The sequence below is a fragment of the Pseudonocardia sp. DxW genome (genome assembly GCF_058448985.1).
Genome location: NZ_JBZFLK010000014.1, coordinates 1 through 57,671, shown reverse-complemented (window position 1 = coordinate 57,671; position 57,671 = coordinate 1). Strand labels below are relative to the sequence as shown.

General features: G+C 74.8%; 45 protein-coding genes and 1 pseudogene (1 of these 46 running past the window's edge). 30 read left to right on the top strand and 16 right to left on the bottom strand.

What is annotated here, in order from left to right; all coding sequences use genetic code 11:
• The 3 genes from ACVJO7_RS21575 to ACVJO7_RS21565 form a co-directional block, all read right to left on the bottom strand.
• Window positions 1-2,035: the 5' portion of a glycoside hydrolase family 65 protein gene (locus ACVJO7_RS21575; protein WP_491674377.1), read on the bottom strand. Its footprint begins 341 nt before the window's first position; the window shows 2,035 of its 2,376 coding nt (coding positions 1-2,035); its start codon is at window positions 2,033-2,035; the stop codon falls past the left edge of the window.
• On the bottom strand, window positions 2,032-2,763 hold the full coding sequence (locus ACVJO7_RS21570) for a beta-phosphoglucomutase family hydrolase (protein ID WP_491674376.1): 732 nt from the start codon (window positions 2,761-2,763) through the stop codon (window positions 2,032-2,034). Before ACVJO7_RS21570 ends, ACVJO7_RS21575 begins: the two co-directional genes overlap by 4 nt.
• A 72-nt stretch (window positions 2,764-2,835) precedes the next feature.
• Window positions 2,836-4,395, bottom strand: coding sequence for an ATP-dependent DNA ligase (locus ACVJO7_RS21565; protein WP_491674375.1), 1,560 nt, complete (start codon window positions 4,393-4,395; stop codon window positions 2,836-2,838).
• An 82-nt stretch (window positions 4,396-4,477) separates the two neighbouring features.
• On the opposite strand from ACVJO7_RS21565, the gene ACVJO7_RS21560 reads away from it, so the two are divergent.
• Together ACVJO7_RS21560 and ACVJO7_RS21555 are read left to right on the top strand one after the other, a co-directional pair.
• Window positions 4,478-7,051 (top strand): DEAD/DEAH box helicase, encoded by a 2,574-nt coding sequence (locus ACVJO7_RS21560; protein WP_491674374.1) that lies wholly within the window; start codon window positions 4,478-4,480, stop codon window positions 7,049-7,051.
• A gap of 91 nt (window positions 7,052-7,142) precedes the next feature.
• Window positions 7,143-9,293, top strand: a complete 2,151-nt coding sequence (locus tag ACVJO7_RS21555) for a putative bifunctional diguanylate cyclase/phosphodiesterase (protein WP_491674373.1) — start codon at window positions 7,143-7,145, stop codon at window positions 9,291-9,293.
• Window positions 9,294-9,309: 16 nt separating this feature from the next.
• Here ACVJO7_RS21555 and ACVJO7_RS21550 read toward each other — a convergent pair whose 3' ends face one another.
• The 3 genes from ACVJO7_RS21550 to ACVJO7_RS21540 form a co-directional block, all read right to left on the bottom strand.
• Window positions 9,310-10,095 (bottom strand): LLM class F420-dependent oxidoreductase, encoded by a 786-nt coding sequence (locus ACVJO7_RS21550; RefSeq protein WP_491674372.1) that lies wholly within the window; start codon window positions 10,093-10,095, stop codon window positions 9,310-9,312.
• A 70-nt stretch (window positions 10,096-10,165) separates the two neighbouring features.
• Window positions 10,166-10,942 carry a DUF742 domain-containing protein gene (locus ACVJO7_RS21545; protein ID WP_491674371.1) on the bottom strand — a complete coding sequence of 259 codons (777 nt, stop codon included), beginning with the start codon at window positions 10,940-10,942 and terminating at the stop codon, window positions 10,166-10,168.
• A 228-nt stretch (window positions 10,943-11,170) separates the two neighbouring features.
• Entirely contained in the window at window positions 11,171-12,376 is a 1,206-nt protein-coding gene (locus ACVJO7_RS21540) for an acyl-CoA dehydrogenase family protein (RefSeq protein WP_491674370.1), read from the bottom strand.
• Between the two features lie 227 nt (window positions 12,377-12,603).
• Between ACVJO7_RS21540 and fdhA the strand changes: the two genes are divergently transcribed.
• Entirely contained in the window at window positions 12,604-13,818 is a 1,215-nt protein-coding gene (gene fdhA / locus ACVJO7_RS21535) for a formaldehyde dehydrogenase, glutathione-independent (protein WP_491674369.1), read from the top strand.
• 44 nt (window positions 13,819-13,862) lie between these two features.
• Here the strand turns inward: fdhA and ACVJO7_RS21530 are convergent, their stop codons facing one another.
• Window positions 13,863-14,672 carry a DUF1932 domain-containing protein gene (locus ACVJO7_RS21530; RefSeq protein WP_491674368.1) on the bottom strand — a complete coding sequence of 270 codons (810 nt, stop codon included), beginning with the start codon at window positions 14,670-14,672 and terminating at the stop codon, window positions 13,863-13,865.
• 66 nt (window positions 14,673-14,738) lie between these two features.
• Here ACVJO7_RS21530 and ACVJO7_RS21525 point away from each other — a divergent pair, with 66 nt between their 5' ends.
• Window positions 14,739-15,491 carry an HpcH/HpaI aldolase family protein gene (locus tag ACVJO7_RS21525; RefSeq protein ID WP_344017785.1) on the top strand — a complete coding sequence of 251 codons (753 nt, stop codon included), beginning with the start codon at window positions 14,739-14,741 and terminating at the stop codon, window positions 15,489-15,491.
• A 34-nt stretch (window positions 15,492-15,525) separates the two neighbouring features.
• Here the strand turns inward: ACVJO7_RS21525 and meaB are convergent, their stop codons facing one another.
• The 3 genes from meaB to ACVJO7_RS21510 form a co-directional block, all read right to left on the bottom strand.
• The gene (meaB, locus tag ACVJO7_RS21520) at window positions 15,526-16,509 is read right to left on the bottom strand and encodes a methylmalonyl Co-A mutase-associated GTPase MeaB (protein ID WP_491674367.1); all 984 of its coding nucleotides are present in this window, start codon (window positions 16,507-16,509) and stop codon (window positions 15,526-15,528) included.
• A gap of 107 nt (window positions 16,510-16,616) precedes the next feature.
• Window positions 16,617-18,803, bottom strand: a complete 2,187-nt coding sequence (gene scpA / locus ACVJO7_RS21515) for a methylmalonyl-CoA mutase (protein WP_344018006.1) — start codon at window positions 18,801-18,803, stop codon at window positions 16,617-16,619.
• A 23-nt stretch (window positions 18,804-18,826) separates the two neighbouring features.
• Window positions 18,827-20,746, bottom strand: coding sequence for a methylmalonyl-CoA mutase family protein (locus ACVJO7_RS21510; protein ID WP_491674366.1), 1,920 nt, complete (start codon window positions 20,744-20,746; stop codon window positions 18,827-18,829).
• Between the two features lie 193 nt (window positions 20,747-20,939).
• On the opposite strand from ACVJO7_RS21510, the gene ACVJO7_RS21505 reads away from it, so the two are divergent.
• The 8 genes from ACVJO7_RS21505 (at window position 20,940) to ACVJO7_RS21470 (ending at window position 31,579) form a co-directional block, all read left to right on the top strand.
• The gene (locus tag ACVJO7_RS21505) at window positions 20,940-21,560 is read left to right on the top strand and encodes a sulfite oxidase-like oxidoreductase (RefSeq protein ID WP_344017788.1); all 621 of its coding nucleotides are present in this window, start codon (window positions 20,940-20,942) and stop codon (window positions 21,558-21,560) included.
• Window positions 21,560-22,276: an FAD-binding oxidoreductase gene (locus ACVJO7_RS21500; RefSeq protein WP_344017789.1), complete on the top strand. Its 717-nt coding sequence runs from the start codon at window positions 21,560-21,562 to the stop codon at window positions 22,274-22,276. The genes ACVJO7_RS21505 and ACVJO7_RS21500 overlap by 1 nt, the downstream gene beginning before the upstream one ends.
• 121 nt (window positions 22,277-22,397) lie before the next feature.
• Window positions 22,398-23,339 carry an alpha/beta hydrolase gene (locus ACVJO7_RS21495; RefSeq protein WP_491674365.1) on the top strand — a complete coding sequence of 314 codons (942 nt, stop codon included), beginning with the start codon at window positions 22,398-22,400 and terminating at the stop codon, window positions 23,337-23,339.
• A 278-nt stretch (window positions 23,340-23,617) separates the two neighbouring features.
• Complete coding sequence (locus ACVJO7_RS21490) at window positions 23,618-26,782, top strand: non-ribosomal peptide synthetase (RefSeq protein ID WP_491674485.1); 3,165 nt, start codon at window positions 23,618-23,620, stop codon at window positions 26,780-26,782.
• 14 nt (window positions 26,783-26,796) lie between these two features.
• Entirely contained in the window at window positions 26,797-27,849 is a 1,053-nt protein-coding gene (locus ACVJO7_RS21485; protein ID WP_491674364.1) for a hypothetical protein, read from the top strand.
• Entirely contained in the window at window positions 27,846-28,547 is a 702-nt protein-coding gene (locus tag ACVJO7_RS21480; RefSeq protein WP_491674363.1) for a BPL-N domain-containing protein, read from the top strand. Before ACVJO7_RS21485 ends, ACVJO7_RS21480 begins: the two co-directional genes overlap by 4 nt.
• 377 nt (window positions 28,548-28,924) lie before the next feature.
• Window positions 28,925-30,121: a heparan-alpha-glucosaminide N-acetyltransferase domain-containing protein gene (locus ACVJO7_RS21475; RefSeq protein WP_491674362.1), complete on the top strand. Its 1,197-nt coding sequence runs from the start codon at window positions 28,925-28,927 to the stop codon at window positions 30,119-30,121.
• A gap of 9 nt (window positions 30,122-30,130) precedes the next feature.
• Window positions 30,131-31,579, top strand: coding sequence for a M1 family aminopeptidase (locus ACVJO7_RS21470; RefSeq protein WP_491674361.1), 1,449 nt, complete (start codon window positions 30,131-30,133; stop codon window positions 31,577-31,579).
• 85 nt (window positions 31,580-31,664) lie between these two features.
• Here the strand turns inward: ACVJO7_RS21470 and ACVJO7_RS21465 are convergent, their stop codons facing one another.
• Both ACVJO7_RS21465 and ACVJO7_RS21460 read right to left on the bottom strand, forming a co-directional pair.
• A complete protein-coding gene (locus ACVJO7_RS21465; RefSeq protein ID WP_491674360.1) occupies window positions 31,665-32,987 on the bottom strand; it encodes a phenylacetate--CoA ligase family protein in 1,323 nt (440 codons plus the stop codon).
• Window positions 32,987-34,096 (bottom strand): LLM class flavin-dependent oxidoreductase, encoded by a 1,110-nt coding sequence (locus ACVJO7_RS21460; protein ID WP_344017797.1) that lies wholly within the window; start codon window positions 34,094-34,096, stop codon window positions 32,987-32,989. The genes ACVJO7_RS21465 and ACVJO7_RS21460 overlap by 1 nt, the downstream gene beginning before the upstream one ends.
• Before the next feature lie 163 nt (window positions 34,097-34,259).
• On the opposite strand from ACVJO7_RS21460, the gene ACVJO7_RS21455 reads away from it, so the two are divergent.
• From ACVJO7_RS21455 to ACVJO7_RS21445, 3 genes are read left to right on the top strand one after another with little or no spacing between them, the layout of a single operon-like run.
• On the top strand, window positions 34,260-34,658 hold the full coding sequence (locus ACVJO7_RS21455; RefSeq protein ID WP_491674359.1) for a Zn-ribbon domain-containing OB-fold protein: 399 nt from the start codon (window positions 34,260-34,262) through the stop codon (window positions 34,656-34,658).
• On the top strand, window positions 34,655-35,788 hold the full coding sequence (locus ACVJO7_RS21450; protein ID WP_491674358.1) for a thiolase family protein: 1,134 nt from the start codon (window positions 34,655-34,657) through the stop codon (window positions 35,786-35,788). Before ACVJO7_RS21455 ends, ACVJO7_RS21450 begins: the two co-directional genes overlap by 4 nt.
• Complete coding sequence (locus ACVJO7_RS21445; RefSeq protein WP_491674357.1) at window positions 35,785-36,987, top strand: cytochrome P450; 1,203 nt, start codon at window positions 35,785-35,787, stop codon at window positions 36,985-36,987. The genes ACVJO7_RS21450 and ACVJO7_RS21445 overlap by 4 nt, the downstream gene beginning before the upstream one ends.
• Before the next feature lie 4 nt (window positions 36,988-36,991).
• Here the strand turns inward: ACVJO7_RS21445 and ACVJO7_RS21440 are convergent, their stop codons facing one another.
• Window positions 36,992-37,777, bottom strand: a complete 786-nt coding sequence (locus ACVJO7_RS21440; RefSeq protein WP_491674356.1) for an SDR family NAD(P)-dependent oxidoreductase — start codon at window positions 37,775-37,777, stop codon at window positions 36,992-36,994.
• Window positions 37,774-38,403: a TetR/AcrR family transcriptional regulator gene (locus ACVJO7_RS21435; RefSeq protein WP_344017802.1), complete on the bottom strand. Its 630-nt coding sequence runs from the start codon at window positions 38,401-38,403 to the stop codon at window positions 37,774-37,776. The genes ACVJO7_RS21440 and ACVJO7_RS21435 overlap by 4 nt, the downstream gene beginning before the upstream one ends.
• 118 nt (window positions 38,404-38,521) lie before the next feature.
• Between ACVJO7_RS21435 and ACVJO7_RS21430 the strand changes: the two genes are divergently transcribed.
• The 5 genes from ACVJO7_RS21430 (at window position 38,522) to ACVJO7_RS21410 (ending at window position 46,176) form a co-directional block, all read left to right on the top strand.
• Window positions 38,522-39,958 carry a cytochrome ubiquinol oxidase subunit I gene (locus ACVJO7_RS21430; protein ID WP_344017803.1) on the top strand — a complete coding sequence of 479 codons (1,437 nt, stop codon included), beginning with the start codon at window positions 38,522-38,524 and terminating at the stop codon, window positions 39,956-39,958.
• Between the two features lie 28 nt (window positions 39,959-39,986).
• Window positions 39,987-41,048: a cytochrome d ubiquinol oxidase subunit II gene (cydB, locus tag ACVJO7_RS21425; protein ID WP_491674355.1), complete on the top strand. Its 1,062-nt coding sequence runs from the start codon at window positions 39,987-39,989 to the stop codon at window positions 41,046-41,048.
• On the top strand, window positions 41,045-42,892 hold the full coding sequence (gene cydD, locus ACVJO7_RS21420; protein ID WP_491674354.1) for a thiol reductant ABC exporter subunit CydD: 1,848 nt from the start codon (window positions 41,045-41,047) through the stop codon (window positions 42,890-42,892). The genes cydB and cydD overlap by 4 nt, the downstream gene beginning before the upstream one ends.
• Window positions 42,889-44,604 (top strand): thiol reductant ABC exporter subunit CydC, encoded by a 1,716-nt coding sequence (gene cydC, locus ACVJO7_RS21415; protein ID WP_491674353.1) that lies wholly within the window; start codon window positions 42,889-42,891, stop codon window positions 44,602-44,604. The genes cydD and cydC overlap by 4 nt, the downstream gene beginning before the upstream one ends.
• 219 nt (window positions 44,605-44,823) lie before the next feature.
• Window positions 44,824-46,176: a GH39 family glycosyl hydrolase gene (locus ACVJO7_RS21410; protein WP_491674352.1), complete on the top strand. Its 1,353-nt coding sequence runs from the start codon at window positions 44,824-44,826 to the stop codon at window positions 46,174-46,176.
• A gap of 55 nt (window positions 46,177-46,231) precedes the next feature.
• On the opposite strand, the gene fabG is transcribed toward ACVJO7_RS21410, so the two are convergent.
• Window positions 46,232-46,990: a 3-oxoacyl-ACP reductase FabG gene (fabG, locus tag ACVJO7_RS21405; RefSeq protein WP_344017810.1), complete on the bottom strand. Its 759-nt coding sequence runs from the start codon at window positions 46,988-46,990 to the stop codon at window positions 46,232-46,234.
• Between the two features lie 276 nt (window positions 46,991-47,266).
• Here fabG and ACVJO7_RS21400 point away from each other — a divergent pair, with 276 nt between their 5' ends.
• The 7 genes and pseudogenes from ACVJO7_RS21400 (at window position 47,267) to ACVJO7_RS21370 (ending at window position 52,225) form a co-directional block, all read left to right on the top strand.
• Window positions 47,267-48,025, top strand: coding sequence for a class I SAM-dependent DNA methyltransferase (locus ACVJO7_RS21400; RefSeq protein ID WP_344017811.1), 759 nt, complete (start codon window positions 47,267-47,269; stop codon window positions 48,023-48,025).
• A gap of 83 nt (window positions 48,026-48,108) precedes the next feature.
• Window positions 48,109-49,089: an iron-siderophore ABC transporter substrate-binding protein gene (locus ACVJO7_RS21395; RefSeq protein ID WP_491674351.1), complete on the top strand. Its 981-nt coding sequence runs from the start codon at window positions 48,109-48,111 to the stop codon at window positions 49,087-49,089.
• A 37-nt stretch (window positions 49,090-49,126) separates the two neighbouring features.
• A complete protein-coding gene (locus ACVJO7_RS21390; protein ID WP_344017813.1) occupies window positions 49,127-49,888 on the top strand; it encodes an SDR family NAD(P)-dependent oxidoreductase in 762 nt (253 codons plus the stop codon).
• Between the two features lie 25 nt (window positions 49,889-49,913).
• Window positions 49,914-50,093, top strand: a pseudogene (locus ACVJO7_RS21385) (NAD-dependent epimerase/dehydratase family protein); the annotation flags it as partial.
• Between the two features lie 73 nt (window positions 50,094-50,166).
• Complete coding sequence (locus ACVJO7_RS21380) at window positions 50,167-50,838, top strand: NAD-dependent epimerase/dehydratase family protein (protein ID WP_491674350.1); 672 nt, start codon at window positions 50,167-50,169, stop codon at window positions 50,836-50,838.
• The gene (locus ACVJO7_RS21375) at window positions 50,817-51,407 is read left to right on the top strand and encodes a hemerythrin domain-containing protein (RefSeq protein WP_491674349.1); all 591 of its coding nucleotides are present in this window, start codon (window positions 50,817-50,819) and stop codon (window positions 51,405-51,407) included. Before ACVJO7_RS21380 ends, ACVJO7_RS21375 begins: the two co-directional genes overlap by 22 nt.
• Window positions 51,404-52,225: a family 1 encapsulin nanocompartment shell protein gene (locus ACVJO7_RS21370; RefSeq protein WP_344017816.1), complete on the top strand. Its 822-nt coding sequence runs from the start codon at window positions 51,404-51,406 to the stop codon at window positions 52,223-52,225. Before ACVJO7_RS21375 ends, ACVJO7_RS21370 begins: the two co-directional genes overlap by 4 nt.
• Window positions 52,226-52,338: 113 nt before the next feature.
• Here ACVJO7_RS21370 and ACVJO7_RS21365 read toward each other — a convergent pair whose 3' ends face one another.
• A complete protein-coding gene (locus tag ACVJO7_RS21365; RefSeq protein ID WP_344018008.1) occupies window positions 52,339-53,925 on the bottom strand; it encodes a Na+/H+ antiporter in 1,587 nt (528 codons plus the stop codon).
• Window positions 53,926-54,025: 100 nt separating this feature from the next.
• On the opposite strand from ACVJO7_RS21365, the gene ACVJO7_RS21360 reads away from it, so the two are divergent.
• The 3 genes from ACVJO7_RS21360 (at window position 54,026) to ACVJO7_RS21350 (ending at window position 57,596) form a co-directional block, all read left to right on the top strand.
• Window positions 54,026-54,559, top strand: a complete 534-nt coding sequence (locus ACVJO7_RS21360; protein WP_358486121.1) for a YbhB/YbcL family Raf kinase inhibitor-like protein — start codon at window positions 54,026-54,028, stop codon at window positions 54,557-54,559.
• A gap of 11 nt (window positions 54,560-54,570) precedes the next feature.
• On the top strand, window positions 54,571-55,749 hold the full coding sequence (locus ACVJO7_RS21355; RefSeq protein ID WP_491674348.1) for a hypothetical protein: 1,179 nt from the start codon (window positions 54,571-54,573) through the stop codon (window positions 55,747-55,749).
• A gap of 581 nt (window positions 55,750-56,330) precedes the next feature.
• Window positions 56,331-57,596 carry a DUF222 domain-containing protein gene (locus ACVJO7_RS21350; RefSeq protein WP_491674347.1) on the top strand — a complete coding sequence of 422 codons (1,266 nt, stop codon included), beginning with the start codon at window positions 56,331-56,333 and terminating at the stop codon, window positions 57,594-57,596.
• Window positions 57,597-57,671 lie beyond the last annotated feature (75 nt).

Sequence of the window (57,671 nt, the reverse complement as noted above, 5' to 3'; positions counted from 1 at the left end):
CGTGGTCGGTGTTGCCGGCCAGGTCCTGCAGGTCGACCAGGGCCGCCTCGGCGAGGTACTGGTGGGCCAGCTCCAGGTGCCCGGTGCGGGCGGCGAGCACCGCCTGGGTGCACGCCGACAGCGACGAGTCCCGCACCGTGATCGCCTCGTAGTAGGCGAAGTTGCGGCGCTTCTGCTCCTCGGTGAACTCGTCCGGGAAGATCTGCATCGCCAGCACGAGATCGGCCTGCTTGACGACCTGCTTGCGGTACAGGTCGAAGTACGGGTAGTTCAGCAGCAGCGGGTACCGCTCGGCCGGGGTGTCGTCGAAGTTCCACCGCTGGTGGTCGGTGAAGCCCTCGGACTGCGGGTGCACGCCGAGCCGGGAGTCGAACGGGATCAGCATCGCGGTCGCCGCGTCCCGCCAGGAGGCGATCTCCTCGGAGTCGACGCCCAGCCGGGCCGCCGACCGCGGGTGCTTGGCCGCGACCTCCGCGGCGTAGCGCAGGTTCTGCCGGGCCATCAGGTTGGTGTAGACGTTGTTGTCGGCGATCGAGGAGTACTCGTCCGGCCCGGTCACGCCGTCGATCCGGAAGTTCCCGGCCGAGTCGTGATGACCCAGCGAGCGCCACAGCCGCGCGGTCGCGACCAGCAGCTCCAGCCCGACCTCCAGCTCGAACTTGGTGTCGCCGGTCGCCGCGACGTGCCGCTTCACCGCGTCCGCGATGTCGGCGTTGATGTGGAACGCCGCGGTGCCGGCCGGCCAGTAGCCCGAGCACTCGTGCCCGCGGATCGTCCGCCACGGGAACGCGGCGCCCTTGAGGCCGAGCGTCTCGGCCCGCTCGAACGCCTGCGGCAGGATCGAGCGGCGCCAGCGCAGCGCGTCCGCCGCCGCGTCCGGCGCGACGAACGACAGCACCTGCAGGCAGAACGTCTCGGTGTCCCAGAAGGTGTGGCCGTCGTAGCCGTCGCCGGTCAGGCCCTTGGCCGGGATGCAGCGCCGCTCGGCGCGGGCACCGGCCTGCAGGATGTGGAACGTCGCGAGCCGCACCGCCTGCTGCAGCTCGGCGTCGCCGTCGATCTCGACGTCGGCGGTGGCCCAGAAGTCGTCGAGGTACTCGCGCTGCTCGCGGACCAGGCCGTCCCAGCCGGTGTAGCGGGCCGCGGCGATGGCCGCCCGGACCTGGTCGTAGACCGCGGGCAGGCTGCGCCGCGACGACCAGCCGTAGGACAGGTACTTGACGACGCGCAGCGTCTCCCCCGGCCGGACCCGGGCGATGATCGTGGTGCGGGCCAGGTCCTCGTTCGCGTCGGTGCTGACCTGGATGCCCTCCGGGCCGCTGACCTCGTGCTCCATCGCGGCGCCGCAGCGCAGGCCGGACTTGCGGGTGGAGTGCACCAGGGTCGCGCCGGCGTCACCGGCCCGGGACTGCTCGGGCTCCAGGACGTTGTCCAGCGCGGTGTCCAGCCGTGGATCGTCGGCGTCGCGGCCGGGGAGCTGCTCGTTGGCGACCAGCTCGGACTGCAGCACCAGCAGCGCGCCGTCGTTCTCGTCGCCGGTGCCGTTGCCGACCAGCTCGACCTCGTAGCAGATCGCGGCGATCGCCCGCTGGGTCAGCGACACCAGCCGGGTCGAGCGCACCTTGACCGCGCGGCCGGCCGGCGACTCCCACTCGACGTCGCGCTCCAGGGTCCCGGCCTGCATGTCGAGCACCCGCTCGTGCCGGCGCAGGGTGCCGTAGCGCAGGTCGAACGGCTCGTCGTCGACCAGCAGCCGGATCAGCTTGCCGTTGGTGACGTTGACGATCGTCTGCCCGGACTCCGGGTAGCCGTAGCCGCCCTCGGCGTAGGGCAGCGGGCGCACCTCGTAGAACGAGTTCAGGTAGGTGCCGGGCAGCACGTGCGGCTCGCCCTCGTCGAGATTGCCGCGCAGGCCGATGTGCCCGTTGGACAGGGCGAACACCGACTCGGTCTGGCCCATCGCGTCCAGGTCGAGGCGCGGCTCACGGATCACCCACGGCTCGGTGGTGAACGTGGGCAGGTGGTCGGGCTTCACGAGCGCTCCAGCAGGTCGGCGAGATCGGTGACGACGACGTCCGCGCCGTGCTCACGCAGCGCGGCGGCCTGGTCGAGGCGGTCGACGCCGATGACGGCGCCGAAGCCTCCCGCGTGGCCGGCCTGCACGCCGGCCAGCGCGTCCTCGAACACCACGGCGGCGGACCGGTCGACGTCGAGGTCCGCGGCGGCGGCGAGGAAGGTGTCGGGGGCCGGCTTGCCGGGCAGCCCGCGCTCCCGGGCGGTGACGCCGTCGACCCGGTGGTCGATGAACGTCTCCAGCCCGGTGACCCGCAGGATCTGCTCGGCGTTCGCCGACGAGGAGACGACGGCGGTGACCAGCCCGGCCTCCCGCACCGCCTCCAGGTAGCGGCGCGATCCGGGGTACACCCGGACGCCCTCGGTGATCTTGACCTGGACCAGGTCGTTCTTACGGGTCGACAGGCCCCAGAGGGTCTCGGTGTCGGCGTCGTCGTCCGGGGTGCCCTCGGGCAGCGCCACCCCGCGCGAGGCGAGGAAGCTGCGGGTCCCCTCCAGGCGCGGCTTGCCGTCCACGTACGGGCCGTAGTCGGCGGCGACGTCGAACGGGGTGAAGTCCTCCCCGTCCCGGCGTCGCAGGTACTCGTCGAACATCTGCTTCCACGCCGCGGCGTGGACGCTCGCGGTGTCGGTCAGCACGCCGTCGAGATCGAACAGGCACGCGCGTGCGCCGTCGGGCAGCCCCAGCATGGCGCGCACGCTATCCGGATCGATGAAGGTCCGTCGCCCCCGGGAGTGCCCCGGGTACCCGCGAATCGGAGATCACAACCCTGCCGCGGCGTCCAGCGGCAGGTTGAACAGGACGAACGGGGCACGGGTGGCGTGGGTGACCTCGATCCGACAACCCGGTCCCTCCGGCGGGGTGACGAGCTGCACGTGCACCGCGCCGCCGCCGCGCACCGGCTCGATCTCCTCCTGCACGGCGCGGCGCACCGCGGCCAGCACGGACAGCGGCGGCACCGCGGCACCCGGGTCGACGCCCGCGGCGGCCGGGTCGTCGATCTCGGCGGTCAGCCGGGCGCCGAACCGGGTCCGCTCGATCTGCAGGTACGCCCGGACCGCGGCCAGCTCCTCGTCCAGCCGGATCGCGGGCTCCTCGGCCCGGTCGGCCGCCCGGGACAGGTCGGCGAAGCCGAGCAGCAGCTCGCGGGCCCGCGGCGGGTCGGTGCGCACCAGCGAGGCGATCGTGTTCAGCGTGTTGTAGACGAAGTGCTGCTCCAGCCGCCGGGACAGCGGGCCGTGCCAGGTGCCCGCGGGCCCGGGCTCGGGCTCGGACCCGGCCGGCGCCGGCGCGGGCTCGACGGGGGCGGCGGGGGCGGCCGGGACGGTCGCGACTGCGGCCGGCACCTCGAACAGCTCGTCGTCCTGCTCGTCGGCCGGCACCAGCCCCCGCCAGGACGGCAGCGCGAGCCGCCCGGCCGCCGTCCGGCCGCGGTGCTCGACCGCGCAGGCCAGCCCGGGCGCCAGCCACCGGGCGTCCGCGGCGACGCCGTCCGGGACCCCGGCCGGCGGCGCGCCGGGCGCGGCGGCGCGGACGGTGCGCGCGTCGGCGTCCGCGGCGCCGATCCCGACCCGGCCGACGTACTGCGGGCCCTCCGGCCCGGGCAGCGCCAGCAGCACCGCGGCGATCCGGTCCGGCCGCCCGGGTGCGGGCACCCAGCCCGCGACCAGCGCCTGCCTGCGCCTGCGCAGCGGCACCCGCAGCCAGTTCCGGGTCCGCCTGCCCGGCTGGTACGGCACGTCGAGCCGCTTCAGGTGCAGCCCGTCCAGCCCGTACTGCTCGGCGGTGCGTACCACCAGGTCGGCCTCGTCCAGCCCGAACGACGGCGGCACCAGGATCGCCGGACCGGCCAGCGCCAGCTCCTCCAGCTCCGCCCGCCGGCGCCGGTAGGGCAGCTCCAGCACCCGCCGCCCGTCGCACCAGAGCAGGTCGGTCACCACGTAGCCGACTGGGACCTCGGCGCGCAGCGCGGCGTCCGGCGCGAGCGTCGCGGTGCGGCGCAGCAGCGGCCCGCGCGACGGGCGGCCCGCCTCGTCCAGGGCGACCACGGTGCCGTCGAGTACCAGCCCGCCCGGCGGCGCCTGAGCGGCCAGCACGCCGAGCTCGGGGAACGACCCGGTGACGCTGCGCGCCGTCGACGACAGCAGCCGGACCCGCCCGCGGCTGACGTAGGCGACGCAGCGGTGGCCCTCCCAGCCGAACTCGACGGCCCACCGCGCGGGATCGGTCGCGTCGGACAGCTCGCCGGTCGCGGGCAGCATCGGCGGGACGAGTTCGGGCATGGTCGGGCGGGACCCGCCCGACACCCCACCCCCGGTCACGGGCCCACGGTAGTCGGGCCGACGGCGCCGGGTTCCAGCCGCGGTCGCCGCGTCCGGGCCACCAGGCACAATCGGGGCCATCATGACGCTCACCGACCGGCTCCCCCGCAGCTCCGGCCCCGACGACCCGATCGACCCCGCCGACCTGGTGGAGATCTTCGCCGACTGGGCGTTCGACGAGCGCGGGCTGTCGCTGTACCCGGCGCAGGAGGAGGCGCTGCTGGAGCTGGTGACCGGCGCGAACGTCATCCTGTCCACCCCGACCGGCTCCGGGAAGTCGCTGGTCGCGATGGGCGCGCACGCCGCGGCGCTGGCCCGCGGCGAACGCACCTTCTACACCGCGCCGATCAAGGCGCTGGTCAGCGAGAAGTTCTTCGCGCTGTGCGAGGTGTTCGGCGCGGACAAGGTCGGCATGCTGACCGGCGACGCCGCGGTGAACGAGAAGGCGCCGATCATCTGCTGCACCGCCGAGATCCTGGCGAACCTGGCGCTGCGCACCGGGTCCGGCGCCGACGTCGGCTCCGTGGTGATGGACGAGTTCCACTTCTACGCCGACCCGTCCCGCGGCTGGGCCTGGCAGGTGCCGATCGTGGAGCTCCCGCAGGCCCAGTTCCTGCTGATGAGCGCCACCCTGGGCGACACGTCGTTCTTCGCCGAGGACCTGACCCGGCGCACCGGCCGGGAGACCGCCGAGATCACCTCGGTGGACCGGCCGGTGCCGCTGCACTTCCGCTACGTCGTCGAGCCGCTGCACGAGACGATCGCCGAGCTGCTCGCCACCCGCGAGGCGCCGGTCTACATCGTCCACTTCACCCAGCAGGCCGCAGTCGAGCGGGCACAGGCGCTGATGAGCGTCAACGTCACCTCCCGGGAGGACAAGGCGGCCATCGCCGAGACGATCGGCGCGTTCCGGTTCACCTCCGGGTTCGGCCGCACGCTGTCCCGGCTGGTCCGGCACGGCATCGGCGTGCACCACGCCGGGATGCTGCCCCGCTACCGGCGGCTCGTGGAGACCCTCGCCCAGGCCGGCCTGCTCAAGGTCATCTGCGGCACCGACACGCTCGGCGTCGGCATCAACGTGCCGATCCGCACGGTGCTGTTCACCGCGCTGTCCAAGTACGACGGCCGCCGGGTCCGCCCGCTCAAGGCCCGCGAGTTCCACCAGATCGCCGGCCGCGCCGGCCGCGCCGGGTACGACACCGTCGGCACCGTCGTCGCCCAGGCCCCCGAGCACGACATCGAGAACGCGAAGGCGCTCGCCAAGGCGGGCGACGACCCGAAGAAGCGCCGGAAGGTCCAGCGCAAGCAGCCGCCGGAGGGCTTCGTCGGCTGGTCCCAGACGTCGTTCGAGAAGCTGCAGCAGGCCCGGCCCGAGCCGCTGACCAGCCACTTCGAGGTCACCCACGCGATGCTGCTGAACGTGATCTCGCGCGGCGGCGACACCTACGCCGCGATGCGGCACCTGCTCACCGACAACCACGAGCCGCGCCGCCGCCAGCTCCGGCACATGCTGCGGGCGATCGCGATCTACCGGGCGCTGCGCAGCGCGGGCGTCGTCGAGGAGTACACCGTGGAGGGCGCCGCCCGGCCCCGCGCCCGGGTCGTCGACGAGCTGCAGCTGGACTTCGCGCTCAACCAGCCGCTGTCGCCGTTCGCGCTCGCCGTGTTCGAGCTGCTCGACCAGGAGTCCCCGGACTACGCCCTCGACGTGCTGTCGGTCGTCGAGTCCACGCTGGACGACCCGCGCCAGATCCTGGCCGCCCAGCAGAACAAGGCCCGCGGCGAGGCGGTCGCGGCGATGAAGGCCGACGGCATCGAGTACGAGGAGCGGATGGCCCGGCTGGAGGAGGTCACCCACCCCCGGCCGCTGGCGGAGATGCTGCACGCGGCGCTGGAGACCTACCGGCGCGGCGCACCGTGGGTGGCCGACGCCGTGCTCTCGCCGAAGTCCGTGGTGCGCGACATGAGCGAGCGGGCGATGACGTTCACCGAGTACGTCTCGCACTACCAGCTCGCCCGCTCCGAGGGGCTGGTGCTGCGCTACCTCGCCGACGCCTACCGGGCGCTGCGCCAGACCGTGCCCGAGCACGCCCGCACCGAGGAGCTCACCGACCTGATCGAGTGGCTCGGTGAGTTGGTCCGGCAGACCGATTCCTCGCTGCTCGACGAGTGGGAGAAGCTCGCCGCAGGCGCCGACACCGGGGACGGCGAGATCACCCCGCCCGGCGCGGACGTCGGGCTCGCCGCACCGGCCGGGGTCACCGGCAACGCGCGGGCGTTCCGGGTGCTGGTCCGCAACGCGCTGTTCCGCCGGGTGGAGCTGCTCGCGCTGGGCCGCTACGAGGAGCTCGGCGCGCTCGACGGCGAGGCGGGCTGGACGGCGCAGCGGTGGCGGGACGCGGTGGCGCCCTACTTCGCGGTGCACGACCGGATCGGCTTCGGGCCGGAGGCCCGCGGGCCCGCGCTGTTCGACCTCACCGAGGAGGCCGACCGCTGGCTGGTCCGCCAGGTGCTCGACGACCCGGCGGGCGACCGGGACTGGGCGATCACCGCCGAGATCGATCTCGCGGCCTCGGACGAGGCCGGGGAGGCCGTCGTCTGGGTGACGGGAGTGACCGACGGGTCACCGTCCGACGTGCACGACCCGCAGGCGTAACCCGGTCGGCCCCATCGGACCGGCCGCATCGGTTACGGTGTTCCACGATCGAGAGGGCAGTCCCTCCACCGGAGCGAACGGGGGTCGGTGGATGCAGCAGGCCGATGTCGCCGCTGCATGCGTCGACCACGGCCGGGCACTCGCCGCCGACGAGCTGCCCGCGCCCTCGGAGCTCGTGGCCGCCTGGACGGCCGCGCTGGCCCGCCGGTGCGCGCAGCCCGTCACCGAGCTGCGCCCGCTGCTGGAACGGCTGACCGGGCGGCTGCGGCGGGCCGCGACCGCCGAGATACTCGATCCGGCCGAGGTCACCGAGGCGGGCCGCGAGCTGGTCCGCGCGCGGATCACCGACCCGGCCTGCCTGGAGGTCTCGATGACCGTGGTCGGCGCGCACCTGGAGCGGGCGGCGGGCACCGGCGACCGGGTCCGGCGGACCGCCGCGGTGCAGGCGTCGTTCGTCCGCGGCTTCACCGAGGCACTGCGGCTGCAGGTGCTCGCCGACCAGGAGCTGGTCACCCGGGCCGCGCTGGACGCCCGCCAGATCGCCGAGCGGGCCCGCTGGGCGTCTGAGACCCGGTTCTCGGCGATGTTCGACTCGGCCGCGGTCGGCATCGTGATCTTCGACCCGCACGGCCGGTCGATCGAGGCGAACGACGCCGCCGCGGCGATGCTCGGCTACTCCCGCGAGCAGCTCACCGGGATGAGCGTCGGCGACTTCGTGTCCGTCCAGCAGGCCCCCGAGCTGTGGGCGGAACGGCCCCGGCTGCTCGACGGCTCGCTGGACCGGCTGCGCGTCGTGCGCCCGGTGCGCCGCGCCGACGACGCCGAGATCTGGATCGATGCGGTGGTCACCCCGCTGCGCGAGGACGACGGCGCGACCGACCACCTGGTCGCCGTGCTCAGCGACGTCACCGAGCAGCGCGAGCTGCAGCGGCGGCTGGAGCACCAGGCGTCGCACGATCCGCTGACCGGGCTGCCGAACCGCTCGCTGTTCTTCGGCCGGCTGGCCGCGGCGATCGCCGAGCCCCGCCCGGACGGCACCCGGCCCGGCATCTGCTATCTCGACCTGGACGGGTTCAAGGTCGTCAACGACACGCTCGGGCACCAGGCGGGCGACCGGCTGCTGGAGGTGCTCGCCGCCCGGCTGCGCGCCGCCCTGGAGCCGGAGGGGCATCTGGTCGCCCGGATGGGCGGCGACGAGTTCGTCGTGCTGGTGCCGCGGACGGCCGACCGGGCCGACCTGGAGGAGGTCGCCGGCCGGGCGCTGGGCACGGTCCGCAGGCCGGTCCGGATCGACGGCCGGGACATCGTGATCTCGGCGAGCGTCGGGGTGGTGCGGCACGACGGCGAGCTCGGCGCCGACGAGCTGCTGCAGGCCGCCGACACCACGCTGTACTCGGCCAAGCGGGCCGGCCGCGGCCGCTACCTGCACTACGACCGGGAGCGGCACCGCTCGGACGTCCGCCGGTTCGAGCTGTCGTCGCAGATGCCGGAGGCGCTGCGCCGCGACGACTTCGTGGTTGTCTACCAGCCGCTGGTCCGGCTCGCCGACGAGCAGACCGTCGGGGTCGAGGCGCTGGTGCGCTGGCAGCGCCCGGACGGCGAGCTGCTCGGCCCGGACCGGTTCATCCCGCTCGCCGAGGAGACCGGGCTGGTCGTCCCGCTGGGCAGGCGGGTGCTGGACGAGGCGTGCCGGCAGGGCCGGACCTGGGCCGACGCGCACCCGGAACGGCCGCTGCTGGTCAGCGTGAACGTCGCCGCCCGCCAGATCGTCGAGTCCGATCTGGTCTCGGACGTCGCGGCCACCCTGGACCGCTACGACTGGCCGGCCGAGCGGCTGCAGATCGAGCTGACCGAGTCCGATCTGATGGGCTCGCCGGGCGGGCCGCCCGCGACGCTGCGCGAGCTCGAGCGGATGGGCGTGCGGATCGCGATCGACGACTTCGGTACCGGCTACTCCAACCTCGCCTACCTGCGGCACCTGCCGGTGCACGTGTTGAAGCTGGCCGGCCATTTCGTGGCCGGCTCCGCCGAGCGCGACGACGTCATCCTGCGCACGCTCATCTCGCTGGCCTCCGCGCTGGACCTGGAGGTCACCGCGGAGGCCGTCGAGACGCGGGAGCAGGCGCTGCGGCTGCGCGAGTACGGCTGCGCGAACGCCCAGGGCTGGTACTACGCGCCCGCGGTCGTCCCGGAACGGATCCCGGACCTGCTCCGCGACCCGTTCCTGCGCGACGGCGGCTGAGCGGCCGGCGGGCCGGTCAGCCGTTGCGCTCGTCGCGCCAGACGAGCCAGTCCTTCAGCCGGCTCAGGTCGTAGCCGCCCTGGCCGTCCTGGCCGACGGTGAACAGCCGCACGCCGGCGTCGTACAGGGCCGGGCCGAGCTCGTCGGGCCCGTGCTCGACGGCGACCGAGCGCTCGATCTCGGCCGGGTCGCGGCCGATGTCGCGGCAGTGCGCGTCCAGCACGCCGCACTTGTGGGCGACGGTCGCGACGTCGCCGAAGCCGTGCCAGATGGTGGCGTGCTCGGCGGTGTAGCGCAGCGTCTTCTTCTCGCCGCCGCCGCCGACGAGCACCGGGATGTCGCGGGTCGGCGCCGGGTTCAGCTTCGCCCAGCGGGCCCGGATCCGGGGCAGCGCCGCGGCGAGGTCGCGCAGCCGGTCCCCGGCGGTGCCGAACTCGTAGCCGTACTCGGCGTAGTCGCGTTCGAACCAGCCGGCGCCGATGCCGAGGATCAGCCGGCCGTCGGAGATGTGGTCCACGGTGCGTGCCATGTCGGCGAGCAGCTCGGGATTGCGGTAGCTGTTGCAGGTCACCAGGGCGCCGATCTCCACCCGGGAGGTCGCCTCGGCCCAGGCGCCGAGCATCGTCCAGCACTCGAAGTGCCGGCCGTCGGGCTCGCCGTAGAGCGGGAAGAAGTGGTCCCAGTTGAAGACGACGTCGACGCCCGCTTCCTCGGCGGCCGCGACCGTTCGGCGGATGTCGGCGTAGTCGGTGTGCTGGGGCTGCAGCTGCAGCCCGACGCGGACGGGGCGCGGATCGGTCATGGGTCCATCCTGGCCGACCGGGCCGGGGCGCGCCGGGCGGATCCGGGGCCGGTGCCTGCCCGGTCCCGGATCAGAGGTTCCGCAGCCCGGAGAGCACCCGGTCCATCAGCGCCATGCTCGGCCCGTCCTCGGCCGAGGAGACGCCGTGCACGGTCAGCCTGCCCTCGCCGGCCAGGTCGTCGATGAGCACCCGTGCGACGCCGAGCGGGATCCCGGCCAGCGCGGCCACCTCGGACACCGACCGGGTCTGCGCGCAGAGGCTCAGCACGGCCGCCTGCTCGGTGCCGAGCACCGGTGCCGAGCCCGGCACCGGCCGGACCGAGACCAGGGTCTCCAGCCGCAGCTCCATCCGGACCCGGGTCCGGCCGCCGGTGATGACGTACGGGCGGACCGCGGTGAACGCGGCCTGCGGGGCGGGCTCGGCGGTGCCGCCGAGGACCGGGAGCGGCGCCGTGTCGGACTCTGTGCCGAAGTCTCTGCCGAAGTCCGGGCCGGGCTCTGTGCCGAAACCGGCGTCGGGGTCCGGGCCGGAGCCGGTACCGGGGTGGGTATCGGGGCCGGTGCTGCTGCCGGCGCCGGCAGCGCCCGCGTTCCCGGTCCGTTCCCGTTCGGCCGCCGCGGCGCGCTCCGCGGCGCGCTGCTTGCGGGTCTTGCGGCTCCGCTTGGCCGAGTGGCCGCCGAACCGCGCCCCGGTGACGCCGATCAGGTTCTCGTCGGCCTCCGCCTCCGGGGGCTCGGGCTCGGCCCCCTCGGCCGGGCGCCCGTGCGGGTGGTCCGGATCGGGGGCATGCCGGGACGGGCGGGCCCCGAACCGGGCACCCGTCCGCCCGATCTCCGACGGTGCCATCCACCCCTCCGCTCCCGAGCCGCCGGTGGCGGCGGCGTCGTGCTCTCGATCGCCGGGAGTGATCATCGCCGGGACGTGATCACTGTGGGCGGTCAGGAAGACGCACAGGGTGCACCGACTTCGCTACCGAGCGGTGTCCAGCGTGTCACGGGCGTGTGACACGGACGAGGATCCGCAGGTCACGAACCCGAAGAAGCGCCCGATCGGAGCACGACACACCCCGGCCGTTCAGCCCAGCGGGCTGCGCGGGAGGAGCCGGTCGGCGATGATCTTCTTCTGGATCTCGCTGGTCCCCTCGAAGATCGTCGTGAGCCGGGCGTCCCGCCAGTGCCGCTCCACCTGGTGCTCGGTGGTGTACCCGTTGCCGCCGTGCAGCTGGATGCCGTCGGCGGTGACCTCGGCGGCCATCTCGGTCGCCACCAGCTTGGCCATCGCGGCCTCCCGGGCGCACGGTTCGCCCTGGTCGAGCCGGTGCGCGACGTGCTGGTAGAACGACCGCGCCTGCTCGACCCTGGCCGCCATCGTCGCGAGGGTGAACCGGACGGCCTGGAAGTCGCCGATCGGGTGCTCGAACTGCCGCCGCTGCTGCAGGTACCGCACGCAGTCCTCGACGGCCGCCCTGGCCAGCCCGACCGCGCGGGCGGCGGTGTGCACGCGGGCGATGTTCAGCCAGGCCTGCGCGTCGGCGAAGCCCTCGCCGCCGTCGCCGAGCTGGTTCGCGACCGGCACCCGCAGGCCGTCGAACTCGAGATCCCAGGTGACGAAGCCGTGGTAGCCGATCTTGTCGATCGGGCTGCCGGTGAGCCCGGCCGGGAAGCTGTCCCGCTCCTTCTCGACGACGACGGTGGCCAGCCCGGCCGAGCGCTTCTCCCCCGGCGCCGGGTCGTCGGTGCGGACCAGCACCTGGATGAAGTCGGCCGCCTTCGCGTTGCCGGTCCAGCGCTTCCGGCCGGTGATCACGAACTCGTCGCCGTCGCGGACGGCGCGGGTCTCCACCGCGGCGAGATCGGAGCCCGCGTCCGGCTCGGACAGCGCGATGGCGCCGATCCAGTCGCCGCGCGCGCTGCGGCGCAGCAGCTCGGCGCGCCGGTCCGGGTCCGCCACGGCGGTGCCGGCGCCCTGCGCCCTGGCGATGATCGACCCGACGCTCATCCAGGCCCTGGCCAGCTCCTCGGCGACCATGCAGTACTCGAAGGCGCCGAGGCCGAGGCCGCCGTGCTCGCGATCGACCGTGATCCCGAAGTAGCCGAACTCACCCATCTCGTCGAGCAGGTCGCGCGGGATCTCGCCCCGGCGCGGATCGAGCTCGTTCGCCACCGGGAGCACCCGGGCCGTGGCGAACTCGCGGGCCTGCTTCTGCAGGGCCTCCCGCTCCGGCGTGTGGTGCGGCGCGGTCAGCACCGGGACGGGCGGCTCGCGGAGGTCGTCGGTCATCCGCGCAGTATCACCGCCGGGGCCGTGATCCGCTGCGGGCGCGGTCACTCCGGTGCGCCCCGGCGGTGCGCTGCACCCGTGCGCGATGCATCCAGCCATGCGCACGTCGGCATCCTGTGTCACGGTCGGGAACGGCGGCGCGGCCGGCGCGGGGGCGGCACCCGGGCGCGTCCGCCGGTTCCGGTCCGCGACCGCGGACCGCACCGATCGTGAGGGGAGCCAGTCTCATGCCCGACAACCGCGTGGTCGTCTACAAGTCTCCGGGTGAGGTCGCCGTCGAGTCGATCGACTACCCGAAGCTGGAGCTCCCGACGGACGTCGTGGACGGCCTGAAGATCAAGAAGAAGGCCCCGCACGCCGCGATCCTGAAGGTCGTCACCACCAACATCTGCGGTTCCGACCAGCACATGGTGCGCGGCCGCACGACCGCCCCGGCCGGCCAGACGCTCGGCCACGAGATCACCGGCGAGATCGTCGAGGTCGGTGACGACGTGCTGTTCGCCCGGCCGGGCGACATCTGCTCGGTGCCGTTCAACATCGCCTGCGGCCGCTGCCGGATGTGCAACGAGGGCAAGACCGGGGTGTGCCTCAACGTCAACCCGGCCCGGCCGGGCGCCGCCTACGGCTACGTCGACATGGGCGGCTGGATCGGCGGCCAGGCCGAGTACGTGATGGTGCCGTTCGCCGACTTCAATCTGCTGCGGTTCCCGGACCGCGACCAGGCGCTGGAGAAGATCCTCGACCTGACGATGCTGTCCGACATCTTCCCGACCGGCTACCACGGGGCGCTCACCGCGGGTGTGACGACCGGTTCGACCGTGTACGTGGCCGGTGCCGGGCCGGTCGGGCTGGCCGCGGCGCACGCCGCGCAGCTGCTCGGCGCGGCCACCGTGGTCGTCGGCGACATGGTCGCGTCCCGGCTGGAGCAGGCCCGCAGCTTCGGCTGCGAGACCGTCGATCTCACCGCCGGCGGCACCCTGCCCGAGCAGCTGGAGCAGCTGCTCGGCGAGCCGGAGGTGGACGCGGCCGTCGACGCCGTCGGGTTCGAGGCGCGCGGGCACGGCAAGGACGCCGACGAGGCGCCCGCGACGGTGCTGAACTCGGTCATGGAGGTGACCCGGGTGGGCGGCGCGCTCGGCATCCCCGGCCTGTACGTGACCGGCGACCCGGGCGCGGTCGACGACGGCGCGAAGGAGGGGACGCTCGGCGTCCGGATCGGGCTGGGCTGGGCGAAGTCGCACAGCTTCGCCACCGGGCAGTGTCCGGTGAAGAAGTACAACCGGCAGCTGATGCAGGCGATCCTGTCCGGCCGGGCGGACATCGCGAAGGCGGTCAACGCCACCACGATCTCGCTCGACGACGCCCCGCAGGGCTACCGGGACTTCGACGGCGGCGCCTCGCGCAAGTACGTGATCGACCCGCACGGGTCGGTCGCAGCCTGATCCCCGCCCCGCCGCACGGGCTGCGGCGGCTCGGGGGCCGGGGTTCAGGGCCGGTCGGCGGCCCGGCGGTACAGCTCGGCGGCGGCCCGCGAGAAGCCGTCCGGGACGTCCACCGCCGCGAACGCGGCCGCGGCCTCGTCCATCTCCCCCGCCCAGCGCCAGCCCTTCGCCGCGGCCTTCGCCCGGACGTCGGCCAGCGCCGCGTCGTGCTCGATCCCGCCGCGGGCCAGCTCGTCGTGCAGCGCGTCGGTCACCCCGAACCGGGCCGCCGCCTCGGCCATCGCCAGCCACAGCGTCGGCAGGGCCTTGCTCTGCAGCGCGAAGCACGCCTTGAGACCGCTGGCGGCGCCGAGCCCGTCGAGCGTCCGGACGTCGAACGGACTGCCGTCGAACAGGCCCGCCAGCGCGTCCGCGCCGGGGCCGGAGAGCCACAGCACGGTCGTCCCGCGCTGCCACGCGGGCGGCCCGATCACCGCGCCGTCGCACACCACGGCCCGCTCGCCGAGCAGCTGCGCGATCGCCCGGACGGTGTCCGGCGCGATCGCGTTCGCCTCCAGGTAGACCGGCCGGTCGGTGCGGCCGGCGAGACCGGCCGCCACCTGCTCGGCCACCTCGCGGGCGGCATGCGGCGGGCAGATCGAGACGATCACGTCGGACCGGGCGGCCAGCTCCGCGACGTCCGGCACGGCGACCAGGTCGGCGAGCTCGGCGCGCTTGGCCGTGGCGTGGCTGCGGCCGGCGTCGGCCCAGATCACCGCGCCCGCGCGGGCCTTGAGCGCCGACCCGATCGCGGCCCCCATCGCTCCGGGGTGCAGGATCCCGATCACCGGTCGGGGCGGCAGGCTCGTCGGCATGGGGATCATGATGCCCCGCACGACCCGCCGGTGGCGCATCGCGGCGCGGACGGGCACGGTCGGTCCATGAGCGTTCCCAGTACCGACCCGATGTTCACCGGCGACGCCGTCGGTGGCTGGCTGCAGCTGCCCTCCCCCGCGGTCGCCGAGATCGTCGGCTCGGCCGGGTTCGACAGCGTGTGCGTCGACACCCAGCACGGCCTGATCGGCGACGACAGCGTGCTCGGGATGCTGCAGGCACTCACCGCGTCCGGCACCCGGTCGCTGGTCCGGGTACCGGGCCACGGTGCGGAGGCGATCGGCCGGGCGCTCGACCGCGGCGCCGACGGCGTGATCGTCCCGCTGGTCGACACCGCCGAGCAGGCCGCCGCCGCGGTCGCCGCCTGCCGGTTCCCGCCGGCCGGGAACCGCAGCTTCGGTCCGGTCCGGCCGTCCTGGCTGGGGCGCGAGCCGCTGGCCGGTGGGCGCTGCGTGGTGATGGTGGAGACGGTCGCCGCGGTCGCGAACCTGGAGGAGATCCTCACCGTGGAGGGGCTCGACGCGGTCTTCGTCGGCCCGTCGGACCTCGCCCTGGCCTACGGGCTCCCGCTCGCCGCGCAGGCACCGGACGCGCCGGACGCGGCCCGCTACGGCGAGCTGATCGAGGGGATCACCTCGCGCTGCGCGGCGGCCGGGGTGCCGGTGGGGATCTACTGCAACTCCCCCGCGCACGCCCGCCGCTTCCGCGGGCTCGGCTGCACCTTCACCATGCTCGCCGCCGAGCAGGCCATCCTGCGGGCGGCCTGTGCGGAGCAGCTCGCCCAGGCCCGCGCGAGCTGAGCCGGCCGGGCCCGCGCCGCCGCCCCGCGCGTGCTCAGCGCAGCGTGTCCAGGATGGTCTGCGCGGCCAGGGTCGGGGTGAGCCCACCGGTCCGGACGTCCGCGGTGAGCGCGGGGAGCTTCTCCTGCAGGCCCGGGTCGTGCAGCAGCCGGTCCATCAGCCGGTCCCGCACCATCTGCCACATCCACTCGACCTGCTGGTCGGCCCGCCGGGTCGCCAGCTCACCGGCCTCGTCGAGGGCGGCCCGGTGCTCGCGGACCTTCTCCCAGACCGTGTCCAGGCCCATCCCGGTCTGGGCGGAGCAGGACAGCACCGGCGTCCGCCAGGTCGACGACGTCGGCGTCATCATGTGCAGCGCCCCGGCGAGCTCGCGGGCCGCGGCCCGGGCGTCCTGCTCGTGCCGCCCGTCGGCCTTGTTGACGGCGACGACGTCGGCGAGCTCCAGGATGCCCTTCTTGATCCCCTGCAGCGAGTCGCCGGTGCGCGCGATGGTCAGGAACAGGAAGGTGTCGACCATCCCGGCGACGGTCGTCTCGGACTGGCCGACACCGACCGTCTCGACCAGCACGACGTCGTACCCGGCGGCCTCCATCACCACCATCGTCTCCCGGGTGCGGCGGGCGACCCCGCCGAGCGTCCCGGCCGACGGGGACGGCCGGACGAACGCGTGCGGGTCGACGGCGAGCCGGGGCATCCGGGTCTTGTCGCCCAGGATCGAGCCGCGGGTCCGCGTCGACGACGGGTCCACCGCCAGCACCGCGACCCGGTGCCCCTGCCCGGTCAGCCGGGTCCCCATCGCCTCGATGAACGTCGACTTGCCGACGCCGGGCACGCCGGAGATGCCGACCCGGACGGCGCCGCCGGACTTCGGGGTCAGCTCCAGCAGCAGCTCCTGCGCGGCGCGCTGGTGGTCGGGCCGGCTGGACTCGACGAGCGTGATCGCCCGGGCCAGCCGGGTGCGGTCGCCGGCCAGCACCCCGCGGGCGAGGTCCGCGGGATCGGGGACACGCGGGGCCATCAGGACCTCCGGTTCTCGGGGTTCGGGACGGGGCCGCACCCGGACAGGGGGGAACGGGGGCCGGCCCGGTCGTCGGGCACGTCCGGTCGTTCCCCCCCTGCCGGGGATCAGTCCGCGTAGACGGTGCCGGTCCCGGCCGCCTCGTCGGGGTCGTCGTGGCCGAGCGCGGCCGACAGCTTCCCGAGCAGGTCGACGGCCGCCTCGGCGATGACCGTGCCGGGCGGGAACACCGCTGCCGCACCCATCTTCAGCAACTCCGGCACGTCGGCGGGCGGGATGACGCCGCCGACGACGACCATGATGTCCTCGCGGCCCAGCTCGGCCAGCTCGTGCCGCAGCTCCGGGACCAGCGTGAGGTGTCCGGCGGCCAGCGAGCTGGCGCCGATCACGTGCACGTCGGACTCGGCGGCCTGCTTCGCGACCTCGGCCGGGGTCTGGAACAGCGGGCCGACGTCGACGTCGAAGCCGATGTCGGCGAACGCCGTCGAGATGACCTTCTGGCCGCGGTCGTGGCCGTCCTGGCCCATCTTGGCGACCAGGATCCGGGGCTGGCGGCCCTCGGCGGCGGCGAAGGTGTCCACCAGCTCGCGGGCGCGGTCGATCGCCGGGTTCTTCCCGGCCTCCGAGGAGTACACACCGGAGATGATCCGGATCTGACCGGCGTGCCGCCCGAAGACCTTCTCCAGCGCGTCCGAGATCTCACCGACGGTGGCCTTGTTCCGGGCCGCGTCGACGGCCAGCCCGAGCAGGTTGTCGGCGTCGTCGCGCCGTCCGCCCTCGGCGATCTTCTCGGCGACCGCGGTGAGCCGGCGCAGCGACTCGTCGAGCGCCCGGTCGTCGCGCTCGGCCCGCAGCTTCTGCAGCTTCTCCAGCTGCTCGCGGCGCACCCCGGCGTTGTCGACCTTGAGCACGTCGATCTGCTCGTCGACGTCGACCACGTACTTGTTGACGCCGATCACCGGCTGCCGGCCGGAGTCGATCCGGGCCTGGGTGCGGGCCGCGGCCTCCTCGACGCGCATCTTCGGGATGCCCGCGTCGATCGCCTCGGCCATCCCGCCGGCCTTCTCGACCTCGTCGATGTGCGCCCACGCCCGGCGCGCCAGGTCGTAGGTGAGCTTCTCGACGTAGTAGCTGCCGCCCCACGGGTCGACGACGTTCGTCGTGCCCGACTCCTGCTGCAGCAGCAGCTGGGTGTTGCGGGCGATCCGCGCGGAGAAGTCGGTGGGCAGCGCGAGCGCCTCGTCGAGGGCGTTGGTGTGCAGCGACTGGGTGTGCCCCTGGGTGGCGGCCATCGCCTCGACGCAGGTGCGGACGACGTTGTTGTAGACGTCCTGCGCGGTCAGCGACCAGCCCGAGGTCTGCGAGTGCGTGCGCAGCGACAGCGACTTCGCGTTCTGCGGCTCGAACCGGTTCACCAGCTTCGACCAGAGCAGGCGCGCGGCCCGCATCTTGGCGACCTCCATGAAGAAGTTCATGCCGATCGCCCAGAAGAAGCTCAGCCGGGGGGCGAACTTGTCGATGTCGAGCCCCGCGTCGACGCCGGCCCGCAGGTACTCCACGCCGTCGGCGAGGGTGTAGGCGAGCTCCAGGTCGTTCGTCGCGCCGGCCTCCTGGATGTGGTACCCGGAGATCGAGATCGAGTTGAACTTCGGCATCTTCGCGCTGGTGAAGCCGAAGATGTCGGAGATGATCTGCATGGACGGCTGCGGCGGGTAGATGTAGGTGTTGCGGACCATGAACTCCTTCAGAATGTCGTTCTGAATGGTCCCGGTCAGCTTCTCCGGCGCGACGCCCTGCTCCTCGGCCGCGACGATGTAGAGCGCTAGCACCGGCAGCACGGCGCCGTTCATGGTCATCGACACCGACATCCTGTCCAGCGGGATGCCGTCGAACAGCTGGCGCATGTCCAGGATGGAGTCGATCGCGACGCCGGCCATGCCGACGTCGCCGGCGACCCGCGGATGGTCGGAGTCGTAGCCGCGGTGGGTCGCCAGGTCGAACGCGATCGACAGGCCCTTCTGCCCGGCGGCCAGGTTCCGGCGGTAGAAGGCGTTCGACTCGGCGGCGGTGGAGAACCCGGCGTACTGGCGCACCGTCCACGGCTGGTTGGTGTACATCGTCGGGTACGGCCCGCGCAGGTACGGGGTGATGCCCGGGTAGGTGTGCAGGAAGTCGACGTCGGCCAGGTCGTCCGCGGTGTACAGCGGCTTGACGCCGATGCCCTCCGGGGCCTCCCAGGTGGGGGCGGATCCCGCCCAGGCCGACGACGGTGTGCTGCCCGAGTGCAGCGGCACCGAGCTGAAGTCGGGAATCCGGGTCACTTCGATCCCTCCAGCGAGGTGTGCACGTCGTCGATCACGGCCAGGGCGTCGCAGCCCGCGAACAGGTACCCGTCCACCCCGGGGACCTCCTCCTTCGGCTTCCCCGCCAGCAGGATGCGGGTCGCGCCCGCCGCGCGCAGCGCGGCGGCGGTGTCGGCGGCCCGCTCGGCGTAGAGCTCGTCCGACGAGCACAGCACGGCGACCGCCGGGCGGTCACCGGCCAGGTAGGCGTCGGCGACGGCCTGCGCGGTCTCGGTCGGCCCGGCCTCGGCGGCGTCGATCCCGCCGGCGCCGAGCAGGTTGCGGGTGAACCCGGCCCGCGCGGTGTGGACGGCCAGCGGGCCGATCGTGGCGAGGAAGACGGTGGGGCGGCGGCCGTCCCGCTCCAGCGCGGCGTCCGAGCGGTCCCGCTGGATCTCGTACGCCTCGGCGGGCCGGTAGAGCGGCAGGCCGCCGCGGGCCACCGGGGCCGGCAGCGGATCCCGGACGACCGGCTTCTCGTTCAGGTCGGGGAACTCGGAGACGCCGGTCAGCGGGGTCTTCCGGCGGGCGACGTCGGCCTCCCGCTTCGCCCGGACCTGCCCGACCCGCTCGGCCACCAGCCCGGAGTCGAGCGCGGCGACGGCGCCGCCCGCGCCCTCGATCTCCTGGAAGAACTCCCAGGCGACCCGGGCGAGATCGTCGGTGAGGTGCTCGACGTACCAGGAGCCGCCCGCCGGGTCGATGACGCGGGCCAGGTGCGACTCCTCGACCAGCAGGTTCTGGGTGTTGCGGGCGATCCGGCGGGAGAACGGCTCGGCGGCGCCGATCGCGGCGTCGAACGGCGGCACGGTGACCGCGTCCGCCCCGCCGACGCCGGCGGCGAAGCCGGCCACGGTGCCGCGCAGCATGTTCACCCACGGGTCGCGGCGGGAGAACAGCACCTCGCTGACGACCGCGTGCTGGCGCTGCGGGACGTCGGTGCTGCCGGCGGCCTCCAGCACCCGCGCCCACAGCCGGCGCGCGGCGCGCAGCTTCGCGATCGTCGGGAACTGCTCGGGGGTGGCGGCGTAGCGGAACTCCAGCACCCGGGCCGCGGCGGGCACGTCCAGCCCGCCGGTGGTGCCGTCCACCAGGGCGCGCAGGTAGGCGACGCCGGCGGCGAGCGACCAGCCCAGCTCCTGGGCGTCGGACCCGCCGGCCTCGCGGATCACCCGGGCGTCCACGGTGACGGCGGTGACCTTCGGGAACGACCCGGCGACCCGGCGGGCCAGCTCGGCGACCGATCCGGTGTCCGGCCCGGACCCGGTGCGGGCGCGCAGGCCGATCGGGTCGGCGCCGAGCGAGCCCAGCAGCTCGGCGTCCTCGACGCCGTTGCGGGCGGCCAGGTCCAGGTACGCGCCGCCGGCCTCGACGGCGTCGTCGCCGGCGTCCAGCGCGACCGCGGCCAGGTCCAGGTAGACGCCGTCCACGGCGGCGGCGATCGCGTCGATCGGGATCCCGCCCTCGCCGACCCGCAGCCAGACCGAGTTGACGCCGCACTCCAGGTCGGCGAGCAGCGCCTCGCGGACCGCGGCCGGATCGGTGCCGGTGTGCCGCTGGCGGATGTCCCAGCCGCCGGGAACGTGCCCGTCGGTCAGCGCACCGCGGGTGAAGGGCCACGCCCCGGGCACCCCGGTGGCGGGCAGCTCCGCCACGTCCTCGGACGCGTAGAGCGGGGCCACCCGGATGCCGTCGGCGCTGGTCCGGGTCAGCGCGGCGACCCCGTCCCCCGGTGCCGCGTCCTCGCCGATCCGGCCGGACCTCCGTACCACCGCGTCGACGGCGGCGGTCCACTGCTCGCGGGTGACCGGGTCGAACCCGCCCGCGAGGACCAGCTCGTCCGGCTCCGCCGGACCGTCACCTGCGTCGACCGCCGCCCGGTCTCTGCCCGTCATCCGCTCAGTTCTCCTCACCGGCCCGCGGGCGGCCTCGTTGCCCCGCCCGGCGCCGCCGTGATGACGCCGCCGAAGTGCAACGGAGTCTAGTGACGGCACCCGGCCGGGGGCATCGGCTGTGGTGAGACGCGCACGGCCTGTGACGCACCCGACGGCCTGGAACACAGCGGGCCGGTGCGGCATTGTGCCGTCCATGCCACCCGTGACCCGAGGCTTCGTCGGCAGGCGCAAGCGGGACCCGCGACTGCCTCCCGGCCAGTACGACGTCGGCGACCAGTGGCCGGTGCTGACCGCCGAGCCCGCGCCGAACCTGGACACCGCCCGCTGGACGTTCCGCATCGACGGCCTCGTCGAGCGCCCGGCCGAGTGGACCTGGGACGAGATCCGGGCGCTGCCCCGCGAACGCTGGGACGGCGACATCCACTGCGTCACCACCTGGACGAAGTTCGGGATGACCTGGGAGGGGATCCCGGTCGACACGCTGCTGGAGGCGGCCGGCCCGCTGCCGGGGGCCCGCTACGTGGTGGCGCACTCGCACACCGGGTACACCACGAACCTGCCGCTGGCCGACATCACCGGCGGCCGCGCCTGGCTCGCCTTCGCCGCGGGCACCGCGCCGGCGGCGCCGGCCCCGCTCACCCGGGAGCACGGCGGCCCGGCCCGGCTGCTGGTGCCGCACCTCTACTTCTGGAAGAGCGCGAAGTGGGTGGCCGGGCTGCGGCTGCTCGCCGAGGACGAGCCGGGGTTCTGGGAGCGCAACGGCTACCACGACCGCGGCGACCCGTGGGCCGAGCAGCGATTCCAGGGGGACTGATGGAGACGACCTCCCGCCGGACCCTGCGCTGGCAGCTCGCGACCGTGCTGGAGATCCGCGACGAGGCGCCGAAGGTGCGCACCTTCCGGCTCGCGCTGGCCGAGCCGGCCACCCACCTGCCCGGCCAGTACTACGTGGTGCGGCTGACCGCCGAGGACGGCTACACCGCGCAGCGCTCCTACTCGGTGGCCTCGGCGCCGGACGGCCGCGCGGAGATCGAGCTGACCGTGGAACGGCTCGACGACGGCGAGGTGTCGGAGTTCCTGCACGACGTCGTCGTGCCCGGTGACGTGCTGGAGGTGCGCGGGCCGGTCGGCGGCTGGTTCGCCTGGGACGGCTCCGGGCCGGCGCTGCTCGTCGGCGGCGGCTCCGGGCAGGTGCCGCTGGTCGCGATGCTGCGGCACGCCAGGGCGCTGGGCCGGCCGGATCTGGTGCGGATGGTGCTGTCGGTGCGCACCCCGCGCGGCCTCTACTACGGCGACGAGCTGCGCGGCCCGGAGGTGCATCCGGTGTTCACCAAGGTCGCGCCGGAGGGCTCGGCGCGCCCCGCGGGGCGGTTGCGGCTCGACGACGTCGCGCCGCTGGTCCGCGGCGGGGAGACCGCGTTCGTGTGCGGGAGCCCGGCGTTCGCCGACGCCGCGGCGGCGCTGCTCGCCGAGGCCGGCCTGCCCGCCGCGGCGATCCGGATCGAGCAGTTCGGCCCGACCGGCAGCTGATCCTCCCCGGGCGACGCCTCGGCGTGACAGGCCGGGCGCGCTGCACCACCATGATCGGCGCGGCCGTGCCGGTGACCACCGGGCAGCACCGCCGGGCAGGACCACCAGCCAGGGAGCGCCGATGACCGTCACCCCCGCCGAGACGTCGTTCACCAGCGCCGGCACCCGGTGCGCGGCCTGGCACCTGACCGCGTCGTCGGACGCGCTGGCCGGGCACCGGGGGCGGCCGTGCGTGGTGATGGCGCACGGCTTCGGCGCCACCCGGGACTCCGGGCTGCTGCCGTTCGCGCAGCGGTTCGCCGCGGCCGGCTGCGACGTGCTGCTGTTCGACTACCGCGGCTTCGGCACCAGCGACGGCACCGCCGACCCCGCGCTCGCCCACGACGTGCACCACCTGCGGCACCGGGCCGACTACCACGCGGCGATCGCGCACGCCCGGACGCTGCCCGGGGTGGACCGGGAGCGGATCGTGCTGTGGGGCAGCTCGTACTCCGGCGGGCACGTCGTCCCGGTCGCCGCCCGGGACGGCCGGGTCGCCGCGGTGATCTCGCAGGGCGCGGCGATGGACGGCCTCGGCGCGCTGTGGGCAGTCGTGCGCCACGCCGGTCCCGGCGGGCTGCTCGCGCTCACCGGGCACGGGCTGCGCGATCTCGCCGCGGCGCTGCTGCGCCGCCCGCCGCACCGGATCGGGGTGTACGGCCCGCCCGGCTCGGTCGCCGCGATCACCGCGCCGGACGCCGAGGCCGGCTACTCGTCGATCACCGGGCCGTCGTTCCGCAACACCGTGCGGGCCCGCGCGGCGCTGCGCATCCCGGCCAACCGCCCGGTGACGGCCGCCCCGCGGCTGCGCGCGCCGATGCTGGTCGTGGTGACCGCCCGGGACTCCATCGCGCCGCCCGCGGCGGCCCGGCGGGCGGCGGCCCGGGCGGGGGCGGGCGCCGAGGTGCTGGAGCTGCCGTGCGGGCACTTCGACATCTACACCGGCGCCCCGTTCGAACGCTCGGTGGCCGCCCAGGTGGACTTCCTCACCCGCACGCTCTCCCCGGCGCCCGCCGGCACCTGAGCCGGCCCGAGCCGGCCCGAGCCGGATCCCGGGAGAACCCGGCCGCCGTCCCCCCGGACGGCCCAGCGCAGACCACCGACAGCGGCAGCGGAGCGGGCTCCGACTGCGCGCAGCGGGACAGCGTCACCCTGTCGGCGCAATTTCGCCGTAACATCGTTGCCCTCCGTCGTCGACATACCCGATGCACCACGGCGTCCCGGCCGAGCGGCTCCCCGACCTCCCCTGCTCCGCGCCCGGTCCGGCGCGCCGTCGCCCGAGGGAGTTGACGACACGTGACGATGTCCCCGCCCCGCGCGGGCCGCGCCACCCCGCGCACCGGACCGCACACCGGTCCGGGGCCGCAGCGGCATCCGGACCGGCTGCACCGGTTCTTCGAGGCCACCGTGGCCCGCACACCGGACGCGGTCGCGCTGCAGGACGGCGCGCTGGAGCTCAGCTACGCCGAGCTCGACGCCCGGGCCGCCCAGCTGGCCCGCTACCTGCGCGGGCACGGGGCCGGGCCGGGCGGCCGGATCGGGATCCTGTTGCACCGCTCATGGCGCACCTACGCCGTGCTGCTGGCCGTGCTGAAGACCGGCGCCGCGTTCGTCCCGATCGATCCGGCCGCGCCACCGGACCGGGTCGGCTACATCCGGTCCGACGCCGGCCTGGACCTGCTGGTCACCACCTCGGACCTGGCCGCCGAGCTGGACCGGGACCGGCTGGTGCAGCTCGACCTGTGCACCGCCGAGGTGGCCCGGCTCCCCCGGCACCCGGTCGAACCGGTCCCGCCCGGCGCCGATCCGCTCGCCTACATCATCTACACCTCGGGCTCCAGCGGGCGGCCCAAGGGCGTCGCCGTCGCGCACCCGAGCATCTGCAACTTCGTGCACGTGATCACCCGGGTCTACGACGTCCGCCCGCACGACCGCGTCTACCAGGGCATGACGATCTCGTTCGACTTCTCGATCGAGGAGATCTGGCCGACCTTCGCGGCCGGGGCGACGCTCGTCGTCGGGCCCACCGACTCCCGGCGGATCGGCGCCGAGCTCGGCGAGTTCCTGGCCGGCACCGGCGTGACGGTGCTGTGCTGCGTCCCGACCCTGCTCGCGACCATCCCGGTCGAGCTGCCCGCGCTGCGCACCCTGCTGGTCGGCGGCGAGGCGTGCCCGGCCGGGCTGGTCGAGCGCTGGGCCCGGCCCGGGCGCCGGATGCTGAACACCTACGGCCCGACCGAGGCCACCGTGACTGCGACCTGGGGCGAGCTGCGCCCCGGCCGGCCGGTGACGATCGGCGTCCCGGTGCCCACCTACTCGGTGGTGATCCTGGACGACGCGCTGCGCGAGGTGCCCCGCGGCGAGGTCGGCGAGATCTGCATCGGCGGGCCCGGCGTCGCCGTCGGCTACGTGAACCTCCCGGAGAAGACGGCCGACCGGTTCGTCCGGCACCGCGCCGCACCACCGAACGGCGACGGCCGGCTCTACCGGACCGGTGACCTCGGCCGGATCGACGGCCGCGGCGAGATCGTCTACCTGGGCCGGGCCGACGACGAGGTGAAGATCCGCGGGCACCGGGTGGACCTCGGCGAGATCGAGAGCGTCGCACTGGAGCACCCGGGCGTGGAGAGCGCGGTCGCCGCGCTCAGCACGCCGGCCGACGGCACCGGCGAGGAGCTGACCGTCTACGTGGTGCCCGCCGGGCCGGCGCACCCGGACCGGGCCGCGCTGCACGGGCTGCTGCGCACCCGGCTGCCCGAGTACATGGTCCCCGGCTACCTGGAGATCATCGACCGGCTGCCGATGATGCCCAGCGGCAAGGTCGACCGCCCGAAGCTGCCGCCGCCGTCCGGGCCGCGGATCGTGCTGTCCGCAGGCCCGGTGGTGGGGCCGGCGACCGGGCTGGAGACCCGGGTGCGCGACGTGCTCGCCGAGGTGCTGTCGCTGGAACCCGGCCAGGTGTCGGTGACCGCCGACTTCTTCGACGAGCTGGGCGGGCACTCGCTGCTCGCCGCCCGCGTGGTGACCCTGCTGCGGGAACGCGCCGTCGGGCGGACCGCCGCGGTGCGCGACCTCTACGACCATCCCACGGTCCGCGGGCTGGCCGGGGCGCTCGATCCGGCGGTCGGCCCCGCGGCGGACGCGGCCCCGCCGCCCCCGCCGCGGCCGCAGCCGCTGCGCCACTCGCGCGGCCGCTACTCGCGCGCCGGGACCGTCCAGGCCGCGGCACTGTTCGTGCTGCTGCTGGTGATGACGCTGCCCGCGGCGGCCGTCTACGCCTGGCACGGCGGCCGGGTGGCGCCGGACGTGCTGGCCCAGCTCGCCGTCGGCGCGACCGCGGTGTTCCTGCTGCAGCGCTGGGTGCTCGCGCCGCTGGCGGTACGCGCGCTGACCGCGCGGGTGGCGCCGGGCCGGTACCCGATGTGGGGCGCGGTGCACCTGCGGCTGTGGGCGGCCGACCAGCTGCTGGCGATGTCGCCGCTGCCGGTGCTCTCCGGTGGCCCGCTGGCCGCGCCGTACCTGCGGATGCTCGGCGCCCGGATCGGCCGGGACACCCACCTCGGCACGTCGGTGCTGGCGCTGCCGCGGATGCTGCAGGTCGGCGACGGCGCCACCATCGGCTACGGGGCCGCGCTGCGGCCGTGGACGCTCGGCGACGGATGGGTCACGGTCGCGCCGATCGCGGTCGGCGAGGGCGCGCACGTGGGCGCCAGCGCCGTCGTCGAACCGGGGGCGGTGATCGGTGCCGACGCGGTGCTCGGCGAGCAGTCCGCGGTCGCCGCGGACCAGGTGGTGCCGCGCGGGGAGCACTGGGCCGGTTCGCCCTGCGTGCCCGACGCCGCCGACGCCGCGGTGGCCGAGCTGACCGAACGCGGGCCGGCGCCGTCCTGGACCCGGCCGCAGCTGGCCGCCGCCGCGGCCGGCGTGCTGGCCCTGGAGCTGGTCGCGCTGGCCTCGCTGGTCCCGGCGGTGCTGCTGGTGTGGACCTCGCTGCTGCTGTTCGGCAACGGACCGGCGCTCGCCGTCGCGGTGGCGGTGGGTCCGGTGTTCGTGCTGACCGTCTGCGCGCTGGTCGCGGTCGGCCGCCGGGTGGTCGCGCCGCGCACCGGGCCCGGGGTGTTCCCGGCCCGGTCCGCGCCTGGTCTGCGGAAGTGGTTCGGCGACAAGCTGCTCGAGATGAGCCTGACCTACACCAACGCGCTGTACTCGACGCTGTACACGGTCGGCTGGCTGCGGCTGCTCGGCGCGAAGGTGGGCCGCGGCGCCGAGGTGTCGACGGCGTCGCACATCGACCCGGAGATGCTCACGATCTCGCAGGGCAGCTTCGTCGCCGACATGGCGAGCGTGGGCAGCGCGACCTTCCACAACGGCTGGATGGTGCGCCGCCCGACACTGGTCGGCCGGCGGGCGTTCGTCGGGACGCCGCCGTCGTACCGGCCGGTTCGACACTCGGTGACGAGTCGCTGATCGGGGTGGCGACGGTGCCGCCGCCCTCGGGTGTCCCGCAGGACAGCACCTGGCTCGGTTCACCCGCGATGCACCTACCGGTGCGGCAGGACTCCGGCGACCATCCGGAGTCGATGACGTTCCAGCCGTCCCGCGGCCGGGTCGCCGAGCGGCTGGGCATCGAGTTCCTGCGCGCCACGCTGCCCGCGTCGGCGATCTCGGTGTCGATCTACCTGTTCCTGCAGTGGCTCTCCGACGTCGCCCGCACGGCGCCGTCCTGGGTCGTGGTGCTCGCCGCGCCGGCACTCGCGCTCGGCACCGCGCTGCTGCTGGTGCTGCTGGTCGCGGCGGTGAAATGGCTGGTCGTCGGCGCGTACCGGGTGCGCACCGAGCCGCTGTGGAGCCGGTTCGTGCGCCGCTCCGAGTTCGTCACCGGGCTGTACGAGGCCGCGGCCGTGCCGGGTCTGCTGACGATGCTCTCCGGTTCGCCGATGCTCCCGCCGCTGCTGCGCCTGATGGGTGCCCGGATCGGCAGGCGCACCTGCGTGTCGACCACCTACCTGACCGAGTTCGACCTGGTCGACATCGGTGACGACGCCGTCGTCGGGCGGGACGTGTCGTTGCAGACGCACCTGTTCGAGGACCGGGTGATGAAGATGTCCACGGTGACCGTCGGGGCCGGGGCGACCGTCGGCGACCGGGCGATCGTGCTGTACGACGCGGTGGTCGGCGACGGGGTGCGGCTGGAGCCGCTGTCGCTGGTGATGAAGGGCGAGCACCTGCCGCCCGGCACCCGCTGGCGCGGGATCACCGCCCAGCCGGTCTCCGACGCCGCGCCGCCCGTCCCGGCCGCGGGCCCGGCCCCGGTCCCGGTCGCGCAGGCGGAGCCGACCGTGCGGACCGCCGCGGTGGACGCACAGCGGACGACCGTCCTCACCCGGGTCGGCCCGGCCGTCGATCCGGGTCGGACCATGCGGATGCGCTCGGTGCAGGCGGCGCGTTCGGCGCCGCGCCCGTCCGGGCCGCCGCCGTACCGGGTGCCGGCGCCCCGGCCCGGCGGCGCGCGGCACCGCAGGTCCGACCGGTGAGGCTGCCCCGCCCGTTCCGGCGGCCGGGCCGTCGCGCGCGGCCCGGCGCGCCGCTCGCCCTGGTCCGGCGCGGCCCGGACGCGGTGCCCGGCTGCGCGGAGTCGGTGGCGGCCCTGCTCGCGTCCTCCCGGCACGGGTTCGACGTGCGGTTCGCCGGGCGCGGCGAGGAGCTGGACCTGTCCGCGGGGACGCTCGCCGCGGCGGCGCTCTACGCCGAACCCGGCGGCGGCGACCTGGGCGCGGCCTGGCCGGTGGTCCGCCGGGTCCGCGGCCCGGTCCGGGACCTGGTCGCCGGCGGCGGCCGCTACCTGGGCTTCTGCCTCGGCGGCTATCTCGCCGGGGCGACCCCCGGCTTCGGGCTGCTGCCCGGCGACACGGACCGCTGGATCGGCACCCGCGGCGCCACCGTCGAGCACGACGGCGACGCGCTGGTCCGGCTCGACTGGCGCGGCCGGGAGCGCACCCTGTTCTTCCAGGACGGGCCGCGGTTCCTGCTCGATCCCGGCGCCGCGGGCGGCGTGCTGGCCCGCTACCCGAACGGCGAGATCGCCGCGGCGGTGCTGCCGTTCGGTGCCGGGCGGGTCGGCGTGGTCGGCCCGCATCCCGAGGCCGGACCGGACTGGTTCGACGACGCCGGGCTCCCCCGGGCCGACGCCCGCGACCTCGGCCACCAGCTGATCGACGAGGTGATGGCATGACCCGACCGACCCCACCGCCGGGACCGCGGGTGCCCGCGCCCCGCATGGACGGGCCGACCGTGCGCACCGCGCCCGGCCGGATGCCCCCGCCCGCCCGGGTGCCCGCGCCCCGCGGTCCGCGGCGCCCGGCCCACGGGGCGCCCGAACCACGCCACCCGGTCCCGCGCCCCCGGTACCGCACGGCACCTCCGGCGGGCACGGCACCCCCGGCCCGCCCGGCCACAGCCCCGCCCACCACAGCCCTCCCCACCACAGCCCTCCCCACCACAGCACCGCCCACTGCACCGCCGCCGGCTCCCCCACCCACCGGCACGTCCGGCCCGCCGGCCGCCACCGCCGAACCCCGCCGTCCCGCGCAGCGGTCCCGGCTGATCGGCGTGGACGCCGCCCGCGGCGTCGCGCTGCTCGGGATCATCGCCGTGCACGCGCTCGTCGAGACCACCGACGACGGCGTCTCCACCGCCAGCTACCTGATCTTCGGCGGCCGCTCGGCGGCGCTGTTCGCCGTGCTCGCCGGGGTGTCGTTCGCGTTCCTGACCGGCCGGGCCCGGGTCCGGCCCGGACCGGACCTGTGGTCGGCCGCCGCGATGCTCGCCACCAGGGCCGGCATGCTGATGCTGATCGGGCTGGCGCTGAGCTGGACCGATCCGACGATCGCCGCGCTGATCCTGCCGTACTACGCGATCGCCTTCCTGCTCGCGATCCCGCTCGTGGCGCTCCCGACGGCGGTGCTGGCGCCGCTGGCGGCGACGCTCTGCCTGGGCGTCCCGGTGCTCTCGCACCTGGTCCGCCCGGCCCTGCCGGTGCCCGACCTCGGCAATCCCTCGCTCACCGGCCTGGTCACCGATCCGCTGGGCCTGCTGTCCGAGCTGACCGTCACCGGCGCCTACCCGGGCGTCGTGTGGCTCGCCTACCTGGCGGTGGGGATCGTCGCCGGGCGGCTGCGGCTGTCCTCGGCGCGGACCGCGGCCGGGCTGCTGGTCGGCGGGACCACCGCCGCACTGGCCGCGACCGCGGCGTCGATCTGGCTGCTCGGGCCGGGCGGCGGCTACGCCGCGATCGCCGCGGCGGGCCCGCCGGAGCTGCTCGACTCGGCACCGACGATCGCCGACGCGGTCACCGGCTACCCGGACGGGGTCACCCCGACCACCACCTGGTGGTGGCTCGCGACGGTGGCGCCGCACTCGGGCACCCCGCTCGACGTCGTGCAGACCAGCGGATCGGCGCTCGCCGTGCTCGGCGCGATGCTGCTCCTGGCCGGGATCGGCACGCGCGGCGTGTCGACGGTGCTGGGGCACCTGCTGCGCCCGCTCGCCGCGGCCGGCTCGATGACATTGACGTTCTACGTCGCGTCCATCCTGTTCATGAACTCGCCGCTGGACACGTTCGGCCCGCTGGAGGGCTACCTGTGGCAGGTCGGCGTCGCGCTGGCGGCCGGGCAGGCCTGGCGGCGGGCGGTCGGGCGTGGCCCGCTGGAGACGCTGGTGTCCGCCCCGGCGCACGCGGTGCGCGACCGGGTGCGCTCGGCGAGGCGCACCGGCACGCCGGCCGCCGCGGGCCGGCACCGGGGCTAGCCTCGTCGCATGATCGACCCGAGCGGCCGGTGGTACCGCGCGTTCGTCGTGCTCGCCGTGGTCCCGGCGGTGCTCGGCGGGTGTGCCGCCGCGGGGCCGGGTGCCGAGCGGGCCGCGCCGGACCCGGACCGGCCGGTCGTCGACGCCGCCCTGGACCTGGCCCCCGATCTCGGCTCGGCGACCGGCACCCAGTCCGTCCGGTTCACCCCGGACGACCGGACCTGCGAGCTGGTGTTCCGGCTGTGGGCGAACCGGCCGCCCACCGTCGCCGACGGCACGTCGTCCGATATCACCCGGGCCGCCGTCGACGGCATCCCGGTCACCCCGGTGACCGAGCAGGCCGGCGCACCCGAGGTCGCGCCGGGCACCCTGGTCGAGCTGCCGCTGCCGGCCTGCGTCGACGCGGGCACCCCGGTCACCGCCGAGCTCGGCTTCCGGATCACCCTGGGTGCGGACTCCGGGCAGCGGATCGGCCGGTCGCCCGCCGCCGGGACCGCCTGGCTGGGCTCCCCGCTGCCGCTGCTCGACCACGTGCGCGGCCGCGGCTGGGTCCGCGGGGACGCCGTGCCGCTGGCCGGTGAGACGGTGGTGTCGGAGGACTTCCGGCTCGCGTCGCTGGCCGTCACCGTCGACGACGACCAGCAGGTCGTCGGGGTCGGCACCCCGGCCGGCCGGACCGCGGCGGGCCCGGGCCGCAGCACCCACACGTTCACCGCGGACGCGATCCGCGACGTCGCGATCGCGGCGGGCGACTACACGATCACCGGGTCCACCGTCGGGACCACCCGGGTGCGCGTCGCGCTCCCCACCCCCGGCGGGCCCGGGGTCACGGACGGCACGGGCGGGCTGCGCGGCACCGCCGCCGACTGGACCGCCGCCGTCGCCGAGTACCTCCCCCGGCTGGAGGCGCTGCTCGGCCCGCACCCCTACCCGGACCTGTGGCTGACGATCGTGCCCACCCAGAGCGACGGCGTCGAGTTCCCCACCCACCTGCAGTTCGGCGACGTCGACGACGACACCCGATCCGCGCTCACCGCGCACGAGCTGGCGCACATGTGGTTCTACGCGCTCGTCGGCAACGACCAGGGCCGCGACCCGTGGCTGGACGAGTCGTTCGCCACCTGGGCCCAGGCCGTCGTCGCCGACCAGGCCGGGTACTACCGGCCGGAGCGGTACTCCCCCGCCGCGGACGGCCGGATCGGCGACCCGATGACGGCGTGGGACCGGCGCGGCGGCGGGTTCTCCGGGTACGTCACCGGTGTGTACGACCAGGGGGCCGCGGCGCTGCTGGAGGGCCGCCGCCGGGTCGGCGCGGACCGGTTCGACGCCGCCGTACGGGACCACATCGACCGCAACGCGCACCGCGTCGTCGAGCCGGCGGACGTGCGCGAGTCGTTCGCCGGGCTGCCCGAGGTGCTCGAGGTCCTGCGGGAGCACGGCGCGTTCGACGGGCGGTGAGCGAGCGGACCGGTGACCACCCGGGGGTGGCGCGCACACCACCCCCGGGCTGTCGCCGGGGATCCCGGGGCCGGGTCGGCGCTGGTCAGCGTTCGTCGACCACCCGGCGGGCCTTGAACGTGGTCTCCGGCAGCGTGCCGGGTGCGAGCAGCACCGCGGGCACCCGGATGCCGAGCACCCGGCTCAGGGCGGCCTCCAGCTCGGGCTGCAGCGCCGGGTCGCCCTCGGCCTCGACGGTCATCTCGTCCAGCGCGCCCGGCCGGGTCACCCGGATCCGGAACTCCGGGCCGAGGCCGGGCACCGAGCGCACCGCGGTGTCGACGGCGCTCGGGTAGATGTTGGCGCCGCGGATCACCAGCATGTCGTCCAGCCGGCCGAGCACGCCCTCCGGCAGCCGCGGGTAGGTGCGGCCGCAGGGGCACGGGTCGTCGGCGAGGTAGGACTCGTCGCCCGGGGCGAACCGGATCATCGGCTGGGAGTCCCGCCACAGGTGGGTGTAGACGACGGCGCCCCGGGTGCCCGCCGGGACGGCCGCGTTCGGGTCGTCGGCGTCGACGATCTCGGTGAACACCTCGTCGGTGAACAGGTGCGTCCCGGTGCCCGCCTCGCAGCCGACGTTGGTCTGGAACGGGTACATCTCCGACGTCGATCCGGCGTCCGCGACGACCGCACCCCAGCCGTCCTCGATCACCCGGCGGGTGCCCGGCAGCGAACCGCCCGGCTCGCCGCCGACCAGCAGGTGCGCGACGGTGTTGGCGCGCAGGTCGAAGCCGTGCTTCTCGGCGACCGAGAGCAGGTGCACCGCGTACGACGGGGTCGCCGAGAACACGGTGGACCCGAGCCGTTCGATCAGCTCCAGGTGCCGGACCGAGTCGGTGATCCCGATCGGGAACAGGGTCGCCCCGATCCGCTCGGCGCCCTGCACGACGCCCCAGCCGCCGAAGAACAGCCCGAACGGGAAGCCGACCTGCACGACGTCGTCCGGGCGCACCCCGGCGCACCACTGCGCCATCGCGTGCACCTCGCCGGCCCGGTCCCAGTCGCCGCGGGAGACCGCGTACATGGTCGGCGTCCCGGAGGTGCCGGACGAGCCGTGGATCCGGGCGATCCCGCCGGTCGGCCGCTCCGGGGTGTAGCTGCCGAACGGCGGGTGCTCGGCCTGGTCGGCCACCAGCATCGCCTTGGTGATCACCGGGACCTTCGCGGTGAAGTCGGCGAGCGAGCGGACCTGGTCGGGATGGAAGCCGTGTGCGTCGTAGTGCCGGCGGTAGAACGGCAGGCAGTGGTAGACGTAGCCGAGCTGGGCCTGCACCCGTTCCAGGATCAGCGCGTCGCGTTCCGCGGGATCGCGGGTCTCCCGCTCCGCGTCCCAGTACCGGGGCCAGTCCCGCCCGTCGGCATCGGCCATCAGGCGATGCCGAGGGCGACGTTCGCCATCCGCTGCCTGCGGTCGAGCCGCTCCCGCCGGGTGAACTGCGGGACGACGTAGCGGGCGAACAGCTCCAGCGAGCGGTTCCACTTGTCGGTGGTCACCCAGTCCCGGCAGTTGATCAGCAGCGTGCCGAAGCCGCCGACCTCCTCCTCCAGCTCCTTGAGCTGGCGGGTGCAGTCCTCCGGGCTGCCGATGATCCACGGGATGTTGTCGACCATCCAGTCCAGCGTGAGATCGGCGTCGGACATCTCCTCGCCGATCAGCATGAGGCCGCCGAGGCCGAGCCCGAACAGGTAGTCGTAGGACCGCTTGACGCCCTCCCGGATGTCGCGCAGCGCCTGGTCCCGGTCGTCGGTCACGTAGACCTCGCGGACGATCCGCCAGTTGTCCCGGGTGACGGCCGGGTCGATGCCGGACCGGGCGCCGGCCTCCAGCATCGCCGCGCCCATCGCGCGCAGGTCGGGGGCGTGCGGGTAGGTGCCGTTGTCGATCGGGGCGAAGTGCACCGACAGCGGCTTCCAGCCGCGCTCGCCGCACTTGGCGTAGTTGTGCACCCCGGTGAGCCCGGCGATCGCGAACGGCGGGACGTCCTGGTAGGGGCCGACCTGGAGCTGGCGGTTCTCGTACTTCCAGTACAGGCCCTCGTAGCTGACCGGGTCGTCGGAGGTCAGCAGCTGCCAGATGATCTCCAGCGCCTCGTTGGTCCGGGGGGCGGCCTCGGCCGGCTCCAGCCCGAACAGCGCCTTGTCGGTGGGCAGCCCGCCGCCGCCGAAGCCGTACTCGAGCCGGCCGTGCGTCAGGTGGTCGAGGAACGCCATCCGCTCGGCCACCATGAACGGGTCCTGGTAGGGCAGGTTGATGACGCCGGTCCCGAGCCGGATCCGGTGCGTCAGCGCGCTCGCCTTCGCGATCATGAACTCCGGCACCGGGACGTTCTCGAAGCCGCCGGTGTGGTGCTCGCCGATCCAGAACTCGTCGAACCCGAGCCGTTCGGCCTCCACGATCGCCGCGATGTCGCGGTCGTAGGACAGTGTCCAGTTCTCGATCGGCGGGTGCTCCGGCATGGTGAAGAAGCCGAACTTCATCGGTCGGGTCCTTTCGGGCGGTCCGCGGAGCGGCAGGTGGACAAACATATGTTTGGCGTCAGCGCTGCAACGAGCCTGTCGGGGTTCAAGGTGACTGTCAATAATGCCTGCGGGGTCAATGCCTGCCGTTGATAGTCGAACCACTGTTTGCTTTCATACGGCTGTGACCATCGTCGATCCCCGGCCCCGCATCGTCGCAGCACCGGACGGCGCCGGAGTCGTGGCCGGAGTCCGCTGCACCGACCACGAACGGTGCCCCGGCCGGGCGGCGTTCGACTGGCCCGCCTGCCCCAGCTGCGGCGGCACCGTCGAGCCCGCCGAGTTCGGGCCCGGCGGCACCGTGTGGAGCAGCACCGTCGTCCGGATCCAGGTGCCCGGCCGCACCCCGCCCTACGCACTCGCCTACGTCGATCTCGACGACGGCCCCCGGGTGCTCGCGCACACCGCCGAGCAGCAGCCGGTCGGTTCCCGGGTGCGGCTGCTCGGCCCCAGCACCCGGCACCTGATGGGCCACCCCTGCGACGGGGACGACGGGGACGTGCGCGCCGAGCCGTCCCCGTGAGCAGCCCGCCGATCGCCGCCGTCGAGGGGGTCGGCACCTCCCGGTTCGGCAGGCAGCCCGGGACCGGGCTGGTCCGGCTGGCGTTCCGGGCCGTCGACGAGGCGTTCCGGGACGCGGGCGGACCGCGCGCGGTCGACGCCGTCTGGGTCGGCTCGGTGTTCGCGCCGGCCGGCACCGCGCAGCGGGTGCTGCGGGCGATCGGGATCTCCGGCGTCCCGGTGCTGAGCGTGGAGAGCGCCTGCGCCAGCGGCACCTCGGCGTTCGCCGAGGGCTGCGAGGCGATCCGGACCGGCCGGTACCGGCGGGTGCTGGTGCTCGGGCTGGAGCAGATGAGCACCGCGTTCGACGGCGCGATCGTGCCCGAGCCGAGCGACCCGGAGGGCTGCTCCGGACTGGCCCTGCCCGCGCTCTACGCGATGGCCGCCACCCGCTGGCTGGCCGAGGACCGGGTCACCGCCGGGCAGCTCGCCGCGGTGTCGGTCAAGAACCACGCGCACGCCGTGCACAACCCGCGCGCCCAGTACTCCGGGCGGCACACCGTCGAGGAGGTGCTGGGCTCGCGGATGGTCGCCGATCCGCTGACCCTGCTGCAGTGCTGCCCGGTCTCCGACGGCGCCGCCGCGGCCGTGCTCGGACCGCCGGCCCCCGGCCGGGTCGGGGTCCGCGCCGTCGCCGCCCGGTCCGGGCGGCCGTGGGACCACACCTCGGACCGGGTGTGGGGGCACGACCTGGTCCGCGACACCGGCGCCGACGTGTGGGCGGCGACCGGCGTCGATCCGCGCGAGGTGGACCTGGCCGAGGTGCACGACGCGTTCACCATCGGCGAGCTGGTGACCGCCGAGGCGCTGGGGCTGAGCGCCCCCGGTGCGGCGGGCGCGGACGCCGCGGCCGGCCGGACCGCGCTCGGCGGGTCGCTCCCGGTGAACCCGTCCGGCGGGTTGCTCTCCCGCGGGCACCCGCTCGGCGCGACCGGGCTGGCCCAGGTGGCCGAGATCGTCTGGCAGCTGCGCGGCGCGGCGGGCGGGCGGCAGGTGCCCGGCGCCCGGCTGGGCCTGGTCGAGACGATGGGCGGCGGCGTCAGCGTGCTCGACGGCAACGCCTGCGTGGTCGCACTGCTGGAGCGCGGGTGAGCGCGCCCCCGGAGACCCTGGAACTGCTCGACGACGCCGCCGTCGCCGACCCGTACCCGCTGCTCGCGCACTGGCGGGAGCACGATCCGGTGCGCTGGAGCGAGCGGTACCGGTCGTGGTTCGTGACCCGCTACGCCGACGTCGACGCCGCCCTGCGCGATCCGCGCTTCTCCTCCGACCGGATCTCGCCGTACCGCCGGGCCCGCGGGCGCGCCCCCGGCGACCCGCGGGTGGAGGCCGCGTTCGCGGTGCTGGAGGACTGGATGGTGTTCCAGGACCCGCCCCGGCACGGCAGGCTGCGGCGGCTGCTCGGCCGGGCCTTCACCCCGCGCGCGGTGCAGCGGCTGCGGCCACGGATCGCCGAGCTGACCGACCGGCTGCTCGACGACGTCGCCGCCGCCGGGTCGGCGGACCTGATCGCCGATCTCGCCTACCCGCTGACCGCGTCGGTGGTCGCCGAGCTGCTCGGCGTGCCCGCCGACGATCTCGACCGGTTCAAGTCCTGGTCGGACCGGATCACCGGGCTGGTGTTCGGCGGCCTGGGCGACCCGGACCGGCACACCGACGGCGCCGAGGGGATGGCCGAGCTCACCGGGTACCTGGCCGGGCTGGTCGAGCGGGACCGCACCGAACCGGCGGGCGGGCTGCTCGGCGCGCTGCTGCGCGCCCGCGACGGCGACGACACGCTCACCCACGACGAGGTCGTCGCGACCGGTGTGCTGCTGCTGTTCGCCGGGCACGAGACCACCACCAACCTGATCGGCAACGGGGTGCTGGCCCTGATCCGCCATCCCGGCCAGGCCCCGGACGCCCTCGGCACCGTCGAGGAGGTGCTCCGGTTCGACGGCCCGGCCAAGACGATCGCCCGGCTGATGATCGCCGACGTCGAGCTGGGCGGCCGGACGCTGCGCCGCGGCGACCGGGTGTTCCTCTGCCCGGCGGCGGCCAACCGCGATCCGGAGGTCTTCCCCGACCCGGACCGCTTCGACGTCACCCGCACCCCCGGCCGTCAGCTCGGGTTCGGGCTGGGCCTGCACTACTGCCTGGGTGCGCCGCTGGCCCGGTTGGAGGCGTCGATCGCGATCCCGGCGGTGTTCGACCGGCTCGGCAGCCCGGTCGTCGACGGCCCGCTGCGCTGGCAGCCGGTGCTGCTGTCCCGGGGGCTGGACCGGCTGCCGGTGCGGTTCACCCCGGCGTGAGCGCTCAGCGCGCGCTCCACCCGCCGTCGACGGCCAGCGTCGTCCCGGTCAGGTAGGACCCGGCGTCGGAGGCGAGCAGCAGCAGCGGCCCGTCCAGCTCGTCGGGGCGGCCGATCCGGCCGAGCAGCGCGCAGTCCGCGATCCGCCGGGCGTGCCCGTCGGAGGCGAGCAGCGGGCCGGTCAGCTCGGAGGCGAACCAGCCGGGGGCCAGCGTGTTCACCCGGATCCCGTGCCGGGCCGACCACTGGGCGGCCAGGTCCCGGGTCAGGCCGGCGATCCCGGCCTTGGACGCCGAGTAGGCCGCCTCGGGCAGCGGGCCGGTGGCCGAGCCCAGCGCCGATCCGATGTTGACGATCGACCCGCCGCGCCCGCCGGCGATCATCGCCCGGCCGGCGTGCACGGCCATCCGGTAGGCGCCGAGCAGGTTGACCGCGAACAGCGCCGCGGCCCGGCCGGGATCGTCGTCGGACTCGGCCCGGGCCGCATAGCCGGTCCCGGCGTTGTTCACCAGCACGTCGAGCCGGCCCAGCTCGCGCACCGCGGCGTCGGCCAGCCGGGCGCAGTCGCCGTCGTCGGTGACGTCGGTGGGGGCCGCGACGCAGCGCCGGCCGGCCGCCCGGACCGCGTCCTGCGCGGCGGCGAGTCCGTCGGCGCGGCGGGCGCCCACCACCACGTCGGCGCCGGCCGCAGCGAGCACCCCGGCGAACCGCAGGCCCAGCCCGGACGACGCCCCGGTCACCACGGCCACCCGCCCGTCCAGCCGGAACGACGGGTTCGCCTGCGGGGTCACAGCCCGTGCTCGTCCCCGAAGGAGCGCGAGATCCCGAGCATCCCGGAGCCCGCCACCAGGCCGCCCAGCAGCTGCGCGAACAGCTGGTCGGCGAGCGCCCGGTCGGCCTCGGGGCCGCGCGGGACGAACCAGTGCTGCATCCAGCCCAGCGTGCCGACGACGACGTAGGCGGCGGTGCGCGGCTCGCCGGCCAGCGCGAGCTCGCCGGTCCGGACGCCTTCGGCGAGCAGCGCCTCCAGCGCGTCCATGTACTGCTCGTCCATCTCGCGGAACTCGGCGAACCGGGGCGAGGGCATCCGGCCGAGGTGCTGCAGGTAGACGAACGCGGCCGGATGGCAGTCGGCGAAGATCCGGACCTGCATCCGGATCAGCTCCCGCAACCGGACGGTGACGGTGCGGCCGGAGGAGGTGCGCAGCCGTTCCAGCTCGGCGAGCAGCTGCCGGGCCGGCTCCTCGACGACGGCCAGCAGCAGCTCCTCCTTGGAGGCGACGTAGTTGTAGATGCTGCCCTTCAGGATCCCGACCCGGGCGCCGATGCTCTCCAGCGTCGCGTTCTCGTAGCCGCGGTCGCGGAACTCCTCGCTGGCAGCGGCGACGATCTCCGACCAGCGGCTCGGGCGGGGCACCCGGACAGCCTAGTGCCACGGCGGCCGTGTCGGGGGCCACGCCACCCCGTCCACCATCGATCTTCTACTTCCGGTAGAACTACTACTGGACGTAGAACTTCGCGGAGACGAGGTCCGGATGGACGCGCTCGACCTGGCACGCTGGCAGTTCGGGATCACCACGGTCTACCACTTCCTGTTCGTGCCGCTGACCATCGGACTGTCGGTGATCGTCGCGTCGCTGCAGACCGCCTGGTACCGCACCGGCCGGACCGAGTACCTGCGCGCGACCAAGTTCTTCGGGAAGCTGTTCCTGATCAACTTCGCGATGGGCGTGGTCACCGGGATCGTCCAGGAGTTCCAGTTCGGGATGAACTGGAGCGCCTACTCCACCTTCGTCGGCGACGTCTTCGGCGCCCCGCTGGCGATGGAGGCGCTGATCGCGTTCTTCCTGGAGTCCACCTTCATCGGACTCTGGATCTTCGGCTGGGACCGGTTGCGCAAGGGGGTCCACCTGGCCTGCATCTGGGCCGCGGCGATCGGCTCGAACCTGTCCGCCTACTTCATCCTGGCCGCGAACGCCTGGATGCGGAACCCGGTCGGCTACGAGGTCGACGAGGCCACCGGGCGGGCCCGGCTCACCGACATCGGCGCGGTGCTCACCAACCCGCAGGCCTGGTCCACCTACTTCCACGTGATCGCCGCGTCGTTCGTGATCGCCGGCCTGTTCGTCGCCGCGGTCAGCGCCTGGAAGCTGATGCGCGAGCGCTGGCCCGGCCCGCAGGACGGCGCCCCGCACCACACCGAGCACGAGCTGTTCCGCAAGAGCCTGCGCGCCGGGTTCCTGGTCACCGCGATCGCCGGTGCGCTGGTGGTGGCCTCCGGCGACCACCAGGCCAAGCTCGCCGCCACCTACGAGCCGATGAAGCTCGCCGCGGCCGAGGCGCTCTGGGAGAACGAGCAGTCCGCCGGCTTCTCGCTGTTCGCCGTCGGCGACGTCCAGGGCAGCCGCAACCACGTCAACGTCCAGATCCCGGGCGTGCTCAGCTTCCTCGCCACCGGCAGCCCGTGGGGTGAGGTGCAGGGCATCGAGAACGTCCAGGCCCAGTACGAGCAGCTCTACGGCCCCGGCGACTACCGGCCCAACATCGCCGTCCTGTACTGGTCGTTCCGGCTGATGATGGGGCTCGGGCTGGCCGGGGTGGCGGTCTCGGTGGCCGGGCTGTGGCTGACCCGCCGGGGCGCGCTGCCCGGCCGGCGGTGGATGTACCGGGTGGTCGTCGCCGCGCTGCCCGCCGCGCTGGCCGGGAACATCTTCGGCTGGATCCTCACCGAGATGGGCCGCCAGCCCTGGACGGTGCGCGGCGAGCTGCTCACCGCGGCGAGCGTCTCCCCCGGCGTGAGCCTGGGCCAGGTCGCCTTCTCGCTGGCGACGTTCACCCTGCTCTACGGCGTGCTCGCGGCGGTCGAGGCCGGCCTGCTGTTCCGCTACGTCAAGGCCGGGCCGGGCGCCGCGCTGCCCTACGAGCCCGATCCCGAACCGCAGGAACGCCGCGACCCGGCATTCAGCTACTGACCGCGCCGCACCCACGAGGAGATCCGCGATGGACCTGCCCACCGTCTGGTTCCTGGCCGTCGCCGTGCTGTGGACCGGCTACCTCGTCCTGGAGGGCTTCGACTTCGGGGTCGGGATGCTGCTGCGGGCGTTCGGCCGCACCGAGGACGACCGCGAGGTCGCGCTCGGCGCGATCGGCCCGGTCTGGGACGGCAACGAGGTCTGGCTGATCGCCGCCGTCGGCGCCATGTTCGCGGCGTTCCCGGCCTGGTACGCCGCCACCTTCTCCGGCTTCTACCTGCCGGTGCTGTTCGTGCTGCTGGCGCTGATCGTGCGCGGCGTCGGCCTGGAGTACCGGGCCAAGCGCGACGACGCCCCCTGGCGGGCCCGCTGGGACCTGATGATCGGGCTGGGCTCGCTGGTGCCGTCGTTCGTCTGGGGCATGGTGCTGGCCAACCTGGTCCGCGGCCTGCCGACCCGGGTCACCAAGCCGGGCAGCGGGGCGAACACCGTCGTCACCGCCTCCCCCGGCGATCTGTTGAACGGCTACGCGGTGCTGGGCGGGGTGCTCACCACGGCGCTGTTCCTGCTGCACGGCGCGGTCTTCCTGGCGCTCAAGACGGACGGCCCGGTGCGGTACCGGGCCCGCCGGTTCGCCGTCCGGGCGGTGCTGCCGGTGCTGCTGGTGACGGTCGCCTTCCTGGCCGCCACGCTCGCCCTGCGCGACCCGTCCTGGACCACCCCGGTGGCCTGGGCGGCCGGGACGGCGCTGGCGGTGGCCGGGATCGCTCTGCTGCTGGGCCGCGAGGGCTGGGCGTTCACCGCCACCGCGACCGCGATCGGCGGCCTGTCGGTGGTGCTGTTCGGGCAGCTGTTCCCGGAGCTGCTGGTGTCGGCGACCGATCCGGCGCACACCCTGACCGTGGCGAACGCGGCGTCCGCCCCCTACACGCTGACCGTGATGAGCTGGGTGGCCGTGGTGTTCCTGCCGCTCGTGCTGGGCTACCAGGCCTGGAGCTACTGGGTCTTCCGCAGGCGGCTGGGGGGCGAACGGGTCGAACCGGGCGGGACCGACGGCCCTGCCGGTGCCGCGGTCCCGGCACCACGATGAACGACGTGCCCCCGGCCGCCCCAGCCGCCCCACCGGCCGCCGCCGGACCACCGGTCGATCCCCGGCTGCTCCGCTCGGCGAGCGCGGTGCGGCTGCACCTGCTCGTGGCCGCGGGCTGCGGTGTCGCCGCGACCGCGCTGATCCTGGCCCAGGCCTGGCTGGTGTCCCGGGTGATCGCCGGCGCGACCCCGCAGTGGGGGCCCGACGGCAGCCCGATCGGCCCCGGTTCCGGCCTGGACACGCTGTTCTGGCTGGTCGTCGCCGTCGCCGGGGTCGCGGTGGCGCGGGCCCTGCTCGCCTACGGCGCCGAGGCCGCCGCGCTGCGCAGCGCCGCCCGGGCGAAGTCCCAGCTGCGGATACAGCTGGTGCGCAGGCTGGCGGCGGCCGGGCCGGACCCGGGGCGCTCCACCGGCACCACGGTCACCCTGGCCACGCGCGGGCTGGACGCGCTCGACGACTACTTCGCCCGCTACCTGCCGCAGCTGGTGCTCGCCGTGCTCGTCCCGGTGGCGGTGCTGGTCGTGGTCGCCGACGCGGACTGGATCTCGGCGGTCGTCATCGGGGTGACGCTGCCGCTGATCCCGATCTTCATGGCGCTGGTCGGCATGCACACCCGGGCCCGCACCGAGCGGCAGTGGCGGATGCTGTCCCGGCTCGGCGGGCACTTCCTCGACGTCGTGCAGGGGCTCCCGACGCTGGCCCTGTTCCGGCGGGCCGGGATCGTCGCGGAGAAGGTCCGGGACACCACCGACGAGCACCGGCACGCGACGATGGGCACGCTGCGGGTGGCGTTCCTGTCGGCGTTCGTGCTGGAGCTGCTCGCGACGCTGGCGGTCGCGCTGGTCGCCGTCGAGGTCGGGCTGCGGCTGCTCTACGGCAACCTCGACTACGCCACCGCGCTGTTCGTGCTGATCCTGGCCCCGGAGGCGTACCTGCCGCTGCGCGAGGTCGGCGCCCGGTTCCACGCCAGCATGGAGGGCGTCGCCGCCGCCCGCCAGGTGTTCGACGAGCTGGACCGCCCGGCCGGCGGTCCGGCCGGCGGCACCGGCACGCCGCCGCCCGCGGCACCGGCCGGGCGCGGCCTGGCCGTGCACGACCTGCGGGTGCGCTACCCGGGGCCGGACGGCGGCCCCGGCGGCACCGGCGGCACCGACGCGCTGTCCGGGCTGTCGCTGACCGTGCGGCCGGGCGAGTCGGTGCTGCTGCGCGGGCCGTCCGGGTCCGGGAAGTCGACGCTGCTCGGCGTGCTGCTCGGGTTCGTCGCCCCGGCCGCGGGCACGGTCCGGATCGACGGCCCCGGGGACGGGCCCGGGGACGGCACCCCGCTCGCCGGGCTCGATCTCGACGCCTGGCGGCGGACGGTCGCCTGGGTGCCGCAGCAGCCGCACCTGTTCGCCGGATCGGTCGCCGACAACGTCCGCCTCGGCGAACCGGACGCCCCGGACGCCGCGGTGCACGCCGCCGCCCGCCGGGCCGGGCTGGACGCCGTCGTCGCCCGGCTCCCGCAGGGCTGGGACACCCCGCTCGGCGAGGGCGGGGCCCGGCTGTCCTCGGGCGAGCGGCAGCGGGTCGCGCTGGCCAGGGCATTCCTGCGGGACGCGCCGCTGGTGCTGCTCGACGAGCCGACCGCGCACCTCGATCCGGACTCGGCCGAGGCGGTCCGGGCCGCGGCCGCCGAGCTGCTGCGCGGGCGCACCGCGATCGTCGTCGCGCACGACGCGGGCTGGACCGAACACACCGACCGGACCGTCCGGATCGACCGGCCGGCGGGTCCGGAACCCGAGCCTGGGCCGGAGCGGGAGCCGGAGCCCGCCGGGGCGGCCCACCGGGAGGCGCACCGATGACCCGCGACACCACCGTCCCCGGCTCCCCCTGGGCGCTCGCCGGCACCGTGCTGCGCCCGCGGGCCCGTGGCATCGTCGGCGGCGCGCTGCTCGGCGCGCTCGCCACCGCCTGCGGCGCCGGGCTGCTCAGCCTCGCCGCCTGGCTGCTCGCCACCGCCGCGCAGCACCCATCGGTGACCGCGCTGAGCATCGCCGTGGTGCTCACCCGCGCGCTCGGGGTGGGCCGCGGCGTCGCGCGCTACGCCGAACGGCTGGTCGGACACGACGCGGCGCTGCGCGCGCTGGCCGACATGCGCAACCGGGTCTACGCCCGGCTCGCCGCCGCCGAGCCGATCCGCCGGTTCCGCTCGGGCGACCTGGTGTCCCGGCTGGTCAACGACACCGACTCGGTGCAGGACCTGGTGGTGCGCGGCGTGCTCCCGCCGGTCGCCGCGCTGGTCGCCGGGTCCGGCGCGGTGCTGCTGGCGACCGCGCTGCTGGTGCCCGGCGGCGCCCTGCTCGCGACCGGCCTGCTGCTCGCCGGGGTGGCGGTGCCCGCGGCCGCCGCGGCGCTGTCCCGGGGGCCCGCCGCGCGCTCGGCACGCGCCCGGTCGCGGCTCGCGACCGGCCTGGTGGACCTGCTCGACGGCGCCCCGGACCTGCTGGCGCACGGCGCCACCGGACGGATGGTCGCCGAGGTCGAGCGGGCCGACGCGGAGCTGACCCGGGCCGCCCGCCGGGACGCCGGGCTGCTCGGCCTGACCGCGGGCGCCGGCGCGCTGGTCGCCGGGCTGACGCTGGCCGGGATGCTGCTGCTCGGGGTCGCCGCGGTCGACGCCGGGACGCTCGGCTCCGTCCCGATGGCGGTGCTGGTGCTGACCGCGCTGGCCGCGTTCGAGATCGTCGCGCCGCTGCCGGCGGCGGCCGCGAAGCTGGCGGCCGTGCGGGCCGGTCTCGCCCGGCTGGTCCCGGTGCTGCGGGCGGAGCCCGCGGTCCGGCACCGCGAGCCCGGCGGCACGCCGCTGCCGGCCCGCGGCGACCTGCGGATCCGCGGGCTGACGGTGACCCACCCCGGTGCGCAGGACCCGGTGCTCGACGGCCTGGACCTGGACCTCGCCGACGGCGAGCACGTCGCGCTGGTCGGGGCGAGCGGCTCGGGCAAGTCGACGCTGGCGGCCGTGCTGTTCCGGTTCCTGGACCCGGTCGCCGGGTCGGTCACCCTGGGCGGCGAGGAGCTCACCACCCGCCCGCCGGACGAGGTCCGCGCGGTGGTGTCCGGGGTCCCCGCCGATCCGCACGTGTTCGACTCGACGGTGCGCGAGAACCTGCGCCTCGCCGCACCGGGGGCCGGCGAGGACGAGCTGGCCGCCGTCCTGCGCCGGGTCGGCCTGGGCGCTGATCTCGGCCTGGACGACGAGGTGGGCGCGCACGGCGCCCGGCTCTCCGGTGGCATGCGCCGCCGGCTCGCGCTGGCCAGGGCGCTGCTCGTCGATCCGGCCGTGCTGGTGCTCGACGAGCCGACCGCGCACCTGGACCCGGACACCCGCGACGCCGTCCTGGACGACCTGCTCGCCGCCGCGGCGGACCGGTCCGTCCTGCTGATCACCCACGACCCGGCCGTCCTGCACCGGCTCGACGCCGTGTACACGTTGCGTGACGGACGGTTGCACGCCCGCACGGGGGTTGTGGTCGGCGCGACCGAACCACGGCAATACCCTGATGCGAACGTCTGAGGGCGGTTGCCGCGGTTCCTGCTCTCAGTCGGGTCACAGGAGCCCACTGCAACCCTGGGGTCCGGTCCCCGGGTGACACGGTCTCGTCCGGTGGTCGTGAACCCCCCGTGTCAGCGACCGTGTCAGAACGTGAGGTCCCACCCCGTGCGAGCGTCCCGCCATCCATCCCCGACGTCCCCGGCGCGGTCCCTGCCGTCCGGCCCGTTCCGGATACGGCGGGTGCCCGCCCTGGCCGCCTTCGTCGTCGGCCTGCTCGCCGTGGCGTCCTGCACACCGGGTGACACCGGCACGACGGAGAACCCGCCGTCGACCTCCCTGGAGGCGTCCGCCCGCGCCGTCGACCTGGACGCGGGCTGGACCTGGGACCGCCAGCCCGGGCCGATGGAGCTGGGCGTCACGCACACCCAGAACAGCCTGGACGACACCGAGCCCGCCGAGGCCCGGCAGCGCGGCGTGGACATCCTGTCCAGCCTCGGCGAGGAGTACCAGAACCACCACCTGATGGGCTTCGGCACGCTGAACCCGGAGCCCTCGCCCGGCGAGTTCGAGTGGGGCTCGCTGGACCGCCGGATGGAGCTCACCGAGGAGACCGGCGGCAAGGCGATGCTCACGCTGTGCTGCTCGCCGGACTGGATGAAGGGCGGCCCGCCCGGCGTCACCTCCTGGGAGCGGATCGAGATGGCGCCGCTGCCCGAGTACTTCCGCGACTACGCGAACCTCGCCCGCGAGGCCGTGCAGCGCTACCCGCAGGTCGACCGGGTCCTCGTCTGGAACGAGCTCAAGGGCTTCTACAACGAGGAGGAGAACCGCTGGGACTACGAGGGCTACACGGCCTTCTACAACGAGGTCTACCAGGCGGTGAAGTCGGTCCGGCCGGACATCCTGGTCGGCGGACCGTACGTGGTGATGAGCAGCCTGCCGGTGGACTCGCCGGACGCCTCGGACATCCGCGGCCCGTGGGGCGCGCTGGACCAGCGGCCGCTGGACGTCCTCGAGTACTGGCTGGAGAACAACGTCGGCGCCGACTTCATGGTGGTCGACGGCGCGACCACCAACCGCGGCCAGCAGGACGCGATCTCCCCGGTCGACGTCGGCGCCGAGAAGTTCTCGGTGATCGACCGGTGGATCCAGGAGCGCACCCAGCTGCCGATCTGGTGGGCCGAGTTCTACGCCAACGTCCCGGCCGACTCCGAGGCCGGCTTCGGCACCGAGGCCAGCGCCGTCTCCACCCTCGCCGTGATCCAGGCGATGGCCCGCAGCGGCACCCAGGGTGCGCTGCTCTGGGGCCCGGAGGGCAGCGAGTCGCTGGACTACTCGTCGCTGTGGAGCCCGGCCACCGAGCCCGACGGCGGGCAGCCGACCCCGCTGACCGACGCCTGGCGCTGGCTGGTGCCGAAGATGCGGGACGGCGACGTCGAGCTGGGCCGCGCGCAGGGCGACTCCACGCTGGCCGCGTTCCGCACCGCGGACGGCTCGGTGCTGATGATGAACCTGGCCGCCGAGCCGGTCGCGGTGCCCGGCCAGGAGGACATCCCGGGCTGGGCGATCATCCCGATGGACAACTCCGCCTGACCGCCCGGGCGGACCGGACCGGACCGGTCCGGCCCGCCACCGGGCCGGAGCGTCGTCAGGTCTTCGGGCCGCCCGCCACGTAGACGACCTGCCCGCTGACGAACGACGACCGCTCGTCGACGAAGAACGACACGGCGTTCGCGATGTCCTCCGGCGCGCCCGGCCGCTGCACCGGGATCTCGGCGGCGCGGGCCGCCTTGAACTCGTCCCAGTCCACGCCGAGCCGCTCGGCGGTCGCCTTGGTCATCTCCGAGGCGATGAACCCGGGCGCGATGCAGTTCGCGGTGACGCCGAACTTGCCCAGCTCGATCGCCAGGGTCTTGGTGAAGCCCTGCAGGCCGGCCTTCGCGGCGGAGTAGTTCGCCTGGCCGCGGTTGCCCAGCGCCGAGGTGGACGACAGGTTGACCACCCGTCCCCACTTCGCCTCGACCATGTACTTCTGCACGGCGCGGGTCATCAGGAACGAGCCCTTCAGGTGGACGCCCATCACCGCGTCCCAGTCGCCCTCGGACATCTTGAACAGCAGGTTGTCCTTGGTGATGCCCGCGTTGTTGACCAGGATCGTCGGGTTGCCGAGCTTCTCCACGACGGCCCCGACGGCGGCCTCGACGGCGGCCGCGTCGGCCACGTCGGCGCCGAACGCGGCCGCGGTGCCGCCCGCGCCCTCGATCGCCTCGACCGTCGCCTTCGCGGCCGACTCCTCCAGGTCGAGCACCGCGACCCGGTGCCCGTCGGCGGCCAGCCGGACCGCGGTGGCCGCCCCGATCCCGCGGGCGCCTCCGGTGACGATCGCGGTCCTCTGCTGCTGGGTCATGTCTCTCCTCGCGTGCGCGCGTGCCGCCGGTGCCCGGCGGGCCGGATTCCGGGTGGCCCCGGTTCGGCGCTCCGCCGGACGGACGTCCCGGGCACGGACATCTCTCACACGGACATCCGGTACTCCGACATCACGGACACGGCGGCGGCGCCGGGTCGATCGTGTCACTCCGGCCCGCCCGGTGCGGCGCGGGCGGTGCGGTGTTGGTCACGCCGGACGGGGGGCGCCGGTTCGACTACCGTCGGAGGACCCGTTCCCGACCAGGAAGGTGCTTCTATGGCCGTCGAGCGTTCCGAACTCCCGTACCGGCTGGCCCTGCCGGAACCCACGGAGACCTACGAGCAGGACGTCGAGTACTGCGTTCTCGACACCGGCGAGGGCTGGCAGGAGTACCGCTTCCACGACTACGACGCGCTCTACCGGATCCCCGGGCTCTACGAGAAGCTGTTCTACGAGATCCTGCAGTGCCAGTCGCCACCGGTGGTGTGCGATCTGCTCGTCGAGCAGCTGCGGGCGCACCAGGTCGATCCGTCCGGGCTGCGGGTGCTCGACGTCGGCGCCGGCAACGGCATCGTCGCCGAGGAGCTGCGCACCCGTGGCCTGGGCAAGGTGGTCGGCGTCGACATCATCCCGGAGGCCCGGGAGGCCGCCGAGCGGGACCGGCCCGGCGTCTACGCCGACTACCACGTGGTGGACCTCACAACGCTCGACGAGGAGCAGAGCGAGTCCATCGCCTCCGGCGGGTTCGACGCGCTGACCTGCGTGGCGGCCCTCGGCTTCGGGGACATCCCGCCCGCCGCGTTCCGGGCCGCGTTCGACATGGTCGCGGTGGACGGCTTCGTGGCGATCACGATCCGCGACGACTTCCTCTCCGACGGCGACACCTCCGGCTTCGCCGGCCTGATCGGTGCGCTGCTCGACTCCGGCGAGCTCGAGCAGCTGGGCTCGACCGTCTACCGGCACCGGCTCGCGACCTCCCGCGATCCGCTGCTGTACCGGGCCGTGGTGGCCCGCAAGCGCCGCCCGCGCGGCTGATTCCGGCGCGCCCGCGTCGGGGAGCAACGAGGCGCTCGACGCGGGCGCGAGCAGCACAGGTAAGGCTGCGCTAATGTCCGGCCGTGATTCGAAACATCCTTGTCCTTCCGGCCCTGCTCGCGCTGGTCGCCGGATGCTCGGCCGCCCCCGACGATCCCGCCGCCCCCGGCGGTGAGGCCGGCGGCTCCTTCCCGGTCGGCGTGGAACACGTGTTCGGGACCACCGAGATCCCCGAGCGCCCGGCCCGGGTGGTCGCGCTCGGCGTGACCGACGCCGATCCGGTCCTCGCGCTCGGCGTCACCCCGGTCGGGCTGGCCTCCTACACCTTCTACGAGGAGACCGGCGGGCTCGGCCCGTGGGCCCGTGATCTCGTGCAGGGCGAGCCGCCGGTGGTGCTGGCCGGCGAGCCGAACCTGGAGCAGATCGCCGCCCTCGCGCCGGACGTGATCCTCGCCGTCAGCGCGGGCATCGAGCAGCCGATGTACGACCAGCTGTCCGCGATCGCGCCGGTCGTGGCGCGGCCGGTCGGGACGATCGCCTACGGCGTCCCGCGCGACGAGCACACCCGGATCGTCGCGACCGCGCTCGGCGAGCCGGAGCGCGGCGAGGAGCTGATCCGGCAGGCCGACGCCGCCTTCACCGACGCCGTCGCGGCGAACCCGCAGTTCCAGGGCCGGACCGGGGCGACCGTGCTGCCCTTCGACGGCAAGTACGGCGCCTTCACCACCGCCGACAACCGCGGCCGGTTCATGACCGGGCTGGGCCTCGTGCAGCCGCCGCGGATCGACGAGCTGGACACCGGCGAGAGCTTCTACGTCGAGGTCGCCTCGGAGCAGGCCGGGCTGCTCGACGGCGACGTGCTGGTGATGCTGGCCGACGAGGGCGCCGCCGCCGAGCAGGTCGCCCGGGACGCGGTGCTCGCGCAGGTCCCGGTCGTCGCCCAGGACCGGATGATCGTTCCGGACGCCGACACCCGCGGCGCGATGACCTACAACAGCGTGCTGTCCGCGCCGTTCGCGCTGGAGCGGCTGGTGCCCGAGCTGCAGGCCGCGCTCGGTTCCTGATCGCCTGCACGGGGGCGGCCCGGTTAGGGTCGCTCCCGTGAGCGTGATCGAACGATTCCGACTGGACGGCAAGGTCGCCGTCGTCACCGGTGCGTCCTCCGGGCTGGGCGTGGCCTTCGCCCGCGGCCTGGCCGAGGCGGGCGCCGACCTGGTGCTCGGTGCCCGGCGCACCGACAAGCTGGCCGACACCGTGAAGCTGGTGGAGGACGCCGGGCGCCGGGCCGTCGCCGTCGCCACCGACGTGGCACGGCCCGAGGACTGCCGGGCGCTGGCCCAGGCCGCCGTCGACGAGTTCGGCCGGCTCGACGTGCTGGTGAACAACGCCGGGATCGGCACCGCCGTCCCGGCGCTCAAGGAGACCCCCGAGCAGTTCACCCAGGTCATCGACATCAACCTGAACGGCAGCTACTGGATGGCACAGGCCTGCGCGGCACACATGGGCCCCGGGTCGAGCGTCGTCAACATCTCCAGCATCCTCGGCCTGACCACCGCGGCGCTGCCGCAGGCCGCCTACTCGGCGTCGAAGGCGGCCGTGATCGGGCTGACCCGGGACCTGGCCCAGCAGTGGTCCGGCCGCAAGGGCATCCGGGTGAACGCGATCGCCCCCGGTTTCTTCGCCTCCGAGATGACCGACCAGTACCAGCCCGGCTACCTGGAGAAGATGGCCGAGCGGATCCCGATGGGCCGCAAGGGCGACCCGGAGGAGCTGACCGCGGCGGTGCTGTTCCTGGCGTCCGACGCCGGGGGGTACGTCACCGGGCAGACCTGGGCGGTCGACGGCGGGCTCACCATCACCTGAGCCGCGCCGGTGCCTTCGCGTTGGGGTGTTCGCAGTCGGTCACGAGGTGCTCGACGCCGACGTCCGGCCGGGCGCCGCGGTACCGCTGGACGTGACCGACCGGGCCGGGGTGGACGCCGCGTTCGCCACGCACTCCCCCGAGGTCGTCGTGCACCTGGCGTCGGTCGTCACCCCGGGCCGGGACTCCGACCGGGCCCGCGAGTACGCCGTCGACGTCGACGGGTCCCGCAACGTAGTCGACGCCTGCCTGGCGCACGGCGTCCGTCCGCCGGATCGTGGTGTCCTCCAGCGGCGCCGCCTACGGCTACCACGCCGACAACCCGGTCCCGCTGCGCGAGGACGATCCGCCGCGCGGCAACCCGGAGTTCGCCTACAGCCACCACAAACGCCTGGTCGAGGAGCTGCTGGCGGCCGCCCGCGACGCGCATCCGGAGCTGGAGCAGGTGGTGCTGCGGATCGGCACGATCCTCGGCGAGCGGGTCGACAACCAGATCACCGCCCTGTTCGAGCGGTCCCGGCTGCTCGCGATCCGCGGTGCGGACTCGCCGTTCGTGTTCGTCTGGGACGACGATGTCGCCGCGATCGTCGAGCGGGCCGTCACCGGCCCGGTGACCGGCGTCGTCAACGTCGCCGGGGACGGCGCACTCACCGTCGCCGAGATCGCCGCCCGGCTCGGCAAGCCGGTGCTGGCCGTCCCCGAACCGGTGCTGCGCGCGGTACTCACGGTGGCCCGGCGGCTCCGGCTGACCCGCTACGGCCCGGAGCAGACCCGCTTCCTGCGCTACCGCCCGGTGCTCGCCAACGACCGGCTGACCGGCGAGTTCGGCTACCGGCCGGGCTACACCAGCGGGCAGGCGTTCGACGCCTGGGTCGCCGCGCGCCTGCGTTCCGGCGCGCCGGTGACGGCCCGCCGTTCTAGGCTCCCGACGTGCCCGACATCACGACGCTGATCCTCGACGATCACGCCTGGTTCCGGCGCCGGTTCGCGGCGCTCGACGAGCTGCAGGCCCGGGCCGGCACCGATCCGCGGGAGCTGGCGCGGGTCTGGGACCCGCTCGCCGCCCGACTGGACGTGCACGCCGTCGCCGAGGAACGGATCTTCTACCCGCAGCTGCTGGCCCGCGGCGAGGACCCGCGGGAGGAGACCGTCGACGCGATCGGGGACCACAACGAGATCCGGGACGGGATCGCGCAGGCGCAGCGCAGTCCGGTCGGGTCCCGCGGCTGGTGGGACGGCGTGTGGAACGCCCGGCGGGCCAACGACGAGCACATGGGCGAGGAGGAGAACGAGGGGCTGGCGAACTTCCGGCTGCACGTCGCGCCGGAGCTGCGGGAGTCGCTCGGAGCCCGGTTCGCCGAGTTCATGGACGCCCATCCCGATCCCGCCGACCTCGCCGGTCTCGACGGACCGGACGGCACCGACCTCGATCCCGAGGACTACGTCGAGGCCCGCCTCGACCAGCCCGACCAGGCCGGTCGCGGCCTGGGGATCGGCCACCTGAGAGGACAGAGCCAGTGACCGTGCAGGACCACCTTCTCCGCGACAAGGCCCCGATCCCGGTCACCGCCTGGAAGGCGATCGACGACGAGGCGCGCGAGCGGCTCACCCCGCTGCTGGCCGGGCGCCGGCTCGCCGACTGGGGCGGGACCGCGGGCTGGAACGCCTCGTCGGTCTCCACCGGCCGGTCGCACCGGCTGGACGGCCCGCCGCCCGGGGTCAAGGCCGACGGGTTCCGCGCCCGGCTGCGCGAGGTGCAGCCGCTGGCCGAGTTCCGGGTGCCGTTCACGGTCGCCCGCGACGAGATCGACGACATCCAGCGCGGCGCGCAGGATCCCGAGTTCGACGACCTGGCCCGGGCCGCCCGGGAGGCCGCCGAGGTCGAGAACCGGGCGCTGTTCCACGGCTGGCCGGACGCCGGCATCCGGGGCATCGCCGCCTCGACGCCGTACGACGTGCTGGCCCTCGGCGCCGAGCCCGACCACTATCCGGCGGTCGTCGCCCGGGCGGTGGACGTGCTGCGCCGCAACGGGATCGAGGGGCCGTTCGCGCTGGCGGTGGCACCCGAGGGGTTCACCAGGATCGCCGAGACCGCCGAGCACGGCGGGTTCCCGCTGTTCGACCACCTGACCCGGATCCTGGGCGGGCAGATCCTGCGGGCGCCCGGGCTGGACGGGGCGCTGGTGGTGTCCCAGCGCGGTGGGGACTTCGTGCTCGACGTCGGGCAGGACCTGGCGATCGGCTACACCGACCACGACGCCGACGACGTCCACCTCTACCTGGAGGAGTCGTTCACCTTCCGGGTCACCGAGCCGGACGCGGCGGTGGTCCTGCGCTGAGCCGGACGCGGCGGTGGTCCTGCGCTGAGCCGGACGCAGCGGCCCTCCTGCGCCGAGCCGGACGCAGCGGTCGCACTGCGCCGAGCCGGCCCCGGCCCCGGCGCCGGCCCGCCTCAGTCCAGCAGCACCGTGCGCAGGTCGAGCCGGCGCAGCACCCGATCGGCCGCGTGCGGGTCCACCCCGGGCTCCCGGCGGGCGGCGAGCACCTCCGCCCGGGCCGCGGCGAGCGCGGCGGCCTGCGCCTGCGCCACCTGACCGCGCACCGTCTGCAGTGCCGCGATCCGCTGCCGTTCCTCCTCCGACGGCGTCTCCCCGGACAGCACCGCCTCCAGCCGGTCGGCCCGCTCCCGCAGCGCGGCGCCGACCTCGTCGGGCAGCTCGCGGACCCGCTGCTCGAACTCGATCGTCGCCACCGCGGCCCGCCGGGCCCGCCGCACGATCTCCCGTTCGGCGCGTTCCTCGGCCTCCGCCTCGTCGTCGACGTCGAGCGCACGGACCAGCGCCGGCAGCGTGAAGCCGGGCACCAGCAGTGTCACCAGCAGCACCGACACCGCGATCAGCACCAGCTCGGCGCGCGCCGGGAACGGCTCGCCCGAGGCGGTGACGACCGGCAGCGACAGGGCGAGGGCGAGTGTCGCGAGCCCGCGCATGCCGCACCAGGACAGCAGCACCGCCTCCCGTCCGGTGACCGGCGCCGCGCCCTCGTCGGCGGCGCCGGGCCTGCGGCGCAGGATCCGCCAGGCGGCGGTCATCCACAGCACCCGCACCACGATCACGACCAGGCAGACGATCGCCGCGTGCCCGAGCATCCGGGGCAGGTCGTCGCCCGCGTCGGTCACCACCTGGCGCAGGTCCAGCCCGATCAGGCCGAACGCGAGGCCGGTGACCAGCAGTTCGACCACGTTCCACAGCGAGGTCTGGGTGAGCCGCTCGGCGGCCTCGTCGGCGTCGGCGCCGGCCCGCAGCTGCAGGGCGAGCACGACGACGGCGATCACCCCGGACGCGTGGATCTCCTCGGCGGCCAGGTAGGTCGCGAACGGCAGCACCAGGGTGAGCGCGCTGCGGCCGACCGTGTCGGTCAGCCGTCCGAGCACCCGGCGCGCCAGCCAGGCCACGCCCAGCCCGACGACGACCGCGCCGGCCGCCCCGGCCACGAACCGCACCCCGAGCCCGAGCGGGCTGAGCTCGTCGCCGGCGACCGTCGCGAGCACCGCCGCCTGGAAGATGACCAGCGCGGTGGCGTCGTTGAACAGGCCCTCGCTCTGCAGCACCGACACCAGCCGGCGCGGGATCCGGACCTGCCCGGCGACCGCCTCGACGGCGACCGGATCGGGCGGTGCCACCATCGCGCCCAGGGCGATCGCGGCGGTGAGCGCGATCCCGGGGACCAGCAGCCAGGCGGTACCGGCGACCGCCGTGGCGGTGACCAGGACCAGCCCGACGGCGAGCAGCGCGATCGTCCGCCAGCGGGCCCGGAACAGCGCCCACGACGTGCGTTGTGCGGTCGCGAACAGCAGCGGTGGCAGGAACAGCGGCAGGATCAGGTCGGGCTCGACCCGGAACCCGTCCGGCAGGCCCGGGGTGACCGCGACGCCCGCCCCGAGCACCACCATCAGCGCCGGCCACGGGAGCCGCAGCCGCTCGCCCACCCCGACCAGCACGACCGTCGCCACCATCAGCCCGACGACCACCAGCAACATCTGCACGGCGGACAGACTGTCCCGCTCTCCGGCAGGACGGGTGGTGGCGCGCCGTGCCAGGATTCGGCGGACATCCACCCGAGACGAGGAGGACGCCCACGTGCCCCGCAATCCCTACGACGAGCTCCCCCCGGTCCCGTCGTTCGAGCTGACCAGCACCGACCTCAACGACGGCGCGGCGCTCGCCGCCCCGCAGCTGTCCGGCATCTTCGGTGCCGGCGGCGAGGACGTGTCCCCGCAGCTGTCCTGGTCCGGTGCGCCGGACGGCACGCAGTCCTACGTGGTGACCTGTTTCGACCCGGACGCGCCGACCGGCTCCGGGTTCTGGCACTGGGCGGTGCTGAACATCCCGGCGTCGGTGACGTCGCTGCCGTCCGGTGCGGGTGACGAGAGCGGCTCCGGGCTCCCCGAGGGTGCCGTGCAGCTGGCGAACGACGCCGGCCTGGCCCGGTACCTGGGAGCCGCGCCGCCGCCCGGACACGGGCCGCACCGCTACTACTTCGTGGTGCATGCGGTCGACGTGCCGTCGCTGGACGTCCCGGCGACCGCGACGCCGGCGTTCCTCGGGTTCAACCTGTTCGGCCACACCGTGGGCCGGGCGACCCTGGTCGGCACGCACGCCAACCTGAGCTGACGGACGCCCAGGTGGGCTCGGACCCGGACGGCGGCCCGGGCGACAACCCGGACGCCCACCCGGGTGCCGGTGGTGCGCCGGCACCCGGGGCCGGCCCCGGCACGCCCGGCCCGGCCCGGGGGGCCGGCGCGCCGGCCGGTCCCGCGCCCGTCGTCGCCGAGGCCGCCGCGCGGTTGCAGCGGATCCCGCCGGAGGACTTCGTCGCCGAGCGGGACGCACTCGTCGCCGACGCCCGGGCCGCCGGGGACCGCGCCGCCGCGAAGGAGATCGCGTCGTTCAAGCGGCCGACCCGGGCGGCCTGGCTGACCAACCTGCTCGTCGCCGAGGTCCCGGACGAGGTCGACGGCCTGCTCGGCCTCGCCGGCCCGCTCGCCGAGGCGCAGCAGTCCCTGGACGGCGCGGCCCTGCGCCGGGTGTCGGCACAGCGGAGCACGCTCGTCGGTTCCCTCGCCCGGCGGGCCGCGCAGCTCGGCCGGGAGACCGGCCGCCGGATCGAGCCCGCGCTGGAGCGCGAGGTGCGGGTGGTGTTGGAGTCGGCGCTCGCCGACGAGGAGCTCGCCGAGCGCGTCCGCTCCGGGCGCCTGGTGCGGTTCGAGCGGCACAGCGGCTTCGGCCCGCTGGCAGCGTCGTCCGATCAGGACGGGCCGCAGACCTCCGGCAGTCACACCACACCCGACCAGGCAGCACCGTCCGGCAGCCACACCTCACCCGACCAGCCACCGGAATCCGGCACGCCGGACCGGCCTACGGCATCCCGCAGCCGCCGCGCGACCCCGGACCGGCCCGCAGCGTCCGGCACCAGGGCCACACCGGACCAGCCGTCGTCAGGCGAACCCGGCGCGCTACGTCGACAGGAGCGGGCACAGGCAGAACGGGCGAGGCGGGAGAAGGCCGTCGCCGACGCCGAGGCCATCCTCGAACAGGCCCGGCTCGCCGCACACGACGCGGCCCGGGAACGCGACGACGCCCGCGAACGTGCCGACGCGGCGGCCACGCGGCGCGACGACGCGCACCGCCGGGTCGAGGACCTGCGGGCCGAGCTCGACCGTGCGCGCAGCGCGGTCACGGCCGCCGAGCGGGAGGCCAGATCCGCGGAACGGGCGGCCGGCGACGCGGACCGCCGGGCCCGGTCGTCCACAGCGGCGGTGGCCCGGGCAGAGGAGGCCGTCGAGGACGCCCGTGAGTCATGACCGGCCGCGGGTGTCCGGATGCGGCCATCGGCGTCTGACACCGTCGGGATCGCCGTCAACGCCGTCGCCGGTGCCGGTGTCGCCGGCACACACCCGCCGGCGGCCGGCCAACCACGTGATGGTCGCGCAGCTGCCTCCACCGTGGAGCCGGCACCGGCACCGGAAGGGCAGGGGCAGGGGCAGGGGCAGGGGCCGGCCGGACCGAGGCCGGGCCCTCGCCGCCGTGGTCGCGAGCCGGCGCAGAAACTCGTTCACCATTGCAAACGATCATGGTCGGACGCTCGCGAGCACGACCCCGACCACTCTGGAATCGAATGCATGTTCGATCTCACGGACCTGGCAGAGGTGGTACTCGACCGCCCACACTGGGCCGATCGCGAACCTCCCGACATCGAGCCAGAGTTCGGCCCCGGTTCGACCCAGAGTTCGGCCCCCCGTTCGAAGCCGAGGCCGACCCAGAGTTCGGACCCGAGGCCGATCCGGACCTCGCCGCCCACCAGCCGGCATCCGGCATCCCGGTCATCGATCCCGGCGCCCCACCCGGGTCCCGCCTGGCTCTGCACATCGAGTACGCCGCCGCCGTGGCCGGCCAGCTCACCGACACCCAGCTGCTCGAAGTCGTCGTCGCCACCGCCCGCCACCGCAGCTGGCTCGCCGCCCTCGAACACCGCATGATCGCCGCCTACGCCGACCGCCACCCCCGCGACAGCCACGCCACCCGCCCAGGCGCCGCCACAGCCACCCCCGTCGAACAGTGGGTGCCCGACGAACTCGGCCTCGTCCTGGCCATCAGCCGCGAACGCGCCCGCGGCATCATCGCCGACGCCCAACGCCTCACCCACGTCCTGCCCGCCACCCTCGACGCCCTGCAAACCGGACTGCTCGACCAGAGCAAGGTCGACACCGTGCTCCGCGCCACCGACGTCCTCGACGACGACCAGGCCCACCAGGTCGAAACCATCGTCCTCGCCCGAGCCGCCGGAGCCACCCGCCGCCAGATCTACGACCGGCTCCGCCGCGCCGTGGCCAGGATCGACCCGGACGGCGCCGAACGCCGCCACCAACGATCCCTGGCCGACCGCCGGATCGGCCTGTCGAACGGCGAGGACGCCATGGCCACCCTCTGGCTCACCAGCTCCGCCCACGACACCCAGGCCTCCTGGCGCTCGCTCGATCGCCTCGCCCGCTCACTGGGCACCGACGACCCACGCACCCTCGAACAACGCCTTGTCGACCTCGCCCACCAACTCCTCCAAGGCACCCTCACCACCACCGACCTCGGCCAGGTCCACGCCGCCGGCGACAGCGTCCTCACCGCCGCCCGCACCTCTCTCGCCACTGCCGACACCTCCCCGGCCGGCACCTCCATCGCCGACACATCCCCCGCCGGCTGCGCTCTCTCCACCGCCCACACCTCCCTCGCCACTGCCGACACCTCCGCCGCAGTTGCCGCCGGCACCACCACCACAGGCGCCGCAGCTGTCGTCGCCCCCGCCGCTGCGCCCGCCACACCCATCGCTCCCACCGCGGCGGCCGGCGACATCCCCACCGCCGGCACCCAGGTCGCACCCGAGGTGCTCGCCGAGGCCGTCATCCAGGCCCTGGCCCGGAAGCCCGATCCCAACAGCACCATCGGCCGCACCCCGCTGATCCAGGTGGTGGCCGCGCTCGACACCCTCATCAGCACCACCGACCGCCCCGCCGAACTCGCCGGTCACGGCCCGATCCCCGCCACGACGGCCCGTGCGCTCGCCGCCGGCGGCGTCTGGCAGCAACTCGTCACCCATCCCGCCACCGGCCACATCCACAACGTCGGACGCACCCGCTTGTCCGCGTACGGGCTCTGATGTCGCTGTAGGTACGAGCTGATCTGTCGTTGGTCCGGCGCGTCGGATTCAAGATCGGCTCAGGGAGGGACCACC

Excerpts from the sequence above, each read along its gene's own strand:
- ACVJO7_RS21525 (WP_344017785.1), top strand. The coding sequence starts at position 14,739 with ATGAGCGTTCCCAGTACCGACCCGATGTTCACCGGCGACGCCGTCGGT.
- ACVJO7_RS21540 (WP_491674370.1), bottom strand. The coding sequence starts at position 12,376 with ATGACCGACGACCTCCGCGAGCCGCCCGTCCCGGTGCTGACCGCGCCG.
- ACVJO7_RS21400 (WP_344017811.1), top strand. The coding sequence starts at position 47,267 with ATGGCCGTCGAGCGTTCCGAACTCCCGTACCGGCTGGCCCTGCCGGAA.
- ACVJO7_RS21530 (WP_491674368.1), bottom strand. The coding sequence starts at position 14,672 with ATGCCGACGAGCCTGCCGCCCCGACCGGTGATCGGGATCCTGCACCCC.
- cydC (WP_491674353.1), top strand. The coding sequence starts at position 42,889 with ATGACCCGCGACACCACCGTCCCCGGCTCCCCCTGGGCGCTCGCCGGC.
- meaB (WP_491674367.1), bottom strand. The coding sequence starts at position 16,509 with ATGGCCCCGCGTGTCCCCGATCCCGCGGACCTCGCCCGCGGGGTGCTG.
- ACVJO7_RS21465 (WP_491674360.1), bottom strand. The coding sequence starts at position 32,987 with ATGGCCGATGCCGACGGGCGGGACTGGCCCCGGTACTGGGACGCGGAG.
- fdhA (WP_491674369.1), top strand. The coding sequence starts at position 12,604 with ATGCCCGACAACCGCGTGGTCGTCTACAAGTCTCCGGGTGAGGTCGCC.
- ACVJO7_RS21570 (WP_491674376.1), bottom strand. The coding sequence starts at position 2,763 with ATGCTGGGGCTGCCCGACGGCGCACGCGCGTGCCTGTTCGATCTCGAC.
- cydD (WP_491674354.1), top strand. The coding sequence starts at position 41,045 with ATGAACGACGTGCCCCCGGCCGCCCCAGCCGCCCCACCGGCCGCCGCC.
- ACVJO7_RS21430 (WP_344017803.1), top strand. The coding sequence starts at position 38,522 with ATGGACGCGCTCGACCTGGCACGCTGGCAGTTCGGGATCACCACGGTC.
- fabG (WP_344017810.1), bottom strand. The coding sequence starts at position 46,990 with ATGACCCAGCAGCAGAGGACCGCGATCGTCACCGGAGGCGCCCGCGGG.
- ACVJO7_RS21545 (WP_491674371.1), bottom strand. The coding sequence starts at position 10,942 with ATGGCACCGTCGGAGATCGGGCGGACGGGTGCCCGGTTCGGGGCCCGC.
- ACVJO7_RS21550 (WP_491674372.1), bottom strand. The coding sequence starts at position 10,095 with ATGACCGATCCGCGCCCCGTCCGCGTCGGGCTGCAGCTGCAGCCCCAG.
- ACVJO7_RS21495 (WP_491674365.1), top strand. The coding sequence starts at position 22,398 with ATGACCGTCACCCCCGCCGAGACGTCGTTCACCAGCGCCGGCACCCGG.
- ACVJO7_RS21365 (WP_344018008.1), bottom strand. The coding sequence starts at position 53,925 with ATGTTGCTGGTGGTCGTCGGGCTGATGGTGGCGACGGTCGTGCTGGTC.
- ACVJO7_RS21470 (WP_491674361.1), top strand. The coding sequence starts at position 30,131 with ATGATCGACCCGAGCGGCCGGTGGTACCGCGCGTTCGTCGTGCTCGCC.
- ACVJO7_RS21510 (WP_491674366.1), bottom strand. The coding sequence starts at position 20,746 with ATGACGGGCAGAGACCGGGCGGCGGTCGACGCAGGTGACGGTCCGGCG.
- cydB (WP_491674355.1), top strand. The coding sequence starts at position 39,987 with ATGGACCTGCCCACCGTCTGGTTCCTGGCCGTCGCCGTGCTGTGGACC.
- ACVJO7_RS21505 (WP_344017788.1), top strand. The coding sequence starts at position 20,940 with ATGCCACCCGTGACCCGAGGCTTCGTCGGCAGGCGCAAGCGGGACCCG.
- ACVJO7_RS21555 (WP_491674373.1), top strand. The coding sequence starts at position 7,143 with ATGCAGCAGGCCGATGTCGCCGCTGCATGCGTCGACCACGGCCGGGCA.
- ACVJO7_RS21490 (WP_491674485.1), top strand. The coding sequence starts at position 23,618 with ATGTCCCCGCCCCGCGCGGGCCGCGCCACCCCGCGCACCGGACCGCAC.
- ACVJO7_RS21560 (WP_491674374.1), top strand. The coding sequence starts at position 4,478 with ATGACGCTCACCGACCGGCTCCCCCGCAGCTCCGGCCCCGACGACCCG.
- ACVJO7_RS21460 (WP_344017797.1), bottom strand. The coding sequence starts at position 34,096 with ATGAAGTTCGGCTTCTTCACCATGCCGGAGCACCCGCCGATCGAGAAC.
- ACVJO7_RS21500 (WP_344017789.1), top strand. The coding sequence starts at position 21,560 with ATGGAGACGACCTCCCGCCGGACCCTGCGCTGGCAGCTCGCGACCGTG.